Raw genomic sequence first — 57,235 nt, 5'->3', positions numbered from 1 at the left:
GGTCGACGTCGGGGGCACCAACCGCTCGTCCGGGTGCTTCGACGACGTCGCGTCCGGCAACGCGGTCGTGAACTGGCTCAACGGGCGCGCGAACGCGTTCCGGACGCCGTTCGGGCCGGAGCGGGTCCGCGCGGACTGGGCGAGCGGGTCGGTCGGCGCGATCGGGAAGTCGCAGGACGGGGCGACGGCGATCGGGATGGCGGCGTCCGGGATCGACGGCCTGAAGACCATCGTGCCGATCGCCGGGGTCAGCTCGTACTACGAGGTGCACAACGGGAACGGCGCGTACTTCGGCTGGGCGGGCGGACCGGGCTTCTACAACGAACGTGCCGCGAAGCTGTGCCGGCCGTTCGAGGAGGACAACGCGCGGCGTGCGGGCACGGACGGGAACTTCAACGAATACTGGCGCGGGCTCGACTACGTCGCGAAGACCGGGAAGGTCCGCGCGAGCGTTTTCGCGTCGATGGGCTTCCACGATCTCAACGTCAACCCGATCCAGTTCGGACCGTGGTGGGAGGCGCTGAACTCCGCCGGCGTGCCGCGCAAGGCGTGGCTGCACCAGGCGGCGCACGTCGACCCGTTCGACCTCGACCGGTCGCTGTTCGTGCGGACGCTGCACCGCTGGTTCGACCGGTGGCTGCTCGGGGTCCGCAACGGCGTCGAGACCGAACCCGCGATCCGGATCGAGCACAGCCCGGACCGGTGGTCCGACGAACGCCGCTGGCCACCTGTCTCGCGGTCGCGCACGTTGTGGCCTTCGGCGGCGGGCGGGCTGGGGAAGCACCCTTCGCCGGGCGCGGTTTCGGTGACCGAAGATCCGGCGCGCGGGGCGTCCCAGTGGGTGGAGAACCCGGCAGAGCCCAGCCCTGACCGCGTCGTCTTCGCGGATGAGGCCGTGCGTGCCGACACCCGTGTCGCCGGGACCCCCACGGTGACGGTGACCGCCCGTTCCGACAAACCCAGCGCGCGGCTCGGGGCGGTGCTGGTCGACTACGGCCCCTCGACCGTGCGGAACACTCGGTTCCCCGCGCTGGGCACCAAGAACCTGACGAGCCGGTCCTGCTGGGGCGCGGGCACGGCCGGGGACACCGGATGTTTCCTCGACACTGTCGCGGACCTGACCACGACCGACACCCGGATCGTGGCGACCGGCTGGGCGGACCTCGGTCACCACCGGTCGCTGTGGCGGGGTGAGCCGCTGGAGCCGGGGAAGGCGTACACGATGACGTTCCGGTTGAGCAGCCTCGACCACGTCGTCCCGGCCGGGCACCGGCTGGCGCTCGTCCTGGGCGGGACCGACGCGGACATGTTCGACCCGGCATTGCCCGCGCCCGGCGCCCAGGTGACCTTCGACCTGGCCGGGACTTCGCTCTCGGTGCCCGTCACCCCTCGCATTTAGTCCTCTGGATGCGGCACCGGGTAGGGCTGGGGCGCGCGAGACCCCGCATCCAGAGGACGAAATGCGGGGTCTCGCCGGGTGCCCCATAAAGTAGGCGCATGGCAGCCCCACGACGTACGCAGGAGGAACGCAGCGCCGCGATGCGCGTCAGGCTGCTCGACGCCACGATCGACTGCCTCGTCGAGTACGGCTACGCGGGCACCACGACCACCCGCGTCGCGGATCTCGCCGGGGTGACCCGCGGCGCGCAGGTGCACCACTTCCCGACCAAGGCCGACCTCGTCACCTCCGCCATCCGGCATCTCGCCGCGAAACGCACCGAGGTCGCGATGGCGGAGATCGACCGGCTCAAGGCGTCGGCCGACCCGGTCGGCGACGCGCTGCAGCTGATGTGGGAGATGCACCAGGGCCCGGTCTTCTCGGCGACCGTCGAGCTGTGGGTGGCCTCGCGCACCGACCCGGAACTGCGCGCGCAGATGGCGGTGGTCGAGCCGATCGCGACGAGCAGCCTGGTCGAGTTCGGCAAGGCGCTGCTGCCGGACCATTCGGCGCATCCGGAGTTCCTGCACGCGGTGTACACGGCGATGGACGTCGTCCGCGGCATCCTCATCGCCAGCTGGGCGACCCGGGACCAGGCCGAACTCGAGGCGCGCTGGGAACGCGGCCGCCGTCACCTCATCCTGCTGTTCGAGGCGCTCATGCAGCCCAGCCCCTCTCGCTAGGCGTGTTACTCTCCCCAGGAGAGTGAGGAGGTCACGTGCTCGGAAACCCGTACGATCCCGACTGCCCCACCCGTGCGCTGCTCGACCGCATCGGCGACCAGTGGACCGTGCTGATCGTCGGCGTGCTCGGCGACGGCCCGCTCCGGTTCACCGAAATCGGCAAACGCGTGCGCGGCATCTCGCAGAAGGTCCTCACCCAGACACTGCGCAGCCTCGTCCGCGACGGCATCCTCACCCGCACCGCGTATCCGGAGATCCCGCCGCACGTCGAGTACGAGCTGACCGCGCTCGGCCGCAATCTGGCCGAACCACTCGACATGCTCGACAAATGGGCCCGCGTGCACATGGGCGAGGTCCTCGACGCCCGCAAGAACTACGACGGCCAGCTCAGCGCTTGACCAGCCCGGCCTCGTGCGCCAGCAGCCCCGCCTGGGTCCGGTTCGCGCAGTCCAGTTTGACCAGCATCCGCGACACGTAACTCTTCACCGTCGCCTCGGCCAGATGCAGCCGCGCCGCGATGTCCGCATTGGACAGTCCCTCGCCGAGGCAGGCGAGGACGTCGGTTTCCCGCTCGGTCAGCCCCTCGGTCTTCCGCCGCGCGTCGTCGCCGCGACGCCGTCCGTCGGCGGACATCGCCACCAGCCGCCGCGCGGCCACGGGAGACAGCACCGTATGCCCGTCGGCGGCGACGCGGACCAGGCCGATGAGGTCCTCCGGCGGCGTCGACTTCACCAGGAACCCGGCCGCGCCCGCCCGCAGCGCGCGGAGGACGTAGGTGTCCGCGTCGAACGTCGTCAGCGCGACGACGGCGGGCGGCTCCGGGAGTTTCGCGATCCGCTCGATGGCGGTCAGCCCGTCGACACCGGGCATCCGCAGGTCCATCAGCACCACCCGCGGCCGGTGCCGGACGACGGCTTCGACGGCCTCGGCGCCGTCCTGGGCCTGCGCCACTACCTCGATGTCGGCCGCGGAACCGAGGATCGTCCGCAGATGCGCGCACACCATCGGTTCGTCGTCGACGACGACCACCCGGATCACGCATCTCCTTCCGCCGTCGGGACGTAGGCGGGCAGTATCGCATCGACGCGGTACCCGCCGCCCGTGATCGGCCCCGCGCCGAACCGGCCGCCGATCAGCTCGACGCGTTGCCGCAGCCCGGCCAGACCGGCGCCGGATCCGCTGTCCGCCAGCGCGGGATCGGCCGGTGCCCCCGCCCGCGTGTTCTCCACGGCGATGTCCAGGCCGTCCGCGTGATAGCGCAGCCCGACGGTCGCCGTCGAGCCCGGCGCGTGCTTGCGGATGTTCGTCAGCGCCTCCTGCACGACGCGGTACGCCGTCCGCGCGACGGTGGGGGAGATCCGCCCGGGATCACCGTGCACGGTCAGCTCGGTGGGGATGCCCACCGACCTCGATTCCGCGACCAGCGTCGCCGGATCGCCCGCCGTAGCGTCGGTGAGGGTGCGCGGCCCGGCGTTCGCGCCGTTGCGCAGCACCCCGACGAGGTCGCGCAGTTCGTCCAGCGCCAGCGCGCCTTCACGCCGGATGTCCTCGGCGGAGGTCCGCACCGCCTCGTCGGCCGAGACGACGCCGAGCGCCCCGGCGTGCAGCACCATCAGGCTCAGCCGGTGGGTGACGACATCGTGCATCTCCTCGGCCAGTTTCCGCCGCTCCTCGGCGCGGGCGCGTTCGGCGAGCAGATGCTGCTCGCGTTCGGCGCGTTCGGCCCGGTCCCGCAACGAGCGCAGCAACTGGCGCCGCGCCTCGAAGTACAGCGAGATCGTGGTGGGCAGCGCCGTGCCCAGCAGCCCGAACGGCGTGGTGTTCCAGTGCGCGTCCCACGGCCTCGACGCGCAGAGGACCAGGATCGCGGTCAGCCACAGCAGCGTCCGCCGGTCCATCAGGCGTGCCAGCTGGCTGAGCACGACCGGGGTGATCGTCGGGACGGTCATCAACGTCAACTGCCGCTCCGGCACCAGCAGCCCCGGGGAGAACAGGTCGGAGGCGAGCATCAGCAGCGCGCCGGCCAGGACCAGGCCCGCGACCAGCCGGGGGAACCGGAACAGCAGGAGCAATGAGAGATCGAGCAGTACCTGCAGGGTGACCCCCGCGGCGGGCCCCGCCCAGCCGGTCGTCGGCTCGCCGAACACGTACAGGGCGATGTCCAGGCCGGTGAACGCGAGCGCCGCCAGCGCGAGCCACCAGGTGTCGCCCGGTCCGGGCCGGAACGGCCTGCTTTTCTCCACCGGATCACGGTAGCCAGCCCGAAGCGGTGCCGCCCGGCATCGGCGACCAAGGGCTGAGGGAACCGCAACTTTCGTCTATCCGGCGACCCTCCTTCCCCGGTTTCGGGGACTGTGCCTTCTCGGGTGGAGTGGAGATCATGAGTGACGCGACCCTGACAGTCCGAACAGGACAGGAGCGGGAGACGGTCTTCGCCCGCCGTCCGGTGTTCGTCATCGCCGCGCTGGCCGGAGCCGTGCTGCTGGCCACGAGCGGCCGGTACGCGCACGGTTTCGACGAGCTGTACTTCCTGATGGCGGGCCGGGACCACCTGGCGTGGGGCTACTTCGACCAGCCACCGCTGATCCCGGCGCTGGCCGGGGCGATGGACTCGCTGTTCCCCGGGTCGCTGGTGGCGCTGCGCCTGCCGATGGCGCTGGCGGCGGCGGGCGGGGTGCTGGTCACCGCGCTGATCGCCAGGGAACTGGGCGGCGGCCGCGGCGCGCAGGTGCTCGCGGCCGGGTTCTACGCGATGTCCGGGGTGATCATCGTCAGCCACTGGATCGGCACCTACGTCCTCGATCCGTTCCTGTGGACGGTGATCGTCTGGCTCGTCGTGCGCTGGGTGCGCACCCGCCGCGACGGGCTGCTGGTCTGGGCGGGCGTGGTGACCGCGCTCTCCCTGCAGACCAAGTTCCTCATCCCCGCCTTCTGGGTGCTCGCCCTGCTCGGCGCGCTCGTCTTCGGGCCGAGGGACCTCGTGCGGCGCCCGAAACTGTGGCTGGGCGCGGGAATCGCCGTCGCCGCGACCGTCCCGACCCTGCTCTGGCAGGCGGCGAACGGCTGGCCGTACCTGAAGATGAACGACGTCGTGGCCGCGGAGTTCCCCGGCACCTGGGTCTTCCTCCGCGACGGGTTCCTGATGGCGGGCGTCGGCGCGGGCGTGCTCGCGTTCGTTTACGGACTCGTCCGGCTGCTTTCGGCACGAGACCTTCGCGGCTATCGCTTCCTGGGGGTAGCGATAGCCGCGCTCATCGTCGCGTTCTTGGTGCTGCACGGGCGTTCCTACTACCTGATGAGTGTTTTCGCGCTGCCGTTCGCAGCCGCCGCGACGGGATTCACGCGGCACGTTCCCCGGTGGCGGTGGGTGGCGTGGCCGGTGATGGTGCTTTCGGCGGCGGTCACCGTCGCGGGCCTGCCGATCTATCCGGCGAACATGACGCGGACGTCCTTCGGCCCGATCGCGCTGGGCAGTTCCTTCGCCGGCGGCGAGCTGCCGCAACAAGAACTGGTGAAGGCGATCGGCGAGACCTACGCGGCGCTGCCGCCGGAGACCGCGGACAGCGTGCTGTTCGCGGGGTTCGATCCGGAACTGCTCAAGCCGTACTTCGCCGAGGTGACCCCGGTGGTGGAAGGACTGCTGTGGCGCTACGACGGCAGACGGGGTTCATGGGACGAGATCTGGCCGCAGCTGGAGAGGCATTGAAGATGACCGAACTTTCCTTACCCGCCAAGGCGTATCTGCTCGCCTGCGACGTCGCCAAGGGCAGGCTGCGGGACAGGCACCGCGCGGGCCTGCTGATCCGCGGTGCCGCGCTGACCGATCTCGTGGTGCGCGGACGCGTGGCCGACGCCGACGGCCTGGCCGTGGCTTCCGGCACGGGGCCGACCGGGGACCTCGTCCTCGACGAGCTGCTCACCGAAATCGCGGGGGAGAGCCCCCGCAAGTGGAAATGGTGGGTGCGCAGGGACGCGCGGGGCACGCTGGAGTCGGTGGAGTCCCAGCTCGACGCGGCGGGCGTGATCGAGCTGAAGACCGGCCGGGTACTCGGCCTGTTCCCCTCACGCCGTCCGCTCGTGCGGGATCCCGCCCTCGTCGACCGGTTGCGCGCCGCTGTCGACCAGGCGTTGCGCGGGCCCTTGCCGGTGTCCGATGTGGACACGGGCGACGCCGCCCTCACCGCGCTGGTGGCCGCCGTCGAACTCCGTGACGTCGTTTCCGGCCGGGACAGGCGCCGCCACAAGGACCGGATCGAGGCGCTGACCGAACGCGGCGGGAGCGCCGTTCCCGCGCTGCGGAAGCTGTTCCGGGAGCTGCGCGCGGTGCGGGCATCGGCCGCGTCCTCATCCGGCGGGAGCTGAGCCGAACAGCCGGTCGAGGTAATAGTCCACAGTGGACATGGCCTCGTCCGGCGTCCGGTGCTTCAGCACGATGTTGGTGCCCTGGGAATCGGCGAGTGCCCAGAGGATCGCCGCTTCGTGCTCCGGGTCGGCCGACTTGTCGACATCGCCCGCCTCCTGTCCTTGCCGGATCAGGACCGCGAACAGTTCGAACAGCTGCGGAACGCCTTCGGTGTAGGCGGCCGCGAACGAGGGATCGGAGATCGCGCGGATGAGGAACGCGACACCCATCAGCCAGTCGCCGCGGCGGCGCTCGTCCAGCGGCAGGATCTCGGCCATGATGGCGCGGAAGATGGCCTTGGGGGCCGGAGGCAGTTCGCCCGCTTGCAGCCGGGCCTTGAGGCGCTCTTCGTACACCTGGGAGCGGCGTTCGACGGCGAACAGCAGCATCTCGTCCTTGGTCTTGAAGTAGTGCTGTACCAAGCCCATCGACATGCCCGCTTCGGCGGCGACGTGCCGGAGACTGACCCCTTCGAGGCCGCGCGTGGCCGTCAGCCGCGTGAGTGCCTCGGCGATCTCCGCGCGCCGTGCGGCGTGATCCACCTGCTTCGGCAACCTGCACCGTCCGTTCCGCCGTTTGCAATGCGATCGCATTGCCACTAATCTTCAAACTATTGCAATGCGATCGCATTGTAAACGATCGTCGGGGGTGAACTCGGTGGAAGCCGATCGGGGGAAGGTGCGGCTGAGGCCGCCACGGAACGCGCTGGACCGGCGGGTCGTGGGGTGGTGGCGGCTGCAGGGCACGCTGTTCTGGGGCGCGCCGGTGCTGGTCCTGGTGCTGCTCGGGCTGCTCATCGCGCCCGCGCGCACCTGGCTGCTGGCGCCCGCGGTGGTGTTCGCGGTGCTGGGCCTGGTCTGGGTGGTCGCGATGCCGGTGTGGTGGTTCAAGGTCCACCGCTGGGAGGTCACCGAGACGGCGGTGTACACACGTTCGGGGTTCTTCTGGCAGGAATGGCGCGTCGCGCCGATGTCGCGGATCCAGACCGTGGACACCCTGCGCGGCCCGCTGCAGCAGCTGTTCAAGCTCGCGACCGTCACGGTCACGACGGCGTCCGCGCGGGGCGCGGTCAAGATCCGGGGGCTCGACCACGAACTGGCCGCGAGCCTGGCCGAGCAGCTCACCGAGACGACACAGGCGACGCCGGGGGACGCGACATGACCTCGGCCGAATTCGAAGGCTGGAACACGCTCGACAAACGGACACTCGCCGTCACGGCCCTGACCCTCGCGGGAGCGGCCGTCGGCGCCGCGATCCCGGCCGTGGCCGCGTTCGTCGGCGGCGGCGCGAGGTTCGGTGTCGCGCTCGCCTGGGTGGTGGCCGGCGGGGTGGTGCTCGTCGGCGGTGGCGTGCTGCTGGATCTGTTCCACTGGAAGGCGGTGCGGTACCGGGTCACGCCCGACCGGCTGGAGCTGGCGTTCACCCTGGTCTTCCGCTCGCGGAAATCCCTGCAGCGCGAACGGATCCGCAACGTCGACCTGACGGCCAACCCGCTGCAGCGGGTGTTCGGCGTCGCGGTGGTGACCATCGGCACCGGCTCGCACGAATCGGGCGGACAGGGCAGGCTCAAACTCAACCCCGTCTCCCGCGCCGAGGCCGAGCGGTTGCGCGCGGAACTCTTGCGCCGCACCGAGATCGCGGAGACCGACGAGCACGCACCGCTCGCCGCGCTGGACCCGGGCTGGATCCGCTACGCGCCGATGTCGTTCCTGACCCCGGCGCTGGGGCTCGCCGCGGGCGGCGGGCTCATGCAGCTCTCCGACTGGGTGGGGTTCCAGAAGGGCCTGATCGACTGGGTACTCGACCTGTTCCTCGGGATCCCACTGGTGCTGGTGATCCTGATCCTGCTGGTGATCGCGATGGTCGCCGGCGTGGTCGGCGCGCTGGGCCTGTGGGTCGAGATGTGGTGGAACTACCGGCTCGACCGCGAACCCGGCGGCACGCTGCGGGTGCGCCGCGGACTGTTCACCACCCGCTCCATCTCGATCGAGGAACGCCGCCTGCGCGGCATCGACCTCGTCGAACCGCTCGGGAACCGGATCTCCGGCGCGGCGCGCGTCGACGCGATCGCCACCGGTATGCGGCAGAGCGACGACGGCGACAAGACCGACTACCACACGCTCCTGCCCGCCGCCCCGGTCGCGACGGCCAACCGGATCGCCGCGGCCGTGCTGCGCGAGCCCGTCTCGCCGACCGAAGCCGTCCGGCTCACCGGCCATCCGCGTGCCGCGCGGGGACGGCTGCTGCGCTGGTGGATCGGTTCGGTGGTGGCGCTGCTGGCGGTCTTCGCGATCCTCGGCCTCCTGCTGACCGGCGTCCTGCTGGTGATCGGCGCCGCGCTCGGCGTCGTGCTGCTGCCGGTGTCGGTGCTGCTGGCGCTGGACGCCTACCGCAACCTCGGGCACGGGATCACCGGCCGCTACCTCGTCGGACGGCACGGGACCGTGCGGCGCAGCACCTTCGCCCTGGAGCGGGACGGCGTGATCGGCTGGACGGTGAAGCAGTCGATCTTCCAGCGGCGCAAGGGATTGCTGACCGTCGTCGCGACCACGGCCGCCGGCGCGGGGGCGTACTCGGTGTACGACGCGGGGGAGGAGCAGGGCCTGCTGTTCGCCGAGGAGTCTGTGCCGGAACTGCTGACTCCGTTCCTGGAACGGGCCTGACGTTTCGGCCGCCGCCGAAACGTCCGCTGGCTACCGTCGGGGGCATGACCGCATTCGCCGCGTTGCACGTCCCCGGTTCCCCGCTGCTCCTGCCGAACGTCTGGGAGTTCGGCGCGGCCGCCTTCCTGGCCGCGCAAGGCTTCCCGGCCCTCGGCACGACGAGCCTCGGGGTCTCGGCCGCGGAGGGCGAGCCGGACGGCGCCCCGTCCTCCCGGGACGCCACCGTCCGGCTGGCCGCCCGCTTGACCGGGCTGGACACGCTGATCAGCGTCGACGTCGCCGACGGCTTCAGCGACGACCCCGGTGAGGTGGGCGCGCTCGCCGCGGAACTCGCCGAAGCGGGCGTCGCGGGCATCAACCTCGAAGACGCCCTGGGCGACCCCGCACGGCACGCGGCCAAGATCGCGGCGGCGAAAGAACGTGCGCCCGGACTGTTCGTCAACGCGCGGACCGACACGCATTGGCTGGGGGAGTCCGACATCGAGGCCGCGATCGGCCGCTGCGAGTCCTATGTGGACGCCGGGGCCGACGGCGTGTTCGTGCCGGGTCTCGCCGCACCCGCGGACGTCGAGCGGCTGGTCGAGGCCGCCGGGGTACCGGTGAACCTGCTGTTCCTCCCTGGCCGGGTCACCGTCGCGGGGCTTGCCGGACTCGGCGTCGCGCGGATCAGCCTCGGTTCCCTGCCGTACCGGATGGCGCTGGCCGCCACGCTGCGCACGGTGGAGGCCGTCCGCGACGGCGGCGAACTCCCGCTGACCCCGCCGTCCTATGACGACGTCGTGAGGCTGCTCCCCGATTTTCACTAATCTCGAAGGCATGCAGAGCTTCGGAGCCGAATTCGCCTGTCCGCCCGGATATCTGAACACACCCAGCATCGGCATCCCGCCCGCGCCGGTGGCCGACGCGGTGGCGGAAGCGGTCGAGCGGTGGCGGCGCGGCGAGGCCCGGCCGTCGGACTTCGACGAGCCCGTCGCCCGGACCCGGGCCGGATTCGGCGCGCTGATCGGGGTTCCGGCGGACCGGGTCGCGATCGGGGCGTCGGTCTCGCAGCTGATCGCGAACGTGGCGGCCGGACTGCCCGACGGCGCCAGTGTGCTGGTCGCCGAGAACGACTTCACCAGCGTCAGCTTCCCGTTCGCGGCCCAGGCGCATCGCGGCGTGAAGGTCACCGAAGTCCCGCTGGCCGAGCTGACCGAGCGCGTCGAAGGGCATGACCTCGTCGCGGTCAGCGTCGTCCAGTCGGCGGACGGCGCCCAGGTCGACCTCGACGGGCTCCGCGCCGCGGCCGAAGCGGCGGACGCGGCGGTTCTGCTCGACGCCACCCAGGCGGCCGGCTGGCGGCCGCTCGACCTCGGCTGGGCCGACTGGGTGGTCGCCGCCGGCTACAAATGGCTGCTCGCGCCGCGCGGGGCGGCCTGGCTGGCCGCGCATCCGCGGGCGCTGGAGCGGGCGGTGCCGGTCGCCGCGAACTGGTACGCGGGACAGGACCGCTGGCAGGCCGTCTACGGCCTCCCGCTGAGGCTCGCCGACGGTACCCGGTCACTCGACCTGTCCCCGGCCTGGTTCTCGTTCGTCGGCGCCGCCGTCTCCTTGGAGTACCTCGGTTCCCTGGACCTCGAGGCCGTCCGCGCGCACTGCGCGGGTCTCGCCGACTCGCTTCTCGAAGCGTGCGGGTCACCCGCTCAGGGGAGTGCGATCGTCTCGCTCGACCTCGACGCCGAGCGGGTGAAGGAAGCAGGCATCGTGGCCGGTACCCGGGCCGGAAGGCAGCGCTTCGGCTTTCACCTCTACAACACGGCTGACGACGTCGAACGGGTGATAAGCACGTTCAGGTGAACCGCCGGAGCGCGGTGAACTACCGTATGACCCCGTGGTTGGTGCGCAATTTACCCCGGGAGCGACGGAAACGGCCCGGCTTCAGCCGGTGCGACCGGCAGGGCCGGGTGGGTCTCCGCCCGCGTTCAAGCCGCCGAGGGACACCAAGACGCTGGCGCTGAAAGGCGGCGCGCTGGTCGCGATCGCCGTGGTGTCGGCCCTGCTCTGGTGGCTGATCCGGCACGAACCGGAGAAGGCCCCGGTCGCGGACACCCCGGCGCAGAGCGGCCAGTTCCAGTACACGCTGATCGAGGGCCCGCAGGTCACCACCGACTGCGCGAGCAAGTCCTACGGCGACACCAAGGACTTCTTCACCCAGACGCCGTGCACACGGCTGTCGCGGGCGCTGTACACGACCGAGACCGGCGGCCAGAAGGCGCTGGTGTCGGTCGTCCTGGTCACCATGCCCGGCGAGGTCACCGCGACCCAGCTCAAGGCGCTCACCGACAAGGACGGCACCGGCAACGTGTCCGACCTCGTGCGCGACGGCACCTTCAAGGGACAGGGCGCGCCCAAGATCTCGGGGCAGGACGCGGCCTACGACTCCCACGTCACCGGGCCGGAGGTCGCCATCGTGCTGGCCGGTTTCTACAACAAGCACAAGGACAAGCCGGTACTGGAGCGGATCGCGACCGACGCCCTGCGGCTTTCCGGGGACCTGCGCCGCTGAGGCCCGCCGCCTCCCCAACGTGCAGCACTCTTTCCAACCTGGCGTTCCGGCGGGAGGGGGTCGTGAGTGCTAAGTGCCGTTAGAACGACACTTACCACTCACGACCAGGTCCTCAATCCCCCACGCCTCGGGCGGGAGGGGCTGAAGGGGCCCTTCACCTCATCTCACGCGGGGAAAGCGCCCTTCGCCGCGTGAGATGCGGGGAAAGCGCCCTTCAGCCCCGAGCCACAACCAGGATGCAAAAGACGCTATGAAAGGTCCTTTCCTGGCAAAATTTGCGAGGAAAGGACCTTTCCTTGCACGCGTGGTAAGCCCGAAGCCGCCTACGCCGACTGGCCCGGCATGGCGATCGCGACCGGCTTGGCGCCGAACTCCGCCCGCCAGGCGGTACCCCGCCGCGCCGAGCCGATCAGCGCGTTCAACGCCGTCGTCCGCAACGCCGCGTCGTCGGTCCGGTGGATCACGCCGAGCCAGGCCGCCGTCGCGTCCGCCTCGGCCGTCGCCACCAGTTCCATCGCCGAGTTCGCCTCGGTCACCGGTTTCGGCGGCACGTAGGCGGCCTCCGGGCCCGCGGGCGTCTGGCCCGCCCCGGACAGCATCCGTTCGCAGACGTCGCGCCGTTTGACGTGTTCGGCCGAGCCCCGCGCCACCGCGCCGGTGAAGGCGGCGGGCAGATAGGCGCTCACCAGCCCGTACACCCAGATCGCCGCGTGTTCGGCGGCCAGTGCCTGCTGCACGGCCTCCGTCGCCTCCTGGTTCAGCGGGGCCCCGGCGGGCACAGTGACGGCCCCGGCGTCGTCGCCCCGGCCGAGTTTGTCCGAACTCTGCTGGAGCGCCGCGCAGCCCGCCGCGATGGAGGCGACCATCCCGGCCCGGTAGCGGGGCAGCGACGGCACGAGGCCCTCGGCCTGCTTGCGGGCCTGGGCGAGCCGTTCCTTGAGGCCCTCCAGGGACGACGGCGGGGTCTCGCCCGGGCCGGACTCCGCCGGTTTCGGCCGGTTCAGCCGGTCGACCTCGGGTTTGAGCGCGGCGGCGTGCGCGGCCCGCGCGGCGGCGACCGGCTCGGCGTCGGCGCCACCCAGCGCCTTCGCGCCCGCGGCGTCGGTCTCCGCCGCGCGCAGCAGCGGGGCCAGCGGGTCGGGGCTTTCCTCGTACCCGGGGCCGCAGGCGGCCGCCAGCGGTACGGCCAGCGCGGCCAGCGCTCCCACGCGCAGGAAAGCACGACGGCTCGGCAAGGTGGGCTCGGTCGATCTTCCGGTCACGCCGTCCCATCCTGCCAGTACCCCGTGCGGGGCCGCCGCTCGCGCGTCACGCGGGGGTCACCAGATAAGCTGGTCCACTACCGAACCCGGATCCACGCCGCCGGGTCGCCCACAGCCGAACAGGAGCGCTCCACCGTGCCCAACGACCTCGCCAGCAGGCTGGAGCCCATCGTGGCCGAAGCCGTCCAGGCCGCGGGTTTCGACCTCGATTCCTTCGAGGTCCAGCAAGCAGGCCGCCGTCAGCTGGTGAAGGTCGTGGTCGACGGGGACGACGGCGTCGGGCTGGACGAGGTGGCGAGCGTCAGCCGCGCCGTCTCCGCCGCGCTCGACGAGAACGAGCACGTGCTCGCCAGCGCCTACACCCTCGAAGTGACCTCACCGGGCCTGGACAGGCCGCTGACCCAGCGAAGGCACTGGCGGCGCGCGAAGTTCCGCCTGGTCAAGGTCACCCCGGCCGAAGGGGCCGCGTTCATCGGCCGCGTCGGGCACGCGGGGGAGAAGGCGGCGCGGGTGCTCGTCGACGGCGAGATCCGGGACATCGGGTACGCCTCGGTGGCCAAGGCGGTCATCGAGATCGAGTTCAAGCAACCACCTGCCGAGGACCTGAAACTGTTGGAAAACGATGCCGCGGCCCTGACCGGCGGCACCCAGTCCGCCGCCACTACCGAACCGAAGGAGGAGCCGAAGTGAACGTCGACATCGCCGCGCTGCGCGCGATCGAACGGGACAAGGACATCCCCTTCGAGACGGTGATCGAAGCGATCGAGACAGCGCTGCTCACCGCGTACAAGCACACCGAGGGCCACCAGCCGCACGCCCGGATCGACATCGATCACAAGAGCGGCCTGGTCCGCGTGCTCGCGCACACCCTCACCCCGGACGGCCAGACCGACGAGGAGTGGGACGACACCCCCGAAGGCTTCGGGCGGATCGCCGCGACCACCGCGCGGCAGGTCATCCTGCAGCGCCTGCGCGACGCCGAGCACGAGAAGACCTTCGGCGAGTTCTCCGCCAAGGAGGGCGAGATCGTCGCCGGGGTGGTGCAGCGTGACGCGCGCGCCAACGCCCGCGGCATGGTCGTCATCCAGGTGGGCGACATCGAAGGCGTGCTGCCGTCGATCGAGCAGGTCCCCGGTGAGTCCTACGAGCACGGCAGCCGGATCAAGGCCTACGTCGTCACCGTCTCGCGCGGTAACCGCGGCCCGCAGATCACGCTGTCGCGTTCGCATCCGAACCTGGTGCGCAAGCTCTTCGCCCTCGAGGTCCCCGAAATCGCCGACGGCACGGTCGAAATCTCCGCCATCGCGCGCGAACCGGGCCACCGGACGAAGATCGCCGTCCGCTCGACGGTGCCCGGTGTCAACGCCAAGGGCGCCTGCATCGGCCCGGTCGGCGCGCGCGTGCGCAACGTGATGAGCGAACTCGCGGGTGAGAAGATCGACATCATCGACTTCTCCGAAGACCCGGCCAAGTTCGTCGGGAATGCGCTGTCGCCCGCGAAGGTTGTATCCGTTCGGGTCGTCGACGAGCGGGCCAAGACCGCTCGCGTCGTCGTCCCGGACTTCCAGCTTTCGCTCGCGATCGGCAAGGAAGGGCAGAACGCCCGCCTCGCCGCCCGGCTCACCGGATGGCGGATCGACATCCGCAGCGACGCCGCCCCTGAGCAGGGTGACGAAGCCCACGCCGGGCAGCAGCGGCCCGCCGCGGCAACCGGTTCGGCTGAGTGAGGGTCGAAGCGCTAGACTTACGAGTGGTTCAGAGCCCGCGGCCGGGAACCGACCTCCAGCATGACCGGAAAACTCCGGTTCGCACCTGTGTCGGTTGCCGTAGGCGGGCCTTGATCGGCGAGTTGCTGCGAGTGGTCGCGGCGGATGGGCGGCTGATCGTCGACGAACGTCGGCGGTTGCCGGGCCGGGGTGCTTGGTTGCATCCCGCGCCGGACTGTCTGGCCAAGGCCGAGCGGCGCAGGGCATTTCCCCGAGCACTTCGTGTTCCGGGGTCGCTCGACGCCCAGGGTGTCCACGAACGCCTGGAGCTTCTCGCCGAAGGCTAAAGGGCGCCGGGACATCCCCGGTGCCGGATGGAATCAGGAAGCAGGTCGACCCGTCATGAGTCAGCCGTGAAGCTGAATCAATGAACGCGCGACAATAGGACGAGGTCTGCGGGTCTGCCGCCGGCCTCCCCAGATGAGGAGAGCTGTGCCAGGCAAGGCCCGAGTACATGAGCTCGCGAAAGAGCTCGGCATCACCAGCAAGGAAGTTCTCGCCAAGTTGAAGGAACAGGGCGAGTTCGTGAAGTCCGCGTCGTCCACCGTCGAGGCGCCGGTCGCCCGTCGTCTCCGTGACGCGTACCCGTCCAAGGACGGCAAGAAGAAGCCGGTTCCCGGCCCGCGCCCTTCGCCCGCGCCTCCCGCGAAGCCCGCCGCCCCGGCTCCGGCCGCGAAGCAGGCCCAGCCCGCGCCCGCGGCTCAGACCCAGGCTCCCGCCGCGTCCGCTCCGGCCGCGCCGGCCCCGGCCCCGCAGCAGCCCCGCCCCTCCACCCCGGGTGTCCGCCCGGGTCCGCGCCCCGGCCCCAAGCCGCCGGCGCCCAAGGAAGAGGTGGCTCCGGCAGCGAAGGCCGCCCCGGCCGAGCCGAAGCAGTCCGAACCGAAGGAAACCCCGGCAGCACCGGCCACCCCGCCGGCGTCCTCGACGCCGTCGCAGGGTTCGGTCGTCCCGCCGAAGCCGCAGGGCCCCAAGCCCGGTGGCCCGAAGCCCGGCCCGCGCACCCCGCGCGTCGGCAACAACCCGTTCGGTGTGGGTTCCGGTTCGCCGGCCCCGCGTCCGTCGGGTCCCCGTCCCGGCGGGGGAAACCAGCAGGGCGGCGACAACCGGCCGCCGCGTCCCGGTGGCGGGCAGGGCGGCGACCGTCCGGCCCCGCGTCCCGGTGGCGGCGCTCCCGGCGGTAACCGCCCGAGCCCGGGCAACATGCCCCCGCGTCCGAACCCCGGCATGATGCCGGGCCGCCCGGCCCGTCCGGCCGGTGGTCCCGGTGGCGGCCGTGGTGGTCCTGGCGGCGGAGCCCGTGGTGGGCCCGGCGGCGGCGCCCGTGGCGGTCCCGGTGGCGGCGGCGGAGGTTTCCGCGGCGGTCCCGGCGGCGGTGGCGGCGGTGGCGGTTTCCGTCCCGGCGGTGGCGGTGGCGGCGGTTTCCGTCCCGGTGGCGGTGGCCCCGGTGGCGGCGGCGGTGCCCCGGCCGGTGGCGGCGGTTTCCGTGGCGGCGGCGGTCGTGGCGGTCCCGGTGGCCGTGGCGGTACCGCGGGTGCCTTCGGGCGTCCCGGTGGCCCCTCGCGCAAGGGTCGCAAGTCGAAGCGGCAGAAGCGCCAGGAGTACATGGACAACATGCAGGCGCCCAGCGTCGGCGGCGTCCGCCTGCCCAAGGGCCAGGGCGAGACGATCCGGCTGCCGCGTGGTGCCTCGCTGACCGACTTCGCCGAGAAGATCGACGCCAACCCGGCTTCGCTGGTGCAGGTGCTCTTCCACCTCGGTGAGATGGTCACGGCGACGCAGTCGGTGTCCGACGACATCCTGGAACTGCTCGGCGGCGAAATGAACTACAACGTTCAGGTCGTCAGTCCCGAGGAAGAGGACCGGGAGCTGCTGGAGACCTTCGACATCACCTACGGCGAAGACGCGGGTGAGGAAGAGGATCTGCAGATCCGGCCGCCGGTCGTGACCATCATGGGTCACGTCGACCACGGTAAGACCCGCCTGCTCGACACGATCCGCAAGACGAAGGTGCGCGAAGGTGAAGCCGGTGGCATCACCCAGCACATCGGCGCCTACCAGATCGAGACCGAGCTCGAAGGCAACCCGCGTCTGATCACCTTCATCGACACCCCGGGTCACGAGGCGTTCACCGCCATGCGTGCCCGTGGTGCCAACTCGACCGACATCGCGGTGATCGTGGTGGCGGCCGACGACGGTGTGATGCCGCAGACGGTCGAGGCGATCAACCACGCGCAGGCCGCGAAGGCCCCGATCGTGGTCGCGATCAACAAGATCGACAAGGAAGGCTCGAACCCGGACAAGATCCGGCAGCAGCTGACCGAGTACGGCCTGGTCGCCGAGGAGTACGGCGGCGACACGATGTTCGTCGAGATCTCCGCGCGGCAGAACATCAACATCGACGGCCTGCTCGAAGCGATCCTGCTGACCGCCGACGCCGCGCTGGACCTCCGGGCCAACCCGGACATGGAGGCCCAGGGTGTCGCGATCGAGGCCCACCTCGACCGCGGCCGCGGTCCGGTGGCCACGGTGCTGGTCCAGCGAGGCACGCTGCGGGTCGGCGACTCGGTCGTGGCGGGTGACGCCTACGGCCGCGTCCGCCGGATGGTCGACGAGCACAACGTCGACGTCACCGAGGCGCTGCCCTCGCGTCCCGTCCAGGTCATCGGGTTCACCTCGGTGCCGGGCGCGGGCGACACCTTCCTGGTGGTCGACGAGGACCGCGTCGCCCGGCAGATCGCCGAGCGGCGGTCCGCCCGGACGCGCAACGCCCTCAACGCGTCGCGCCGCAAGCGGGTCAGCCTCGAGGACCTCGACTCCGCCTTGAAGGAGACGAACAGCCTCAACCTGATCATCAAGGGTGACAACTCCGGTACCGTCGAGGCGCTGGAAGCCTCGCTGGTGCAGCTCGAGGTCGGCGACGACGTCGAACTCAACGTCGTCCACCGCGGTGTCGGTGGCGTCACCGAGTCCGACATCGACCTGGCGACCGCGTCCGACGCGATCGTCCTGGGCTTCAACGTCCGTGCGCAGGGCAAGGCGACCGAGCGGGCCACCCGCGAAGGTGTCGACGTCCGGTACTACACGGTCATCTACCAGGCGATCGAGGAGATCGAGCAGGCCCTGAAGGGCATGCTCAAGCCGGAGTACGAAGAGGTCGAGCTCGGCAAGGCGGAGATCCGCGACGTCTTCAAGTCGTCGAAGATCGGCACCATCGCCGGTTGTCTCGTCATCTCGGGCGAGATCCGCCGCAACGCGCGGGCCCGTCTGCTCCGCGACGCGACCGTCATCGCCGAGAACCTGCCGATCAGCTCGCTGCGGCGGTTCAAGGACGACGTGGTCGAGGTTCGCGACGGGTACGAGTGTGGTCTGACGCTGGGGTCGTACAGCGACCTCAAGGTCGGCGACGTCATCGAGACGTACGAGCAGCGCGAAAAGCCGCGTGCGTAAGTGACACGGCGGCGCTCCCTCGCATCTGGGCGGGGGAGCGCCGCTTCACCTTCTACACAATCCAGAACCCCACATGTTCGTAGGAGCCCTGGAGCTCGACATCCTGCTGGGCGACGTCCACTCGCTCAAGCAGAAGCGATCCGTGATCAAGCCGGTGCTGGCCGAGGTACGCAGGCGTTTCGACGTCTCTGTCGCCGAAGCGGGTCATCAGGACCTGCACCGGCGTGCCCTGGTCGGAGTGGCCGTGGTCGCCGCGACCGGCGAGCACGTCCGGGACGTACTCGACTCGTGTGAGCGGTTGATGGCAGGCAGACCGGAGTTCGAACTGCTCTCGGCCCATCGCCGGCTACTCGGCCCGGATGACTGACAGCAAAGATTTTCGAGGAGACGAATCCCCATGGCCGACCCCGCTCGGGCTCGTAAGCTCGCCAAGCGGATCTCACAGATCGTCGCCCACGCGATCGAGCACGACATCAAGGACCCGCGGCTCGATCACGTGACGATCACCGACACCAAGATCACGGCGGACCTGCACGACGCCACGGTCTACTACACGGTGCTGGGCGAGAACCTGGAGTCCACCCCCGATCACGCGGGTGCCGCGGCGGCGCTGGAATCCGCCCGCGGTGTGCTGCGCACGAAGGTCGGGCAGGGCACGGGTGTCCGCTATACGCCCACTTTGGCTTTCGTGGCCGACAGCATTCCTGAGGACGCGAAGCGCATCGAGGATCTCCTCGCGAAGGCCCGCGAAGCCGACGCGGAGGTCGCCCGCCGGGCGACCGGCGCGCAGCACGCCGGTGAAGCCGACCCGTACAAGGCGCCACGGGAAGAGGCAGATGACGATGAGTTCGCCGATGAGGAGAGCCGGAGCTGAGAAAGCGGGCCACGCCGTGAACCGGCGTGCCCTGCTGCTCGGAGCCGCCGCTCTCGGGGTTTCGGTGCTGATTCCCGCTTGTGGCACCGAGAAGAAACCTCTGATGGGACCACCGCCGGTGCCCCCGCCGACCAGCCCGACCCCGCTGACCGAAGCGGTCACGGTGCAGAAGATGCGTTCGGCGGCCCGGAACCGGGACGTCAACCTCGTCATCATCGCGCCGGACGGCGTGTCGCGGGTCGGGCTGCCGGTCTGCGTCGCACTGCACGGACGCGGCGCGGACGCCCGGACGTTCCTGGACCTCGGCGTGCAGAACGCGCTGAACCAGGTCGTCGCGGCCGGGTTGCCCGGTTTCGCGGTGGCCGCCGTCGACGGTGACAACTACTGGGTGGACGTCGGCAAGGGCGACGACCCGCAGCGGATGCTCACCGACGAACTCCCCGGCTGGCTCGCCCAGCGTCAGCTGCGGCCGCCGTCGGCGATGTTCGGGATCTCCATGGGCGGTTTCGGCGCGCTGCGCTACGCCCGAGACCACAAGGACCTCAAAGCCGTCGCCGTCGCCAGTGCCGCGTTGTTCGTGAGCTGGCCCGATGCCAAGTCCCGCAAGGTGTTCGCCGACCGCGCCCAGTGGGAGGCGAACGAGCCCCTGCTGCACGCCGGCGAACTCTCGGCGTCGTCGACGGGGGTGTGGTGCGGCACTTCGGACCCCTTCGCGGGCGCCGACCGCAAACTCATCAAGGCGCTCGACCCCGCCGTCGCGAAGATGTCCCCCGGCGAGCACAACGAGGACTACTGGCGCGGCATCCTGCCCGAAGCGATGAAGTTCGTGGGGGAACGCATCGGCTGATGGGGTCATCCTGGAGAGATGAGCATCCAGGAACAGGCCCAGCAGGTGGACGCGCTCGCCGACCAGGTCCCCACCGGCGTCGCGCTGGCGACCAAGGCCGAACTCGAGGCCATCCAGAACCAGGTGGTGGCGCTGCTGGGGCACACCGCCACCGCGGACACCCTCCAGGGCGCCATCCAGAACGCCGTCGGGCTGATCGACGACCTGACGGCGGCGCTGGAGAACGTCAAGATCCAGCTGCGGGAGGTGGCCCAGCACCACCTCGCCGGCTGACCCCCCCGCCCGCATTTCGTCCTCTAAACGCAGCCCCCCCACACCCAGAGGACCAACCGCAGCAGCCCACACCCCCACCACCGCATTTAAAGGACGAAATGTGGGGGTCGGGGCGGGAGGGGGGTGGGGTGGGCGGTCAGGTGGGTTTGGCGGCGACGATCAGGTCTCGCACGATCGCCTGGTCCACCCGGTGCGAGAACTCCGCGAACGGGCCGTCCTCGCGGACCTCCAGCCCCGCCTTGTCCAGGATCGCGGCGAGTTCCTCGCGCGGCGCGACGTTGGTGTTCCACGAGATGCCGAGCGCGCCGCCGGGCCGCAGCACCCGCGTCCACACCGGGACCGCGGCCGCGAGCAGATCCCGCGGGCTGCGCGCGAGCGACGCGTCCTGGGTGCGGTGGCTGCCGTGCTGCACGCCGTACGGGGCGTCGGTGACGATGAGGTCCACCGAGTTCGGCCGCAGCAGTTCGTCCGTGGTGAGCGTGTCGCAGTTGAGGTAGCTCAGCTTGCGGACCTCGCCCGCCTTGTACAGCTCCTTCGTGATCCCGAACCCGATGTCGAGCCGCCTGCCGAGCCGGACCTTGTTGCGGCGCACCTGCCCGGATTCGGCGAGATGCTTGACGCGCTTCTGCTTCAGCCAGGTCTTGATGAACAGCTCGTAGGAGTCGAAGTCCTTGCCGTCGACGTCGAGACCGGTCGCGTCGAAGCCGTACATCATCGCCTGGTTCAGCGTGGTGCCGCGGCCGCACAACGGGTCCAGCAGGTGCAGCGGCTTCTCCAGCATCGCGGCGGGATCCGCCGTCGCCAGCAGCGTGACGTTGACGAGCAGCTTGGTGAACAGCTCGTTCGTCTTGCCCGGGTACTTCTGGATGGTCAGCAGATCCGAGTCGAACTTCGCCAGCGGGCTGATCGTGACCGGCCGCAGGACGCCGTCGCCGAGTTCGAACAGCGCGTACAGCGCGGAAAGGTTCGAAAGGAGCGCGAGATCGCGTTCGCTCAGCGGGGCGGGAGTGGTGAAGGTGATGTAGCCGACGCCGCCGAGCTGCGTCTCGCCGATGTCGGAGACCTCGGTCTCCAAAGCGGACAGACCGAACACCGCCAGCTCCGCGCGCAACAGGGCGGGGGCGGAGTCGGTGTAGACCCGGTTGGCGGACGGGTAGACCAGGATCGCGTACTCGGACATCCGGTAGAGCGTAGCTTGACTCATTGTGACGACGACTTTGGCGCAGGACCTCAAGGACGCCGCCGCCCTGCTGGCGCGCGCGAACGACGTGACACTGCTCGGCCATGTACGTCCGGACGCCGACGCGCTCGGTAGCGCGCTCGCGCTCGGCCGGGCCCTCCAGCTGAGGGGAGGGGTCAAGGTCCGCGTCTCCGTCGGCGAGCCCGAGGAAATGCCCGAGACCCTGCGAAGCCTCGACGTCGGCGGACTGTATGTCCCCGCGAGCGAACTTCCGGAGAGTGAACAGCTCCTGGTCGCGCTCGACACGCCCACGCCGGGCAGGCTCGGGAAACTCGCGCCGCGGGTGGACGCGGTCCGCGCGGCCGGTGGCGACGTCCTGGTGATCGACCACCACGCGTCCAACGTCTTCTACGGCACGAAACACGTCGTCGACGACACCGCCGAAGCCACCGCCGTCCTCGTTTTCGCGCTGCTGGCCGAACTCGGTACCGAAATCGACGAGCCGATCGCGCGCTGCCTCTACGCGGGGCTGGTCACCGACACGAGCGGGTTCCGCCGGGCCCGGCCGTCCACCCACCTGATGGCGGCGAAGCTGCTCGAAGCGGGCGTCGACCCGGACAAGGTGGTCCGTGAGATCGTCGACGATCACCCGTTCGCCTGGTTGCCGATGCTCTCGGACGTCCTCGCGGGTGCCCGGCTCGAACCGGAGGAGGCACGCGGCTTCGGGCTCGCCTACGCGGTCGTGACGCTCGACGCCGCGCGGACCGTGCGCGGCGAAGAGGTCGAAGCGGTCATCGACGTCGTCCGGTCCACCCGGGAGGCCGGGGTCGCCGTGGTGCTCAAGGAAGCCGAACCGACCGGGCCGCGACAGCGGTGGCAAGTCTCGCTCCGGTCCACGGGCGGTGTCGACGTCTCGGCTGCGGCGGGGGAACTCGGCGGCGGCGGACATCGCCAAGCGGCCGGATGCACCGCCGAGGGGACGGCGGGCGAGGTCCTCGACCGGCTGAGGGCGGCACTGTCGAGGGCGCCGCTGTTGTAAGGGACGCGCGTCATCGGATTTTCATGCGCCGTCCCTAGCGTGAACCTCACGATGAACGACCACGCCTCCCTTCACCGCCGGATCCTGGTCACGCTGGGCGTGGTCGTGGTGTTCCGGCTGGGCCAGAGCCTGCCCACTCCCCACGTGACCGTCCGCGCGCCGGAAGGCGATCATCCGCTGCGCTGGATCCTCGACCTCCTCACCGGCGGCGGCCTGTCCACGCTCCCGGTGTTCGCCTTCGGTGTCCTTCCCTGCCTGGCCGCCCCGCCCCTCCTGCGAGGGCTGATCGTCCTGATCCCCAGGCTGGCGGCGCTCCGCGCCGAAGGGGAGGCCGGTGCGCGGGTGCTGACGCGGTACCGGCGGCGGCTCACCCTCCTACTAGGACTGCTGGGTGCCGTCGCCGTACTCGGATTCCGCGGCCAAGGACTCCTCGACGGCCGCGCGGCCGTCGCCGTGGCGTGCCTGACGGCGGGCGCGGCGGTGGTCACGCGGCTGACCGAGGTGATCACCGACCGCGGCTTCGGCGACGGCGTCCGGATCCTGCTGCTCGCTCAGATCCTGACGGTGCTGCCGCCGGAGTTCCTTCGCCTGTACGAAAAGACGGGATGGGCCGCCATCGCGGTCATGGCCGTGGTGACACTTTCGATCACGGTGATCACGATCGTCCTCGCGCAGGGACAGCGTCGCGTCCCGGTGCAGTACGCCAAGCGGATGATCGGCATGCGCGCCTACGGTGGGACGTCCACCTACATCCCGCTTCGGTTCCCTCAGTCGAACAGCCCCGCCGTCCTCGCCGCGGTCCTGCTGTCCGTGCCCGTGCTCTGGCCCGGCGTGTCCTGGCTGGAGTGGCTGCGCGACGAGGGGAATCCCGGGCGGATCGCGGTCTACTTCGTCCTCGTCTGCCTCTTCGCCTTCATCAGGGCGGCCGTGACGCAGGACATGGACAAGGTGGCGGCCGAGCTGGTGCGGGTGGGCGGCTTCGTCCCCGGGATCCGGCCGGGTACCCCGACCGCGGAATACCTCGACTACGTGAACCGCCGGATCATCGCCTTCGGAGCGCTCTGCTCGGGAGTGGTCGCGCTGATCCCGGTCACCGGTCTGGCCCTGCTGGACATCGGCCCGAGGGTACCCCTCGCCGGTGTGACCCTGCAGCTGGTCCTCGTCTTCCTCGTCAGTGTCTCGCTCGACACCACGCGGCAGATCCAAGCCCTGCGCCTGCAACGGCGTTACGAGCCGTTCCTCCGCTGAGCGCACGGCCGGGTTCCCGGCGACTGGGACTGTCGTACCAGACCATTAGTCTGCGGTGGTGCCTGAAGCCACCGAACCCGACGAGCGCGTCCCACCGAAACGCGTGCTCGGCCTCGCCGTCCCCGCGCTCGGCGTCCTCGCCGCCGAACCGCTGTACGTCCTGGTGGACACGGCCGTCGTCGGCCACCTCGGCGCGTTGCCGCTGGCCGGGCTCGCCGTCGGCGGTGTGGTGCTGTCGCAGGTGTCGAGCCAGCTGACGTTCCTCTCCTACGGCACGACGTCGCGTACCGCGCGGCTGCACGGCGCAGGACGCCGTGGCGACGCCGTCCGCGAAGGTGTCCAGGCGACGTGGCTGGCGGTGATCGTCGGGCTGGTCGTGATCGTCGCTGGGCAGCTGCTGGCCGCGCCCATCGCGCGGGTGCTCTCCGGGGACGCGGCGATCACCGACGCCGCCGTCTCCTGGCTGCGGATCGCGTTGTTCGGGACGCCGTTCATCCTGATCACGATGGCGGGCAACGGCTGGATGCGCGGCGTGCAGGATTCCGCGAAACCGCTGCGCTATGTCCTGGCGGGCAACGGGATCTCCGCCGTGCTGTGCCCGGTGCTGGTGTACGGCGCGGACTGGGGACTGGAAGGCTCGGCCATCGCGAACGTCGTCGCGCAGGTGATCTCGGCGTCGCTGTTCATCGTGGCACTGGTGCGGGAGCGGGTCCCGCTGCGGCCGGAGCCGAAGGTGATGCGCGCCCAGCTCGGCCTCGGCCGGGATCTGGTCCTGCGCAGCCTCGCCTTCCAGGCGTGCTTCGTCTCCGCCGCCGCCGTCGCCGCGAGGACGTCCACCGAGGCCGTGGGCGCCCATCAGGTCGTCCTGCAGCTGTGGACGTTCCTCGCGCTCGTGCTGGACTCGCTGGCGATCGCCGCGCAATCGCTGGTGGGAGCGGCGCTGGGCGCCGGTGCGAGCAAACGGGCGCGAGGGGTGTCGAGCCAGATCACCGCCTACGGCCTGGTCTTCGGCTGCTTCCTCGGGGTCGTGTTCGCATCGCTGGCCGGAGTGCTGCCGCAGGTGTTCACTTCGGACGTCGGCGTGCTCGGCGAGATCCCGCACGCGTGGTGGTTCTTCGTCGCGTTGCAACCGATAGCCGGGGTGGTGTTCGCGCTGGACGGCGTCCTGCTCGGCGCGGGCGACGCCGCGTTCCTGCGCAACGCGACCCTGCTCAGCGCGGCGGCCGGGTTCCTCCCGCTGATCTGGCTTTCGCTCGCGTTCGGCTGGGGGCTGGCCGGGATCTGGACCGGGCTGTCGTTGTTCATGCTGCTGCGGCTGGCGACGTTGCTGGTGCGGTGGCGCTCGGGCCGCTGGGCCGTCGAGGGCGCCGTCCGCGTGGCCTGACCCCCCGCGCATTTCGTCCTCTGGATGCGGTACTTGCGCGTGCAACTACCGCATCCAGAGGACGAAATGCGGACGGTGGCGGGCGACGTGGCGCGACGTGTGGCGAAAGTTACCCGGGTAACGGGTATGTTTCGCCGTTGCTTAGGCGATACAACTACTGGGGCGGCAGTGCGGGCGCCTGTTCTCGCCCGAAAACCGTCCCGAGGAGGAACACCGTGACAGGCCGAGCCACCCGCCGGTCCTGGTTCATCTGGTTCGCCGCCGTCACCGTCTACCTGCTCGCCGTCTTCCACCGCACGTCGTTCGGCGTCGCCGGGCTGCAGGCCGCCGACCGCTTCGGCGTCGGCGCGGCCGCGCTCGGCACCTTCACCGTCCTGCAGGTCGGCGTCTACGCCTCCATGCAGATCCCCACCGGCGTCCTCGTCGACCGCTACGGCCCGCGCCGCGTGCTCACCGGCGCGGTGTTGTTCCTGGGGCTCGGCCAGATCCTGCTCGCGATCGCCGATTCCTACCCGCTGGGGCTGCTCGCCCGCGCCGTCGTCGGCTTCGGCGACGCGCTGACCTTCGTGAGCATCCTGCGGTTGATCGCCGCGCACTTCCCCGGCCGCCAGTACGCCCTGATCGCCGCGCTGACCGGGGCCATCGGCTACGTCGGCAACCTCGGCGCGACCCTCCCGCTCGGCCTGCTGCTCGACGGCCCCGGCTGGACCCCGACCTTCCTCGCCGTCGGCCTGGTGACCGCGCTGTACACCGCCGTCGTCGCCCTCCGCGTCGAGGACATCCCGCGCGGCGCCCCGGAGCCCGTGCGCGAAAAGGTGCGGCCGAAGGCGCTGGGCCGCCAGGTCGCCGACGCCTGGCGCACCCCGGGGACCCGGCTCGGATTCTGGGTCCACTTCAGCACGATGTTCGCGCCCAACGTGCTGACCATGCTGTGGGGTGTCCCGTTCCTGGTGCAGGGACAGGGTTATGCGAAGGCCACCGCGAGTTCGCTGCTGATCGTCTTCGTGTTCGGTTCGATGATCGGCGGTCCCGTCGTCGGCGGCCTGATCGGACGGCGCCCGTCGCTGCGGATGCCGCTCGTCGGCGGGTACATCGGCGCCGCCGCGGTGCTGTGGGCGGTCCTGCTCGGCTGGAGCGGGACGATCCCGGTCGCGGTCCTGGTCCCCGCGTTCGCGTTCCTTTCCCTCGGCGGCCCCGTGTCGATGATCGGTTTCGCGCTCGCGCGGGACTACAACCCGCTCGCCCGGGTCGGCACCGCCACCGGTGTCGTGAACGTCGGCGGCTTCGTGGCGACGACGATCTCGGCGCTCGCCGTCGGGGTGCTGCTGGAATGGACGGGCGGCGCGTTCCGCTGGGCGCTGCTGTCGGTCATGGCGGTGCTCGCGTTCGGCACCTTCCGGATGCTCGTGTGGTGGCGCCGCACCCGCGCCGTGCTGTTCGAAGCCGAGGCCCGCGGTGAGGAGATCCCGGTGCAGATCCGGCGCCGCCGCTGGGACGCCGAGGCGCCGCTGCCCGTCTCGTCCTAGGCGGAGGCCCGAAAGATAGGGTTCGCCCCGTGTCGCGCCCCAATCAGGCTCAAGCCAAGAAACGTCCCGCTCCGCCGCCCGGTCTCGTCATCGTCGACAAGCCTTCCGGGATGACCTCCCACGACGTCGTCTCCAGGGCGCGTCGCTTCATGGGCACCCGCAAAGTCGGGCACGCCGGCACCCTGGATCCGATGGCCACCGGCGTCCTGGTGCTCGGCATCGAACGCGCGACCAAACTCCTCGGCCATCTGGCGCTGGACCGCAAGACCTATCTCGCGACCCTCTCGCTGGGACTGTCCACCACGACCGACGACGCCGAGGGCGAGCCGATCGCCGAAGCCGCCCCCGAAACCGTCGAGAAGATCAGCGACGACGCGATCGCCGCCGGGATCGCCGCCCTGACCGGCGACATCCAGCAGGTGCCGAGCGCGGTCAGCGCGGTCAAGATCGACGGGAAGCGCGCGTACGCCCGGGTCCGCGCCGGCGAAGAGGTGGTCATCCCGCCGCGTCCGGTCACCGTGCACCGGTTCGATCTGCTCGCCACCCGCCGCGAGGCCGGCCGGATCGAACTCGACGCCATCGTCGAGTGTTCGTCCGGGACCTACGTGCGGGCGCTGGCCCGCGATCTCGGTGCCGGACTGGGGGTCGGCGGGCATCTGCTCGCGCTGCGGCGCACCACGGTCGGGCCGTTCACCCTCGCCAAGGCGCGCACCCTCGACCAGCTCGAGGCCGAACCGGAGCTGTCGCTGGACCTCGACGCCGCCGTCGCCGCCGCGTTCCCGCGCCGCGACCTGGACGCCCGCGCGGCCCAGGCGGTCCGATATGGACAGAGGGTGCCCGCGGCCGGGATCGAGGGCACGTACGGCATGTTCGGACCGGACGGCCGGGTGCTCGCGCTCGCCGCGGACGAAGGCGAACTGGCCCGCTCGGTGGTCGTGTTGCTGCCCGCCTAGGTCGTGTCCTGTGTGGTCGGCCCGGGAGCGTGCCGCGCAGGGCACGGCCTAGGGTGGTGCACGAAGCAGGCCTGGAGGAGACGGGGCACAAGTGCAGCGTTGGCGTGGTTTGGGTGACCTCCCCGGGAGCTGGGGACGGTGCGTGGTGACGATCGGCGTCTTCGACGGCGTGCACCGCGGACATCAGGAGCTGATCTCGAGGACGGTCCGCGCCGCCGCCGAACGCGGCGTGCCGAGTGTGGTGCTGACCTTCGACCCGCATCCGTCGGAGGTGATCCGGCCCGGGAGTCATCCCGCGCAGCTGTCCACGTTGCGCCGCAAGGCGGAACTGGTCGAGGGCCTGGGCGTGGACGTCTTCTGCGTGCTGCCGTTCACGCTGGAACTCTCGCGGCTGACGGCGCACGAGTTCGTGCACGAGGTCCTGGTGGACAAGCTGCACGCGGCCGCGGTGATCGTGGGGGAGAACTTCACCTTCGGCGCCAAGGCCGCCGGTGACGTCAACCTCCTGCGCACACTGGGGAAGCGGTTCGGCTTCGTCGCGTACGGCGCGGAACTGCAGGGACTGCTCGCGCGGCAGCAGACGGAGAACGAGATCACCTTCTCCTCGACCTACGTCCGCTCGTGCATCGACGCCGGCGACGTCGTCGCGGCGGCCGAGGCGCTCGGCAGGCCGCATCGGCTGGAGGGCATCGTCGTCCGGGGTGACGGCCGGGGCCACGATCTCGGCTATCCGACGGCGAACCTGTCGACGCCGCGGTTCGCCGCGGTGCCCGCCGACGGGGTCTACGGCGCCTGGTTCACCCGTTCGTCGGATCCTGGCCGCAGGTTGCGCGCCGCCGTGTCGGTCGGGACCAATCCGACGTTCTCCGGGCGGGAACGCACGGTCGAGGCCTTCGTCCTCGACATCGACGAGGACTTCTACGGGCAGCACGTCGCGCTCGATTTCGTCGCCAAGCTGCGGGATCAGGTCCGGTTCCCGACGTCGGAGGGTCTGGTGAAGCAGATCGACGACGACGTCCGCCGGACCAGGGAACTGCTGGGCGAGCAGGACTGAACGGGACCCGGCCCGGGCCGGGTGAGAATGTACGAACACGCCCGTCACGGTGCGTCCGGGTGGCAAGATGTCACAGACCGCGCGTGGCGTTCGATGGGGTTAAGGGGAGCGGGCCAGGTGGAGGACCACAAGATCGTCCAGCGGAACATCGCGCTGCAGAGGGAGTGGTACGGAGAGCCGCTCGGCGATCGGGTCCGGAGACTGGTCGTCGCGTTCGACATCTCCCAGGCCTTCCTCGCCGAGGTGCTCGGCATCAGCGCGCCCATGCTCAGCCAGGTGATGAGCGGGCGGCGCGCGAAGATCGGCAACCCGGTCGTACTCGCGAAGATGATCATGCTGGAGCGCAAGGTGCTGGTCCCGGCGGTCGCCGCGGGGGACCGCAAGGCCATGCAGGAGGCGCTCGAAGACGTCCGCGACTCGCGGCCGACGGTGGGCCGCGACAGCATCCCGGTCGGCGCCGTCGCCGACGACCAGGGCGTGCTCGTGGCGCTGCGGGACATCGGCGAAGACGAAGACCTCACCGAAGCCGCGAAGCTGCTCGACGACGATTTCCCCGCCCTGGCGGACCTGCTGCGCCGGGCGGCCAAGAACTCCTGATGAACCTCTTCAGCGCCCTGATCCCGCCGGACGACGTCCTCGACGAGGTCGCGACGGCGCTGGGCGCACCCGAAGAAGGCGATTTCCGCTGGTCGCGGCGGGAACACTGGCATGTAACCCTCGGTTTCTACGGTGAGGCCGACCCCGGGGAACGGGGCGAATGGCTCGCCGGACGGCTGGCGGTGGCGGCCGCGGTCGACGTCCGGCTGGAAAAGGCCGCGACATTCCCCGGGGTGCTGTGGTTGAGTGTCACCGGAACCGGGCTCCACGAGCTGGCCGTCAAGGCGGGCGCGGAGGACGAGGGCAGGCCGTACACGGCCCACCTGACACTGGCCCGCTTCCCCCGCGACCGGCCGAGGGCCGCGAGCGCGTGGGAGGAGCGGCTGGCCGGGTTCACCAGCAGAACCTGGACGGCCACCGAAGCCGTTCTGATCCGCAGTGACCGTGAGCAGGGCGCGTCGAGCTACCGGGTGATCCGGTCGTACGAGCTGAAGCGCGCCCGCGCCTGAAGCCGCTGATCACGAGGCTGGTAACCTCGATGATTGGGTCCGGCTGCAGTCCGTGGCGGCCGCGACCGTCTCACCCGGCGTGAAGCAGCGTCCGGGCCGCACGGCACAGAGTATCTAGGAGCACCACAGTGGCGTTGTCCACCGAAGAAAAGAAGTCGATCCTTGCCGAGTACGGCGTGCACGACTCGGACACCGGATCCCCCGAGGCCCAGGTCGCGCTGCTGACCAAGCGCATCGTCGGCCTCACCGAGCACCTCAAGGCTCACAAGCACGACCACCACTCCCGTCGCGGGCTTCTGCTGCTGGTCGGCCGCCGCCGCCGGCTGCTGAACTACGTGATGAAGGTGGACATCGAGCGATACCGTGCGCTGATCCAGCGTCTCGGCCTCCGCCGATAGCTTGAACCCGAGGGGGAGTGGCCACAGCGGTCGCTCCCCCTCGGCTTAAGAACAGAACGCCTCTCCACGTGAGGGGCATGGCGCGAGCGCGCATGAGGATCCGTCCGCCGGTCCTCGGTAGTGGTTCCCGGGTAACGGCCCGGGGGCTTCGATCGAAGACCGGCCTCACTCCTCGAGCGTCCGCAGGCGAAACAGGTCCCAGGGTGGGAGACTCGCGCCGTTACAGAGGAACAAAAGAGGAGATACACCCTATGACCGACTCCACCGGAGTCACCGTGCACGAAACCGAAGCCGTGATCGACAACGGCCGTTTCGGCACCCGCACCGTTCGCTTCGAGACCGGCCGCCTGGCCCGTCAGGCCGCCGGCGCCGTCGTCGCGTACCTCGACGAAGAGACCATGCTGCTCTCGGCGACCACCGCGTCGAAGCACCCGAAGGACCACTTCGACTTCTTCCCGCTGACCGTGGACGTCGAGGAGCGGATGTACGCCGCCGGGCGCATCCCCGGCGCGTTCTTCCGCCGTGAGGGCCGCCCGTCGACCGACGCGATCCTCACCTGCCGCCTGATCGACCGGCCGCTGCGCCCGTCGTTCGCCGACGGTCTCCGCAACGAGATCCAGGTCGTCATCACCGTCCAGAGCCTCAACCCGGACGACCCGTACGACGTGCTCGCGATCAACGCGGCTTCGGCCTCGACCCAGATCGCCGGCCTGCCGTTCTCCGGTCCGGTCGGCGGCGTCCGCGTCGCGCTGATCGAGGGCCAGTGGGTCGCGTTCCCGACCTGGAAGCAGCTCGAGGACGCCACCTTCAACATGGTCGTCGCCGGCCGCATCGTCGGTGACGACGTCGCGATCATGATGGTCGAGGCCGAGGGCACCGAGCGCACGCTCGACCTGATCGCCGATGGTGGCAAGGCGCCGGACGAGATCGCCGTCGCCGAGGGTCTCGAAGCCTCGAAGCCGTTCATCAAGGTGCTGTGCGAGGCCCAGCAGCAGCTGGCCGAGCTGGCCGCCAAGCCGACCGGCGAGTTCCCGGTCTTCCTCGCCTACGAGCAGGACGCGCTCGACGCCGTCGCCGCCATCGCGACCGACGACCTCGCGAACGCCCTGACCATCGCGGGCAAGCAGGACCGCGACAACGCGACCGACCAGGTCAAGGCCGCGGTGCTGGAGAAGATCGGCCTGGGCGAGGGCGAAGCCTTCCAGGGCCGTGAGAAGGAGATCGGCGCGGCGTTCAAGGCCCTGTCGAAGAAGATCATGCGCAAGCGCGTCCTCACGGACAAGATCCGTATGGACGGCCGCGGCCTGACCGACATCCGGTCGCTCGCCGCCGAGGTCGCCGTGATCCCGCGGGCGCACGGTTCCGCGCTCTTCGAGCGTGGGGAAACCCAGATCCTGGGCGTCACCACGCTGAACATGCTCCGCATGGAGCAGCAGATCGACTCGCTCTCCCCGGAGACCACGAAGCGGTACCTGCACCACTACAACTTCCCGCCGTTCTCCACCGGCGAGACCGGCCGCGTCGGTTCGCCGAAGCGGCGCGAGATCGGCCACGGCATGCTCGCCGAGCGCGCCCTGGTCCCGGTCCTGCCGAAGCGGGACGAGTTCCCGTACGCGATCCGCCAGGTCTCCGAGGCGCTGGGTTCCAACGGCTCCACCTCGATGGGCTCGGTCTGCGCCTCGACGATGGCGCTGCTGAACGCGGGTGTCCCGCTGAAGGCGCCGGTCGCCGGCATCGCCATGGGCCTCATCTCCGACGAGGTCGACGGTGAGACCCGCTACGTCGCGCTGACCGACATCCTCGGTGCCGAGGACGCCATGGGCGACATGGACTTCAAGGTCGCCGGCACCAAGGACATCATCACCGCGCTGCAGCTCGACACGAAGCTCGACGGCATCCCGTCGGAGGTCCTCGCGGCCGCGCTGAAGCAGGCGAAGGACGCTCGCCTCACCATCCTGGAGGTCATCGCCGAGGCGATCGACGCGCCGGACGAGATGAGCCCGTTCGCCCCGCGCGTCACCAGCGTGAAGATCCCGGTGGACAAGATCGGCGAGGTCATCGGCCCGAAGGGCAAGATGATCAACTCGATCACCGAGGAGACCGGCGCCGACATCTCCATCGAGGACGACGGCACGATCTACGTGGGCGCGGCCGACGGCCCGTCGGCGGAGGCGGCGATCGACAAGATCAACGCCATCGCCAACCCGCAGCTGCCCAAGGTCGGCGAGCGCTTCCTCGGCACCGTGGTGAAGACGGCCGCGTTCGGCGCGTTCGTCTCGCTGCTGCCGGGCAAGGACGGTCTGGTGCACATCTCGAAGCTGGGCAACGGCAAGCGGATCGCCAAGGTCGAGGACGTGGTCAACGTGGGCGACAAGCTCCGCGTCGAGATCGCCGACATCGACAACCGCGGCAAGATCAGCCTGATCGTGGTCCAGGAAGAGGACTCGGCGGACGCCAAGGCCGCCGAAGGCGAGAAGGCCGACGCTCCGAAGGCCGACGCCCAGTAGGTCCGGCCAGACCGATGTGAAACGCCATGAAAGGGTCGTTCGGGACGCGAGTCGTCCTGAACGGCCCTTTCATGACAGGTGAGTAAGGGATCCGTTGGCGCGATCAAGCACAGCCGGGCACGAGCAGCCCGTCGGCAGCACCCGTACGCTCGAGTCCACTTCGGACGGTGCGGTGGTCAAGCGCAGCGTGCTGCCCGGTGGCCTCCGGGTGATCACCGAGCACGTGCCCGCGTCCCGGTCGGTGACGGTCGGGCTGTGGGTCGGTGTCGGATCGCGTGACGAGCCGTCCTCGGTCGAAGGCGCCGCGCACTACCTCGAACATCTGCTGTTCAAGGGCACAACGAACCGCGACGCCACCCAGATCGCCGAGGAGATCGACGCGGTCGGCGGCGAGTTCAACGCGTTCACCGCGAAGGAGCACACCTGCTACTACGCGCAGGTGCTCGACGAGGATCTGCCGCTCGCGATGGACCTCGTGACCGACGTGGTGTTCGAGGCGCTGTGCACGGACAAGGACGTCGAGACCGAGCGCAGTGTCGTGCTCGAAGAGATCTCGATGCGCGACGACGATCCCGAGGATCTGCTGCACGAGACGTTCGTCGGCGCGATCCTCGGCGACCACGCGCTGGGCCGTCCCGTGCTCGGCAGCGAGAAGTCCATCGTGGAGATGTCCGCCTCCGCGCTGCGCGGGTTCTACCGGCGCCGCTACACGCTGCCGCGGATGGTGCTCGCCGTCGCCGGGAACATCGAGCACGGCCAGGTGCTCCGCCTGGTGCGGAAGGCTTTGCGGCACCGCCTGACCGGGACGGCCACCCCGGTGTCGCCGCGCTCGGGCCGCGCGCGGATCGCGATGGTGCCGAAGCTCGCCCTGCACACCGACGACACCGAGCAGGCGCACGTCATGCTCGGTCTGCGTTCGCTGTCACGGCACGACGACCGGCGGTTCGCGCAGTCGGTGCTCAACGCCGCGCTCGGCGGCGGGATGAGTTCGCGGCTGTTCCAGGAAGTCCGCGAAAAGCGCGGGCTGGCGTACCAGGTGTACTCGTCCGTCGCGAGCTACGCCGACGCCGGGCACATGGCCGTGTACGCGGGCTGCCAGCCCGAGAAGCTCGGCGAGGTCGCCGGCGTGATCCGCGAGGTGCTCGAACTCGTCGGCAAGGACGGGCTGAGCGAAGCCGAGGTCGCGCGCGCGAAGGGGCAGCTGCGGGGCGGGCTGGTGCTCGGCCTGGAGGACACGTCGTCGCGGATGTCGCGGATCGGCAAGAACGAACTGAACTACGCGCGGTATCTCGGCGTCGACGACACGGTGGCGCGGATCGACGCCGTCACCACCGAAGAGGTCTGTGCGCTCGCTCGCACTCTGCTGCACCGCCCTGGTGGCGTGTCGGCGGCGGCGGTGGTCGGGCCGTACGCTCACGCCGACGACCTTCCGGACGATCTGCACGAGGTGATCGCATCATGACCGCTGGGATTCGCGTCGGCGTGCTGGGCGCACGCGGCCGGATGGGCCAGGAAGTGGTCGGCGCCATCAACGGCGCCGAGGACATGGAACTCGTCGCCGCGCTCGACGCCGGTGACGACTTCGCGGCGCTCAAGCAGGCGCAGGTCGTCGTCGACTTCACCCATCCCGACGCGGTGATGGGCAACCTGGAATTCCTGACGGGCAACGGGATCCACGCCGTCGTCGGGACCACCGGCTTCAGCGAGGAGCGGCTGGGGAAGCTGCGCTCGTGGCTCGCCGCCGACCCGTCGCTCGGCGTGCTCATCGCGCCGAACTTCGCCCTCGGCGCGGTACTGGCGATGCGCTTCGCCCAGCAGGCGGCACGGTTCTACAACTCGGCCGAGGTCATCGAGCTGCACCACAACCGCAAGGCCGACGCGCCGTCCGGCACCGCCGCGCATACCGCGCGGCTGATCGGCGAGGCCCGCGCGGAAGCCGGTCTCGCTCCCGGTGACGACGCGACGACGTCCGAAGTGGACGGTGCCCGCGGCGCGCTCGTCGAAGGCGTCCGCGTGCACTCGGTCCGGCTGCCCGGCCTGGTGGCGCACGAGGAGATCCTGTTCGGCGGCGAAGGGGAGACCCTGACCATCCGGCACGACTCGCTGCACCGCACGTCGTTCATGCCGGGAGTGCTGCTCGGGGTGCGTTCGGTGCTCACGCGGCCCGGCCTGACTGTCGGTCTCGAGAACATCCTCGACCTGTGAGGGCCCGCAACTTCGCGCTGGTGATGACGGCGGCGCTCGCCGTCTACGTCGTCCTGCTGGCCGGCCGGGCGATCGCGTTGCTGCGCACCGGCGAGACGGTGCCGGTGCTCTTCGGCGTCGGTGTGCTCCTGCTGCCGCTGCTCGGGATCTGGATCATCGTGACCACGTGGCGCTCCGGCGTCCAGATCCAGCGCCTTTCGCGGCGGCTGGACGAAGAAGGCGGCCTGCCCGACGTCTCCGACCTGCCCCGGCGGCCGTCGGGCCGGGTGGATCGCGACGCCGCGGACGCGTGGTTCGACGAGCGCCGGGCCGAGGTCGAGGCGGATCAGGAGAACTGGCGCGTCTGGTACCGGCTGGCGTACGCGTACGAGATCGCGGGGGACCGGAAGCGAGCCCGCGCGACCATGCGGCGCGCCGTCGAACTCGAAGCCGCCTCCCGCACTTAGCCGCCTCCTGCACTTAGAGGACGAAATGCGGGAATGGGTGACCCAGGCCGACGCATTCAGAGGCCGAAATGCGGGCGGTCAGTAGTGGAACCAGCCGGCGAAGAGGGCGGGTGAGGCGGCCAGCAGGCTGAACCGCAGCCAGCGGCCCAGGAACCCGGTCGCCAGGAAGCTCGCCAGCGGCATGTTCACCAGTCCCGCGAGCACGCTCGTGGCCATGTACGGCGGCAGTCCGAGGACCGAACTCACCCCGTAGGTGCCCGCCATCCAGTGCGGATGCCGGTGACAGCGTTCGCGGAGGGCGTCGAGTCGGGCGCGCATCTTCTTGGTCCGCGCCCGCCATCGTTCGCGCCGCGGAGTGGGCGGCCGCTCCCGGTGCAGCCGGTCGTGCAGCGGCTTCGGCAGTTTGATGGTGCCCTTCGCGGCGAGGTAGTAGAGCGTCTTCCCGCCCACCTGACCCGCGGCGACGACGGCGCCGAGCAGCAGCCACGGCAAGGTCGGCTCGCTCGCGCAGAGGCCGATGAGGAACATTTCGACGCTGACGATGGGAAGGATCGCGGAGCCGAAGGCGACACCGAACGACAGGAGCAACCAGCCCACCATCGTTGCCTCCCCGTTATCTTCGTTCTCTCCAAGCTATCAGCTGAAAAACAGGACGCACTGGGGATAACCCCCGTTCCCGGCTTCCAGGGCGTACCAGAAGATCACCTGTTCGTCGGCTCGCGGCCACCTGCCGCTGCCATGCTGGGCTTCGTGGCCGACGTGCACGACGCGGTCCGCGGCAAGGGTTTCGCGGATCGCTTCGCCGACTTCTGCGCGGCCGTGGTCCGGCGCCTCCCCTTCGGGCTTTCCCGGCTGGTGGCGCCGAGTTTCCTCGGTTTCGCGCTCATCAACGGGTTCACCTTCGCGGTCGACCTGATCCTGCTGACCCTGCTGCGCGGCCGGCTCGGCCTGCCGGTGTGGCTGGCGATCACGCTCGCGTACGCGACCGCGTTCGGGCTGAGCTTCGTGCTGAACCGCAGCATGAACTTCCGCTCGCACGCGCCCGTGGGCAGGCAGGCGGTGCTGTACGTCATCGCGATCGTCGTCAACTACGTGGCGTTCTTGCTCGGCGTCGGCGCGGGACTGGCCGCGCTGGGCGTCGACTATCGCCTGTCCCGGCTCATCGCCGGGGCGTGCGAAGGCGTCTTCATGTACTCGGTGATGCGCTGGGTGGTGTTCGCGAAGTCAGGAAGTGAGCTCGAGGTCGAGGTCGCCGGTGAGCCGGACCTCGCGCACGTTCGTGCTTCCGGTGTCGAGGATGCGGACGGTCCCGTCGGGGGACCAGCCCGCGCGGCGGAAGAAGCCCAGTGACGCGTGATCGGTCTGGGCGACCCAGCTGATCCCGCGGGTGGCGCCGTCCCCGCGCAGCCAGGCGGACGCGTTCGCCAGCAGCCGTCCCGCGTGCCCTCGCCGTCCCCAGCGCGGCTCGACCAGCAGAGACGTGATGAGCGCCGTTGTCGGGGCGTCGTCGGGCAGCGATCCGTCGGCGGCGGCCACCTCGCTCTCCGGCGCCCGTCCGGCGACGCAGAAGCCGACGGTGAACTCGCCTTCGGTGGCGAGGAAGACGCGCGTCCTCGGGTACTCGATCGTTTCGGCCCAGGTCTTCTCGAGTTCCACGACGTCGAGTTCGGCGACGGCCGCTTCGCCGAGCAGTTCCGTGTAGGCGCTTCGCCAGGTGTCGCGTTGGATACGGGCGATTTCGGCGGCGTCGGACACGACGGCGGGGCGGACTTCGGCGGCGGCCATGCCCGGGAGGTTACTGCTCCCGTCGAAAACTGTCGGTGGCGGATGGCAGCATGCTGATGATGAGCACTACGACCATCAGCGGGCCGGTCGCGCGCCGGATCGCCCTGGCCGCACAAGGATTCGGCGACGCGCGTCCCGGCGGGGCGGTGACCAGACGGCATCTGCAGCGCGTGCTGTCGAAGATCCAGTTGCTGCAGCTGGATTCGGTGAACGTCGCGGTCCGCGCGCACTACATGCCGTTGTTCTCCCGGCTCGGCGCGTACGAGTCCACGCTGGTGGACGACGCGGCCTGGTCCCATTCCGCGCGCAAGCCCCGGATGCTGGTCGAATCCTGGGCGCATGAGGCGAGTCTGCTGCCGGTGGCGGACTGGCCGCTGCTGCGGTCCGGGGCGAAACGCATGGGCTGGTGGACGAACTACGCGCGGGTGCTGGAGCAGACACCCGGGCTGGTGGACGACATCCTCGCCGTGGTCAAGGAACAGGGACCGATCGGCGCGGGCGGCATCGAGCGCGCGCTGGAGAGCGACGGCGCCCGCCGTAAACCCGGCTCGTGGTGGGAGCGCTCGGAGGTCAAGAAGGCCTGCGAGTGGCTGTTCGGCGTGGGCCAGCTGACGACGGGCACGCGCCGGTCGTTCGAGCGGCTGTACGACCTGACCGAACGTGTGGTGCCGCCGGAGATCCTGTCGCGGCAGGTGACCCCCGAAGAGGGCGCCCGCGAACTGATCACCCGCTCGGCCGTCGCCCTCGGTATCGGGACCGAACCGGACCTGCGGGACTACTACCGGCTCGGCCCGGACGTCAGTAAGCGGGCGGTGGCCGAGCTGGTCGAGGCGGGGGTGCTGGAACCGGTGACCGTGGACGGCTGGTCCGCCCCGGCATACCGGCACGTCGCGGCGAAGGCGCCGCGGTCGGTCACCGGCCGGGCGCTGCTGTCGCCGTTCGACCCGCTGATCTGGGAACGCGCCCGCACCGAGCGCATCTTCGACTTCTTCTACCGCATCGAGATCTACGTTCCCGAGCCGAAGCGGATCTACGGCTACTACGTGTTCCCGTTCCTGCTCGACGGCGAACTCGTCGGCCGGGTCGACCTCAAGGCCGATCGTGCCGCCGGGCTGCTTCGCGTCCAGGGCGCCTTCGCCGAGCCCGGCGTGGACGTCGCGCGGGTCGCGAGCGAGCTGGCGGGCGAGCTGCGGCTGATGGCGGAGTGGCAGGGGCTGGACGGGGCCGCGGTGGGGGAGCGAGGCGATCTCGCCCCGGTGCTTTCACGGCTGGTGCGCTGAGCCGAGAGATAGGGGCCTTCACGGACCACCCGTGCCCGCGAGTCAACCGCCACAGCCGACGTTGCGAAAGCCACCCGTGGGGTCCTCCTCCCGAATGCAATGAAAGGTCCTTTCCTTGCAAAATTTGCAAGGAAAGGACCTTTCATTGCGGCGGTTGCCGCGAGGGACCTTTGCTCTCACCCCCGTGGAAAAGTGAGAGCAAAGGTCCCTCGATCCCCCTGCGGTACGCGACCTCAGCTGGCCGCGCTCGTCACCACCGCGTCCCCGGTGCCGGTGCGCGCCCGCACCTTCAGCGAGACCTCCGAAGGGGCGCTCTCCGCGACCTCCAGCTCGCTCGACACCGAACCCGTCGTCGACGAAAGGTCGATCTCCGCCTGAACGCCGCCGCCGATCCCGACCCGGACGTCGCCCGATCCGGTGGTCAGCTCCAGCGACCCGGAGGTGGCGTCCGCCACCGAGAGGTCGCCGCTGCCGGTGCGCGCGAGTACCTCGCCCGCGACCTCGCCGAGCCAGACGTCGCCGGTGCCGGTCGCGACCGTGGCCGAACCGCTGACCGCGGCCGCTTCGACGCAGCCGCTGCCGGTGCGCAGCTGGAGGCCGGAGACCGTCGGCCCGAGTTTGATGTCGCCGGTGCCGGTGCGGACGATCGCCGAACCGTCGGCGTGCTCCAGGCCGACAGTGCCCGCGCCGGTCATGATGTCGGCCCGGCCCGCGGAACCGGTCACCGCGACGTCGGCGGCCCCGGCCCGCACCTCCAGATGCGAACCGGCGGGTGCCCGGACGGTCACGGCGAGCGGGATGTTCTTCAGCTGCCAGGCCTTCGGCGCCTGGACGACCAGCCGGTTGCCGACCTTCTCGATCCGCGTCTGCGTCACGGCGTCACTCGCCGACGCCCCCGGCGAACCGCCGAGCTGGTCGCCGAAGCGTTCGCCGACCCAGCTGAGCAGGCTCGTCATCCCGTCCACCCACGGCTGCTGTTCGCCGCCGTCGCGGCGGACCTCGGCGTGGACGCCGCTTTCCCCGGTCAGTTCGATGGTCACCCGGCCGATGGCCACGCTCACGTCGATCTCGATCGGGCCCTCGGCCTCGAAGTCCTCGACGCGCACGGTCTCTTCACCGGCGGGAGTGTTTTCCTCGGTCATTTCCGTCCCCCTCAGCCCTGGACCCAGCCGTGCAGGTGTGAACCGGCACCGCCGCCCGGCTTCTGCTTGTGGTGCCAGTGCTCGCTCCCGCTCTTGCCCAGCGCCCCCTGGACGGCCTGCGAGACGAACGTGTTCAGCGACACGCCCTGAGAGGCGGCCGCGGCTTCGGCCTGGCCCTTGACCTGCTCGAACAGGCGCAGCGTGATCCGGGTGATGTCGCCCGTGTCCACCTTGGGCGCGCGCGGCGTCTCCCGCGGCGCTTCCTGACGGGGCGCGTTCTGCTCGGTGCCCTCGCCGGAACCGGTGACGACGACGCGCACGTCGCGGCCGTCGAGCCGGACGTCGACGACGTGCCCCGGCAGCGCCGAGGTCACTTCGGCGGCCAGGTCCGCGAGGGCGTTCATGATGGTCAGGCGGGCGGCGGGCTCCAGCGCCGACGACAGCAGCGCGGCAGCGCGCCGCGTCTGCTCGTCGCCGGCCGAAGCCGTGTTCGCGAGGTCCTCGCGAAGGCTTGTGATGTACGGCGTCAGATCCATGACACCACTATGACGTCACTTGTAATGTCAGTCAAGGAGACTCTGACGTCACCGTGATGTCGCCCCGCCGTCAAAGCAGGCTGCGGTTACGCTGCCCGGAGTCGTGGAGCAGGGGTCGAAAGGGAGTGCGAACGTGGCCGAGACCGTGTCACCCAAGGTTCAGCTGATCGCGAAGACGGAGTTCTTCCCGCCGTCGGACGTACCGTGGTCGACCGATGCCGACGGTGGTGAGGCGCTGGCCGAATTCGCGGGCCGGGCCTGCTACCAGTCCTGGAAGAAGCCGAACCCGAAGACGGCCACCAACGCCGGCTACCTCGAGCACATCATCGACGTGGGCCACCTTTCGGTGCTGGAGCACGGCTCCGTCAGCTTCTACATCACCGGGATCTCCCGGTCGCTGACGCACGAGCTGATCCGCCACCGTCACTTCTCCTACTCGCAGCTCTCGCAGCGCTACGTCCCCGAGCGTGACGCCGCGTTCGTCGAGCCCGACGTCATCGCGCAGGACCCGGAGCTGCACGCGAAGTTCCTCGCCGCCTCGCAGGCCGCCGTGGACGCCTACACCGAGCTGCTCGCCGGGCTGGAGGAGAAGTTCGCCGACGTGCCGAGCGCGACCCTGCGCCGCAAGCAGGCCCGCCAGGCCGCCCGCGCCGTGCTGCCGAACGCGACCGAGACCCGCATCGTGGTCACCGGCAACTACCGCGCCTGGCGGCACTTCATCGCGATGCGCGCCACCGAGCACGCCGACGTCGAGATCCGCGCCCTGGCCATCGACTGCCTGCGCGAGCTGCAGAAGGCCTCGGGCAACGTGTTCGCGGACTTCACCATCTCGGCGCTGCCCGACGGCACCGAGATCGCGTCGAGCCCGAAGGTCCTCGAAGGCTGATGCGCCGCCTCGCGATCGACGTCCGGCCCGGCGAATACGCGGTCGCCCGCCTCGCCCCGGACGCGCCGGTTCCGGCGAATCTGCTCGACCCCGGCGAACCCGTGCTGATCTCCATCACGCGGACGCCGGAGGAGCTGTCGGTGATCTGCCCGGCCGGGCTCGCGCCCGCCGGGGCCACCGTCGAGGACGGCTGGAGGCTGCTGTCGGTCCGCGGGCCGCTGGCCTTCACGCTGACCGGCATCATCGCGGCGCTGTCGAGCGAACTGGCCGCCGCCGGCGTGGCGCTGTTCTCGATGTCCACTTTCGACACCGACCACGTGCTCGTCCGGGCTCCCGAGCTGGAACGCGCGGTGAAGGCGCTCCGGGAATCCGGGCACGAGGTCACGGTCTGATCCAGACGCCGGGGTAAGGAACCTTTCGGGGCGCGAACGGGTCCGAGTTAGCATCCTGCGCGAACCGAAGGAGCACCAAACCTTGACCGACGAACAGACCCGTCCGTACGGGCCGCCCCAGCAGACGTATCAGGCCGCCGGCGCGCGGATCGTCGCCGGCCGGTACGCCCTGCTGGGTGAGCTCGGCCGCGGCGGGATGGGGATCGTCTGGCGGGCACAGGACCAGGTGATCGGCCGTCAGGTGGCGATCAAGGAGTTGAAGTTCCCGAACGCTCCCGAGGACGCCTCGGTGCTGACGGAGCGGATGCTGCGCGAGGTCCGTTCCGCCGGGCGCCTCAACGACCCGGCCGTCGTCACCGTGTACGACGTCGTCACCGAGAACGGCGCCACCTACATCGTGATGGAGCTGGTCGAGGCGCCGACGCTGGCCGATCTGGTGCGCGAGCGCGGGCCGTTGCCCGCGCAGCAGGTCGCGCTGGTGGGGGAACGGGTGCTGTCCGCGCTGCGGGCCGCGCACGCCGCCGGGATCGTGCACCGCGACGTCAAACCGGCGAACATCATGGTCGCGCCGGACGGCCGGGTGAAACTGACCGACTTCGGCATCGCGCACGCCGCCGACGACCCGCGCCTGACCACCAGCGGCATGATCGTCGGCTCGCCCGCGTTCATGGCGCCGGAGCGGGTCGAAGGCCGCGACGCGATGCCCGAATCCGACCTCTGGTCGCTGGGCACGACGCTGTTCTTCGCCGCCGAAGGCATCGTCGCGTTCGAACGGTCGACCACCGCCGCCACCCTGCACGCGATCATGACCGAGGCGCCGTACCTGACCCGCGTCCAGGGCCCGCTGGCGGCCGCGATCCTCGGCCTCCTGGTCACCAAGCCCGAGGCGCGGATGTCGTACGACCAGGTGCGCAGCCTGCTCTCGGCCGCGCAGGGCGGGCAGGCCCAGCCGACCCCGCCCTCGGGCGGCACGGCGATGATGCACCCCGGGCAGCCGATGACCCGCCTCGCGCCCGCACCGGCGAAGCGCAACCTCCGTCCCCTCTGGCTGAGCGTGGCCGCGGTCGCCGTGATCGGCGCCCTGGTCGGCGGCATCTTCCTCGGCCGCTGGATGGCCGCGCCCGCCGGGAACGCGCAGGCCCAGCCCACCCTGACCTACGGCATCAACGGCCAGCTCAAGATCGACCTCTCCGGGGACTGCTACAACGTCCCGCTCGCGGACAACGTCACGATGAACAGCGAGACCAGCGGGAACTGCGCCAAGAATCACCTGGTCGAGATCTACGCGAAGGGCGAGCTGCTCGGCGTCGAGTCGGCGAGCGACAAGGAGGCCGCGGTCGCCGCCTACCCCGGAGCCGAAGTGGTGAACCGCATCGCCGAGGCGATCTGTTCGGCGACGTTCAACTCGGGCGTGGTGCCCCAGCAGCAGCGGAGCGGGCTCCAGTGGCGGGCCGTCGTCCCGACCGAGGCGGAGTGGAACCGGCCACTGAGCGAGGAGAACAACGACTACTCGCGCGATTACCTGTGCGTGCTCGCCAAGACCGACGGCGGGCAGCTCACCTCGCAGATCACCACCAAGGTCAAATAGTTTGCGCCGAGTCCGGCCTCGCCCCGGAAAATCTCCCGCATCGGCGGGAACGACCACGTCGGCACGGGGTCGGACGGCCGCAGGAGGTACCTTCACACCATGTCCACTCCACCTACCGCAGCGCCGGGAAGACCGTTCGGGCGCGTGCTCACCGCGATGGCCACCCCCTTCGACGCCGACGGCGCACTGGACCTGAAGCGGGCGCAGGAGCTGGCCGAACACCTCGTGGATCTGGGCAACGACGGTCTCGTCGTGAACGGCACGACCGGGGAGAGCCCCACCACCACCGACGCCGAGAAGACCGAACTGGTCCGCGCCGTCGTCGAGGCCGTCGGTGATCGCGCGACGATCGTCGCCGGGGCGGGCACGAACAACACCGCGCACAGCATCGAACAGGCGAAGCAGGCCGAAGCGGCCGGTGCCCACGGCATCCTCGTCGTCACGCCGTACTACTCGCGGCCCAGCCAGGCCGGGCTCTACGCGCACTTCACCACGGTCGCCGACGCCACCGAGCTGCCGGTGATGCTCTACGACATCCCGCCGCGCTCGATCGTCCCCATCGAGGTCGACACGCTGCTGCGGCTCGCCGAGCACCCGCGCATCCTCGCGGTCAAGGACGCCAAGGGCGACCTGATCGCCGGCTCCGAGGTCATCGCGAACACCCAGCTCGCCTACTACTCCGGCGACGACGGCCTCAACCTGCCGTGGGTCTCCGTCGGCGGCACGGGCGTGGTCAGCGTGATCGGGCACGTCGTGGCGGGCCGGATCCGCGGCATGATGGACGCCTACGAGTCCGGCGACACCTCGACCGCCCGCACCAACCACCGCGGCATGCTGCCGGTACTGCGGGCGATGTCCCGCGTCGGCGGGGTCGCGTTCTCGAAAGCGGCCCTGCGGCTGCGCGGCTTCGACATCGGCGACCCGCGGCTGCCCATCGTGGCCGCGAACGACGAGCAGCTCCAGGCGATTTCCGCGGATCTCGCCCAGGGTGGCGTGCCGCTCGGGGAAACCGCCGCCAGTGACTGGCATGGTGCTCGGGTGGCACAAGCAGATTCAGCGGCGGCCTATACGGCGCCGACCTCACATACCAGCGTTGGGACCATGCCTCGGTGAGTTCACTGTCAACCGGACCCGGACCGACCACGCCGCCGCCCGCGCTGCCCGAAGGCGCCTTGCGCGTGGTCGCGCTCGGCGGGATCGGCGAAGTCGGCCGCAACATGACCGTCTTCGAATTCGGCGGCCGTCTGCTGATCGTCGACTGCGGGGTCCTCTTCCCCGAAGACGACCAGCCCGGCGTCGACCTGATCCTGCCCGACTTCCGCGCGATCGAAGACCGCCTGGAGGACATCGACGGCCTCGTCCTCACCCACGGGCACGAGGACCACATCGGTGCCGTCCCGTTCCTGCTGCGGCTCGTCCCGGACCTCAAGATCTACGGTTCGCGGTTCACGAACGCGCTGCTTGCGGCCAAGGCCAAGGAGCACCGTCAGCGGCCGAACCTGATCGAGGTCCGCGAGGGTGAGCGCCGCACGGTGGGCGCGTTCGATCTCGAGTTCTTCGCGGTCAACCACTCGATCCCGGACGCGCTCGCGGTGGCCATCCGCACGCCTGCCGGTGTCGTGCTGCACACCGGCGACATCAAGCTCGACCAGCTGCCGCTCGACGGCAGGCTGACCGACCTCGCCGGGTTCTCCCGGCTCGGCGACGAGGGCGTGGACCTGTTCTGCGTCGACTCGACCAACGCCGAGGTGCCCGGGTTCGTCATGCCGGAGCGCGACATCGGCCCGGTGCTCGACGACGTCGTCCGCAAGGTCGGCCAGCGCGTCATCGTGGCCTGTTTCGCCAGCCACGTGCACCGCGTCCAGCAGGTGCTCGACGCCGCCGTGCGGCACGGGCGCCGGGTCGCGTTCGTCGGCCGTTCGATGGTCCGGAACATGGGCATCGCCGCCGACCTCGGCCTGCTGAACGTGCCGGACGGCCTCCTGGTCAACCTGGACCAGGCCAGCGACCTGCCCGAGAGCAAGGTGCTGTTCGTGTCGACCGGTTCGCAGGGCGAGCCGCTGTCGGCGCTGTCGCGGATGGCGCGCGGCGAGCACCGGCAGATCTCGATCCGCGCGGGGGACACCGTCGTACTGGCCAGCTCGATGATCCCCGGCAACGAGACCGCGGTCTTCGGTGTCGTCAACGGGCTCACCCGGCTCGGCGCGAACGTCGTCCACCAGGGCAACGCCAAGGTGCACGTCTCCGGCCACGCGTCGGCGGGCGAGCTGCTGTACCTGTACAACGCGGTGCGCCCCAGCAACGTCATGCCGGTGCACGGCGAGTGGAAGCACCTGCGCGCCAACGGTGAACTGGCCGTGCGCACCGGTGTCGCCCCGGAGAACGTGGTCATCGCCGAGGACGGCGTGGTGGTCGACCTCGTCGACGGCAAGGCCTCGCGGACCGGCCGGGTCGAGGTCGGGCACGTGTACGTCGACGGCCTCTCGGTCGGCGACGTCGGCGAGTCGACCCTGTCCGACAGGCTCGTGCTCGGCGAGGGCGGGTTCATCGCGATCACGGTCGCCGTGGACACCAGCACCGGTCGCGCGGTGACCCGTCCGACGGTGTCCGGGCGCGGGTTCTCCGACGACCCGAAGGCGCTCGACGCGGTGCTCCCGATGGTGGAGATGGAACTCGCGAGGACCGAAGCCGAGGGCATCACCGACACGCACCGCATCGCGCAGGCCGTGCGCCGGGTCGTCGGCCGCTGGGTCGCCGACACCTACCGGCGCCGTCCGATGATCGTGCCGACGGTCATCCCCGTCTAGTTTCGACGCGCGTGAAGGCCCCCTTCCCTCGACTCAGCCGAGGGAAGGGGGCCTTCACGCGCATAATCGGTGCATGGTGATGGTGGGGGTGCACGTCATAGGCGCGCTGGCGGGGGTGGCGCTCGGGATCGGCGCGGTCTATCTCGTCCGGATGGTCATCGAGGGCGCTCGCCGTGACCGGCGAATCCAGCCCGAGGAGATGGTCCCGGGATTACAGCGCGACGACTGGAAACGCCTCGAAGCCATGATGGAGAGCGAGGACGCCGCGGAGCGCCTCGAAAGCTTCGCGATCCTGGAGCGCTACGGACGCGAAGACCCCGACGTCCGGGAAGACGTCATCGAGATGACTTGCGCCTATTTGCGTAAGCCCTTCCCGTATCCGTCCGAGGATGACGAAGAACTCGAAGTCCGGCGCGCCGCACAGGGCCTGCTCACACGGCACTTCAGGTGGCCCGCGGGTGAGGCGCGGCCCGTCGAGTTCTGGGAGGTCGAAGAGCTGAACCTGCGGGACGCGGTGCTCGTCGAACCCGACTTCGCCGACACCCACCTGGTGGAGACCAACCTCCAGGACAGCCTGATCGTCCGCGGGGACTTCCACGGTGCCCGGTTCTCGCCCTTCGTCAGCTTCGAGAGGGCCTGCTTCACCGGCGACACCGACTTCCGTGCCGCGTCGTTCCCCACGCATACGAGCTTCGTCGACGCGATGTTCAGCGGACCGACCACGTTCGCCGACGCCGAGTTCGAGCAAGACGCCGACTTCACCGGCGCGCGGGTGGAACAGCCCGGCGCCACGCACTCGTGGCCGTCGCCCTGGCGTGCTTGGGTGACCTCTCCGGTCTCTCAGGCGCGCCTCGTGAGTGGTAATGACGGTTAGAACCGTCATTACCACTCACGAGGCGTTCAGACCTCAGATCGGGATTTACGGCCGGATCGCCGTCGCTGGATGAAGTAGACGGCGAGGATCACCGCCAGGCTGATCAGGCTCAGGTACAGCTGCGCCCGCGTGTCCGCGTCCACGAACAGCATCGACGCCACCACGGCCAGCGTCCCGGCGAGGGTGAGCCTGCTGAGCCACGGGTAGCCCCACATGCGCAGCTTCAGCCGTTCCGGCGCCTCGGCTTCCAGACGGCGCCGCATCCGCAGCTGCGACCCGGCGATGATCGCGTAGACGAACAACGCGACCGCGCCGGCGGAGTTGATGATGAAGTAGAAGATCTTGTCGGGGGACACGAAGTTCATCACCACGGCGACGTAACCGACCGAAGTGGACACCAGGATCGCCTTCCACGGCACCCCGCGCCGGTTCGTGTCGGCGATCCATTTCGGCGCCCAGCCGTTGCGGCGCAACGCGAACAGCATGCGGGAAGCGGTGTACAGCCCGGAATTGAGCACCGACAGCACGGCGGTCAGCACCACCGCGCTGACCACGGTCTCGGCGGCGGGGATGCCGAACCGGCCGAACGCGGCGGCGAACGGGCTCGTCGTGGTCGGGATGTCGCGCCAGCCGGTGATCATCACCAGCAGCGTCACCGAACCGACGTAGAACACGATCACGCGCCACACGATCGACGACGTCGCCTTGCGCACGGCCGCTTCGGGTTCGCGGGATTCGGCGGCGGCGATGGTGACGATCTCCGCGCCGAAATAGGAGAAGATCACGATCACCACGCCGTGCACCACCGAGAACGGGCCGTTGGCGAGGAAGCCGTCCTGCGCGATGTTGCCGACCGAGAACGATCCGCCCGGCCAGAGCCCGAGCACGAACAGGACACCCACCACGAGGAACACCACGATCGTGGCGATCTTGACCGACGCGAGCCAGAACTCCGTCTCCCCGAACGAACGGGCCGAGGCGAGGTTGGTCGCGGTCAGCAACAGCATCAGGATCAGCGAGAAGATCCATTGCGGCACAACGGGAATCCAGGCCTGGAGGATCTTCGCCCCGGCGACGGCCTCGAAGGCGACCACGCCGACCCAGAAGTACCAGTACAGCCAGCCGACGGTGAAGCCCGCCCAGCCGCCGAGCGAAGTCCGCGCGTATTCCATGAAGGAGCCCTGGGACGGCGCGGCCGTCGCCATCTCGCCGAGCATCCGCATCACCAGCACGACGATCAGCCCGCCGATGGCGTAGGACAGCACGGCAGCCGGTCCGACGGTGTGGATGACCGCGCCGCTGCCGATGAACAGGCTGGCGCCGATGATGCCGCCCAGCGCGATCATCCGGACGTGGCGTTGTCGCAGGTCCGGGCGGAGACCGTCGCGTTCGGCAGTCCGGTCCGGAGTGGTTTCGGCGTCCATTCGCGGGTTGCCTCCTGTCGGAGTGGCGGCGGATCGCGGGATTGTCGCACCGCGAGCGCCGGGGGAAAAGCATTTGCGCAACCCCCGGTGAACAGGCCGAAGTGGACTCTGCGAACCTAGGCACCTCCACCGCGCGTTCCGAGGAGCACTTCGATGCCGCACGCCGTCCTCCGGTTCCTGCCTGCCGTCGCCCTGGCCGCCGTGCTCGCGGGCTGTTCGGACGAGGCACCCCAGTCGCAGACGGCGCCTCCCGGTTCGTCACCGCTGGCGCAGCAGGCCGCCGTTCCGTTCAACGACGCCGATGTCGCGTTCGCACGGCAGGCCCTCGCGCATCACCAGCAGGGCATGGATCTGGCTTCCCTGGCCGAAACGCGGACGGAGAACGCGGAACTGAAGGCGCTCGCGAAGCGGATCATCGACACCCACGAACCGGAGATCGCGCGGCTGTCCGCGCTCATCGAGTCCTGGGCCCAGCCCGCGCCGGACGATCCGAACCTCGAACACGTCCAGCGCGACGGCTACCTCAGCCCGGGTGACCTGGCTCAGCTGGCCGGACTGTCCGGAAAGGACTTCGACCGCCAGTTCGTCGCACGGCTGATCCGCCAGCGCGAGGCGGGCGTCCGCATCGCCGACGCCGAAACCCAGCACGGTCGTAATCCCGACGCCCGCGACCTCGCCGCGACGACGTCGCGTTCGCAGCAGCAGGAGATCAGCGAGCTACGGGGCTTCAAGCAGGGTTGAGTCCGTCTGGACGACGTTCGTGTTCAGCTGGACGATGTAGGCACCGGTCAGCAGTACCAGCGCGCCCGCCGCCTGCACCCAGCTGAGCGCCTCGCCCAGCAGCAGCCACGCCGCGGCGGCGGCGATCAGCGGCTCCACCAGTCCCACCACACTCGCCACCGACGCGGGAAGATGGCGCAGCGCCGCCATCCCCGTCGCGTAGGCGAGGACGGTCGCGATCAGGACCAGCGCGATCAGCAGCGACCACACCGGCGGATGCCACGCCCCGAACGTCGCCGGGGCTTCGAGGACACCCCACGGGATCGTCCACGGTGGAGCGACCGCGCAGACCAGGACCGCGCCGATCGTCATCCCCCAGGTGACCATGCCGAGCGGATCGCGGTCCGCGACACCGCGTTCGCCGAGGAGGAAATAGCCCGCCGAACAGACGGCCGCGCCCAGTCCGGCGAGCAACCCGACGGCGTCGAGGCTGAGGCCTTCCCAGACCTGCGCGACCAGCACGAGCCCGGTCATCGCCAGCGCGATGCCCGCCCACATCGCGCCCGGCAGCCGCACCCGCCGCACGAACCGCACCCACAGTGCGATCAGCACCGGAGAGGTGAATTCGAGCAGGATGGCGATCCCGACCGGGATCCGGCCCGCCGCGAGGAAGTACATGAGCTGGACGCCCGCCACGCCGAGCGAGCCGTACGCGAGCAGCAGCGGCCATTCGCGCTTCGTCACCTTGAGCAGTTTCGGGCGGAAGACCGCGACCAGCGCGAGCAGCACGATCGCCGACAGGCCGATGCGGATGGCCGCGACCTGTTCCGGCGAAAGCCCGGCCTGCATCGCCGGTTTGCCCAGCACACCCGACGTCCCGAAGAAGACGGCGGCGAGCAGGATCAGCGTGATGCCCCGGCCGCGGTGCGCGACGTGCCGGGCGGGGGCGGTGGCGAGTTCGGCGGTCACGGCCGGAGGGTAGAGGCCGGGTGGCGGCGGGGCGACCCGTTTTCCCAGCGGGTGGTCCTCGGCTCAGGTCTCGTGAGTGGTAATGACGGTTAGAACCGTCATTACCACTCACGAGGCTCAGAAGGAGGTGCCGCCGTCGGTCCAGTCGGTCCGGTCGAAGTCCTCGTCGTCGACGGGGGCGCGGCGCGGTTTGCGGACCGGCTCCGGTACCGGGGCAGCGGCGACCGGCTGCTCGGGTTCGCCGGCTTCGACGGCCTGGGGTTCGGGGGTGCCGTTCGGCCAGACACACGGTGAGGTCGCGCCGAGGTAGAACTTGCCGAGATCGTTCGCCTGCACCGACATGTCGAACGCGTCCGCGTTGTTGCGGGCGAACACGTACTGATCCTTCGGCCGTGAATCCGTCAGGACCTTGAAGCCGTGAGCCGTCCACCATCCGACCACGGCGTCGAAGTACTCCGCGAACTTCGCCGGTTCGAGACCGGTCACCTCGTAGGTCGCCGAGATCTCGAAGCGGCCTTGGGGACCGTTGTCGGTCGGGTCGGCGCATTCGGAACGGTTCTGGGTGAACGGTTTCCGCCGCGCCGAGCCGGGCAGCACGGCGAACGCGGCTTGGATGTACGCCTCGACCTTCTCCCGGGCCTGTTGTTCGGTGATGGTCGGTTTCATGGCGTCTCCACCTCCGGGGGAGCAGGCCGTCAGGAACAGGAGAAGAGCGGTCAGGAGCGGGAGTTTCACGAAGTGGGTTTCCCCGCGATGATCAGGCCGAGGTTCCGGAGCGACGGGTTGTTGTCCTCCCAGTATTCGCTGTGCGCTTCCTTGCTGTAGCCGGTCCAGTCGTCCGTGCCCGGCGCCGAGGTGAACACCCGCGCGCCGAACTCCGCGTCGGTCGGATCCTGGCCGAGGACCGGGTCGTACCCGGCGATCTCCAGATTGGCCAGGTTGATCATGTCGTGTTCGGCCACCGTCGCGTGTACATGTCCGCCGATCTCGCCCGGGTCCACCCCATCGAGGTGCAACTGGCTCACGTCGTGCGCGCCGACGCCGGGACTCGCCACGAAGGCGAGTTCGTCCGCGGCCAGTCCGCCGTCGCGGGCCGCGTGACCGACGACGGTGGTGCCGTAGCTGTGCCCCAGCACCGTGTTGTGCGACGGCGGCCCCTGATGCGTTTCCCGAAGCCCGTCCTGGAATCCGGCCAGTGCTGCTTTCCCGCCATCGGCGTACTTCTCGTTCGCGGCGTCGGTGATCCCGTCCGGCGCGTCGTAACCCAGCCAGGTGATCACGGCCGTCGACGGGGAACCCGCGGTCGTCGCCGAGGCCCACATCTTGTCGGAACGGTTGAGATCGCCGCCGATCTTCGCCAGCTCCGACCCGGTCCCCGGCACGTACGTCGCCACATTCACCGCCGTATCGGGATTCCCCGCCGAAACGATCGCCTTCCCGTCGCCGCTCGTGTCCAGCCCCAGCAGGAAGGCCCGTGGCTCCGGCTGGGCCAGCCGTCGTTCGATGGCCTCCAGGCCCGTGCGCCTGGGGTCACCGTGCAGCCGCGCGAGTTCGCGGGCGAGGACGGCGCGGTTGGCGGCGTCGCGGTCGGCGGCCGGGACACCATCGAGGTTCCCGACGAGATCCGGATTCCTTTGCAGCAAAGCGACTTTCGCGGTGTCCGAGAGACTGTCCCACCACGCCTTGGTGTCACCGGGCGTGCCGTTCTCCGGCGGGCCGATGATCGACAGACCGCTTTGCGCGACTCCGGCGTCGGCGGCTTGGGCGAGGGTTCCGGCGCCTTGTTCGGTGAACTCTCCTCGGAGGGCCCGCCGCATGATGGCGGCGAAGTCCGCGTCGACGTCGGTGGCGCGGCGCAGGATCTGCTCGATCCGGTCGGCGAGTTCCGCCATGACCCGCGGCTCCGCGGGCCCACCGGAGGAGATGATCTCCCCGCCGGAGCCGATGCTCAGGCCGTTCCGGGAAGCGAGTTCGTCGGTCTCCCGCACGAACGCGACGATCCGGTCCAGCGCGAGCTGCACCTCGTGCGCGCCCCGCCGGACGGCGGACGCCCCGGCCACGAGTCGGTCCAAGGTGGAGGTCAGCGATCCGCACCGCACCGACGCGGCCGTGGCGGCGTCGCCGGTCCACCCGGTGAAGCGGGCCATGGCCTCGACGTCGTCGTTCGCGGCGATGATCCGGACGCAGCCGTCGTTGAGCGCGTCGGCGACCGCGCCGATCGCGGCCGGGTCCCAGCGGCGTACGTCGCCCCAGGTGAGCATCAGCCGCGGAGTTCCCGGGACGCCGCCAGCTCGTTCGAGCGGTAGCGGACGGCGGCTTCCTCGAGTTGCCCGGAGTACCCCGCGGCGTTCTCGGCCCAGCCGGGCACCGCCCGGCCCCAGGCGTCCGCGAGCAACCGGGCCGCTTCACCGGACACACCGCCCGGCAGGCCCGCCGCGACACCGGTGAGCGCGGCCGCGAGATCCACCCGCCCGACGTCGTCCGAAGCCCGCTTCGCCGCGTCTGACGCGGCGCCGATCGCCTCCAGAGCCACCTCGTACCCGCCGGTCATCCCGCTTCCTCCCCGTAGCGTGACGCTGTGTGACGACGCTACGACGCGGGAGACGGACCTACGGTTCCCCTCGGCCGTCCTTGAAAAGTCCGTCGGCGATGTAGCGCGAGACGGTGGCGAGGCGCCGCCCCTGCAGGCGGAGGGCGTCGAGGGCGAGGTCGTCGGGTTCGGCGGACTTGCGCGAGACGAACGATCCGCCGTACGGATTGCCCGATTCGAGCAGCCGCGGGTCGGTGTAGCCGAGCGGCAGGACGAGGGCGCCCCAGTGGTAGAAGATGTTGTTCGTGGCCAGCAGGGTCGCTTCGAGCCCGCCGTGCGCCGTCGACGCGGTGGTGAACGAGGTCGCGACCTTGTTCACCAGCTTTCCCTTGGCCCACAGGCCGCCGGTACTGTCCAAAAAGGACTTAAGCTGGGCGGCGGGGCCGCCGAACCGGGTCGGGCTCCCGGCGGCGAAACCGTCCGCCCACTCCAGGTCGTCCAGCGTCGCGATCTCGTGGTGCGGCCCCGCGTCGACCCATGCCTGCCAGCGGGGATTGCTCGCCACGGCCTCGGCCGGGGCGGTCTCGGGGACGGTGCGGACGCGGACGTCGGCTTCGGCCTCGCCAGCGCCGTCGGCCAGCGCCGACGCCAGTTTCGCGGTGTTGCCGGTCGCGCTGTAGTAGACGACGAGGATGCGGGTGCTCACGTCCGCCGACCCTAGGCCGTGTCCTGCAAGTCTTGTTCGCGGTCTTCGCGCCCAGGCGGTCCCTGACGGCACGNNACCGCCAGGAACCACCTGGATCACGAAGCCCATCGAACAGACTTACAGGACACGGCCTAGGCGAACGTGAGCACCGGTCTCAGTATCCGGAACTCAGTACTTCTTCCACGGGCTGACGGTGTCGGTCGGCCGCGTCGGGTCGTGGAAGCGCGGCTTCTCCAGCTCGTCGCGGCGCAGCGGCACCAAGCCGTCGGTGATCGCCTGCATGATCCTGGCGTGCGCGCGGACCCCGGCGCCCGGCCGCTCCGGCTCGACCTCCGACAGATCCACCGGCTCGCCGAAATGCACCTTGAACCGGGGGCGGCGCATCGGCGCGCTCAGCCCGGACTTGGCCAGCGGCACCAGATCGGCGGGCCCGGTGACGGTCTCCGTCCCCCAGTAGACGGCTTCGTGCGCGCCCCACTGGCTGATCGGGATCACCGGCACCCCGGCCGCGAGAGCGAGCCGCGCGGCGCCGGTCTTGCCGCGTTCCGGCCACAGCCCGGGATCGTGGCTGATCCGGCCCTCGGGGTAGACGATGAGCGGGTCACGCGTGGTGCGCAGCGCCTCGGCCGCCTCGGTGAACTGGCCGATGGCCGTCGAAGCCTGCTTGCGGTCGACCCGCAGATGACCGCTGGCCCGCAGCGCCGGGCCGATGACGGGGGCGTCGAGGATGCCGCCCGCCAGCATGAACCGCGGGTTGATGCCGATCCGTTTACAGGCGGCCATCAGCACGAACGCGTCGAAGACGCCGATGTGGTTGGCCGTCATGAGCAGGGGTTTCCGGCGCAGTTCCGCCGGGACACCGCCGGTCACGGTGAGTTTGCCGACGAAGTTGACCAGCCCCCGGTCGATGTTCAGCATCGTGCGCCAGACGGCCGGGGCGCGGCGAGCCGAATTCTCATCCTGATGCAGCGCGAACATGGGGCAGAGCATGTCATGAGCCGCTTTTCACCCGGATGGCCGCTCAAGCTGTGACCTGAGACGAATGTTCCGGATGTGCCCCGAGTGGCACCCGGGGCTGGAGGGCCTGGGCGGTTACCGTGGAGGCATGGCTAGCGGGTCGACGACCAGGAAACGGAGTACGGCGCGAAGCGGCGGCAGCAAGGGGCCGGCGCGGAAACCGCGTACCCCGGCGAAGCCCAGGTCAACGGCTGCGAGGAAGCCCGCTCCACGGCGTCCGGCGCCCAGGAAGAAGTCTTCCGGAACCTTCGCGAAGGGCGTGCGCGGCACCTGGAACCTGCTCGCCAAGGGCCTCGGCACGCTGGCCAGGACGGTCGGCCGCGGTCGTGAACTCGAACCCGAACACCGCCGCGACGGTCTCGCGCTCGGCCTGATCGCGCTGGCGCTGGTGATCGCGTTCGGCGTCTGGTGGCGGGCCGCGGGCCCGATCGGCGGCTGGGTGGAGGTCGCCACCAGGTCGGTGCTCGGCGCGGGCGCGGTGACGCTGCCCCTGGTCCTGATCGTGGTCGCCGTCGCGCTGATGCGCTCCGAACCGGTGCCGGAGGCCCGGCCGCGGATGGTCATCGGCACCATCCTGGTCATCCTGTCGGTCCTCGGCCTGCTGCACATCTTCACCGCGCTGCCCGAGACCAACGACGGGCGGATGTACGCCGGCGGGGTGATCGGCGCGTTCTCCGGCGGCCTGCTGACCATGGGCGTCACCACCTGGGTCGCCGTGCCGCTGCTGGTGCTGGCGCTGCTGTTCGGCACGCTCGTGTTCACCGGGACCCCGGTCCGCGAGATCCCGCACCGGCTGCGCACCTGGGGTCTCGACCCCGAGGAGATCGAAGAGGCCGAAGCCGAACGCCGGGCCATCCACGAAGAACGCGACGCCGTCACCGAAGCCGACCCGAAGTCCGTCCGCCTGCGGAAGCCGTCGCGGCGCCGCCAGGGTGCCGGTGACCACTCGGGTGAGCAGCTCGACATCGAAGCCGCGCTGGCCGAACCGCCGACGCCGCTGCGGCCGCCGAAGCCCGCCGTCAAACCGGTCGAGGTCCCGGAGAAGAAGCCCAAGAAGGCCGAACAGCCGCTGGCGGTCACCAGGACCGTCGAAGGCGACTACAAGCTCCCGCCGCCGGACCTGCTGAAGCTCGGCGACGCGCCGAAGTCCCGCAGCAAGGCCAACGACGCCATGATCGAGGCGATCACCGGCGTCCTGGAGCAGTTCAACGTCGACGCGCAGGTCACCGGGTTCACCCGGGGCCCGACGGTCACCCGGTACGAGGTCGAACTCGGCCCCGGCGTGAAGGTCGAGAAGATCACCGCGCTGACCAAGAACATCGCCTACGCGGTGGCGACCGACAACGTCCGGCTGCTCGCCCCGATCCCGGGCAAGTCCGCGGTCGGCATCGAGGTGCCCAACTCCGACCGCGAGATGGTGCGCCTCGGCGACGTGCTGCGCGCGCCGTCGACGGTCAAGGACAACCACCCGATGGTCATCGGACTCGGCAAGGACATCGAGGGCCATTTCGTCACCGCGAACCTGACGAAGATGCCGCACCTGCTGGTGGCGGGGTCCACCGGTTCCGGTAAGTCGAGCTTCGTGAACTCGATGCTGGTGTCCCTGCTCGCGCGGGCGACGCCGGACGAGTGCCGGATGATCCTGATCGACCCGAAGATGGTCGAACTGACCCCGTACGAGGGCATCCCGCACCTGATCACGCCCATCATCACCCAGCCGAAGAAGGCCGCCGCGGCGCTGGCCTGGCTGGTGGAGGAGATGGAGCAGCGGTATCAGGACATGCAGGTCAACAAGGTCCGGCACATCGACGACTACAACAAGAAGGTGCGCTCGGGGGAGATCACCGCGCCGCCGGGCAGCGAGCGCGTCTACCAGCCGTACCCGTACATCATGGCGATCGTCGACGAGCTCGCCGACCTGATGATGACCGCGCCGCGTGACGTCGAGGACGCCATCGTCCGGATCACCCAGAAGGCGCGTGCCGCCGGGATCCACCTGGTGCTGGCGACCCAGCGCCCGTCGGTCGACGTCGTGACCGGCCTGATCAAGACCAACGTGCCCTCGCGGCTGGCGTTCGCGACCTCGTCGCTCACCGACTCGCGGGTCATCCTCGACCAGCCGGGCGCGGAGAAGCTCATCGGTATGGGTGACGCCCTGTACCTGCCGATGGGCGCCGGGAAACCGGTCCGTATCCAGGGCGCCTTCGTCGGCGACGAAGAGATCTCCGCGGTGGTGAACTTCGCCAAGGAGCAGGCGCAGCCGGACTACACCGACGGCGTCACCGCGGCGAAGGCGGGCGAGAAGAAGGAGATCGACTCCGACATCGGCGACGACCTCGACGTCCTGCTGCAGGCCGCCGAGCTGATCGTCACCTCGCAGTTCGGCTCGACGTCGATGCTGCAGCGGAAGCTGCGGGTCGGCTTCGCCAAGGCCGGGCGCCTGATGGACCTGCTGGAGAGCCGCGGCGTCGTCGGGCCGTCGGAGGGCTCGAAGGCGCGGGACGTGCTGATCAAGCCGGAGGAGCTGGAGTCGGTGCTGTTCATGATCCGCGGCGGCGGGGACGCGAACGGCGGCGACGTCTCGGACGACTGACCACAGAGTCGTGAGTGGTAATGACGGTTAGAACCCTCATTACCACTCACGACCCCCTGCACCGGCCGCTGTGAAAGGGACCTCTCTGGGGTCTGGGCCTTGGTCGAAAAGATGGACTGAGGAAGCGATGCAACGGACCGGAGGCTCCGCTACGTCCAGTACGCGTGGACCCCAAGAAGCTGCTCGTCGTCCTCTGCGCCCTGGCCGGTCTCGCCTGCGGAGCCGGTAGCTCCGCCGCGCGCGAACAACCACCGGCGGCCGTGTCCCCGCCGGCCGCCCAGCCCGCACCGGCACATGAGCAGCCCCGGCCCGCCAAGGGCACCGTGGAGCTGGGGGACACCATCACCCTCAAGGCCGATGAAACCACCGAGGTCGCGTCGAAGGACGTCAGCATCCGGTTCACCGAGCTGGTATCCGATTCCCGCTGCGCCCAGGGCATGGTCTGTGTCTGGGAAGGGGAGGCCGTGGTCGCGCTGACCCTGGCCGAACCGGGACGCGGCGAGCGGACGAGCGCGGAACTGGCCTCCACCGGACGTGGTGGCAGGCAGTCCGTCGAGTTCGCCGCCTGCCGGGTGGACCTGGTCGCCGTGAGTTCGGGGGGCGACCAGGTCACCCTGCGGGTGTCCAAGGCCTAGAGCGCTCGTGAGTGGTAATGACGGTTCTAACCGTCATTACCACTCACGAGACGCGCCCCACCAGGTACCCGGCAAAGTGAAGGTCGAGTTTCCTCGGCTGAGTCG

At 70.2% G+C, this 57,235-nt stretch carries 56 protein-coding genes and 2 pseudogenes (1 of these 58 only partly in view); 42 read left to right on the top strand and 16 right to left on the bottom strand.

The genetic code is table 11. From position 1 onward, the window contains the following. The 3 genes from L324_RS04835 to L324_RS04825 form a co-directional block, all read left to right on the top strand. Positions 1-1,399, top strand: the 3' portion of a protein-coding gene (locus L324_RS04835) for a CocE/NonD family hydrolase (RefSeq protein WP_037304386.1). 389 nt of this gene lie to the left of the window's left edge; 1,399 of the gene's 1,788 nt are visible here — the last part of the coding sequence; its start codon lies beyond the left edge, outside the window; its stop codon occupies positions 1,397-1,399. Between the two features lie 140 nt (positions 1,400-1,539). Further along, on the top strand, positions 1,540-2,121 hold the full coding sequence (locus L324_RS04830) for a TetR/AcrR family transcriptional regulator (protein ID WP_037304385.1): 582 nt from the start codon (positions 1,540-1,542) through the stop codon (positions 2,119-2,121). Between the two features lie 35 nt (positions 2,122-2,156). Continuing rightward, on the top strand, positions 2,157-2,519 hold the full coding sequence (locus L324_RS04825) for a winged helix-turn-helix transcriptional regulator (RefSeq protein ID WP_037304384.1): 363 nt from the start codon (positions 2,157-2,159) through the stop codon (positions 2,517-2,519). Here L324_RS04825 and L324_RS04820 read toward each other — a convergent pair. Both L324_RS04820 and L324_RS04815 read right to left on the bottom strand, forming a co-directional pair. Next, positions 2,509-3,159, bottom strand: a complete 651-nt coding sequence (locus tag L324_RS04820; RefSeq protein ID WP_037304383.1) for a response regulator transcription factor — start codon at positions 3,157-3,159, stop codon at positions 2,509-2,511. The two genes, L324_RS04825 and L324_RS04820, sit on opposite strands and share 11 nt — an antisense overlap. 2 nt (positions 3,160-3,161) lie before the next feature. Next, a pseudogene (locus L324_RS04815) lies at positions 3,162-4,364 on the bottom strand (sensor histidine kinase); the annotation flags it as partial. Positions 4,365-4,501: 137 nt separating this feature from the next. On the opposite strand from L324_RS04815, the gene L324_RS04810 reads away from it, so the two are divergent. Together L324_RS04810 and L324_RS04805 are read left to right on the top strand one after the other, a co-directional pair. Next, a complete protein-coding gene (locus L324_RS04810; protein WP_037304504.1) occupies positions 4,502-5,827 on the top strand; it encodes an ArnT family glycosyltransferase in 1,326 nt (441 codons plus the stop codon). Between the two features lie 2 nt (positions 5,828-5,829). After that, positions 5,830-6,483, top strand: a complete 654-nt coding sequence (locus L324_RS04805) for a GOLPH3/VPS74 family protein (protein WP_037304381.1) — start codon at positions 5,830-5,832, stop codon at positions 6,481-6,483. Here the strand turns inward: L324_RS04805 and L324_RS04800 are convergent. Beyond that, positions 6,466-7,116: a TetR/AcrR family transcriptional regulator gene (locus tag L324_RS04800; RefSeq protein ID WP_051173620.1), complete on the bottom strand. Its 651-nt coding sequence runs from the start codon at positions 7,114-7,116 to the stop codon at positions 6,466-6,468. The two genes, L324_RS04805 and L324_RS04800, sit on opposite strands and share 18 nt — an antisense overlap. 25 nt (positions 7,117-7,141) lie before the next feature. Between L324_RS04800 and L324_RS04795 the strand changes: the two genes are divergently transcribed. The 5 genes from L324_RS04795 to L324_RS04775 all read left to right on the top strand — a co-directional run bounded on the left by L324_RS04795 (position 7,142) and on the right by L324_RS04775 (position 11,731). Then, positions 7,142-7,684, top strand: coding sequence for a PH domain-containing protein (locus tag L324_RS04795; RefSeq protein WP_051173619.1), 543 nt, complete (start codon positions 7,142-7,144; stop codon positions 7,682-7,684). Beyond that, the gene (locus tag L324_RS04790) at positions 7,681-9,186 is read left to right on the top strand and encodes a PH domain-containing protein (protein WP_037304378.1); all 1,506 of its coding nucleotides are present in this window, start codon (positions 7,681-7,683) and stop codon (positions 9,184-9,186) included. The genes L324_RS04795 and L324_RS04790 overlap by 4 nt, the downstream gene beginning before the upstream one ends. Positions 9,187-9,230: 44 nt before the next feature. After that, entirely contained in the window at positions 9,231-9,992 is a 762-nt protein-coding gene (locus tag L324_RS04785; protein ID WP_037304377.1) for an isocitrate lyase/PEP mutase family protein, read from the top strand. A 10-nt stretch (positions 9,993-10,002) separates the two neighbouring features. Beyond that, the gene (locus tag L324_RS04780) at positions 10,003-11,022 is read left to right on the top strand and encodes an aminotransferase class V-fold PLP-dependent enzyme (RefSeq protein WP_037304375.1); all 1,020 of its coding nucleotides are present in this window, start codon (positions 10,003-10,005) and stop codon (positions 11,020-11,022) included. Between the two features lie 88 nt (positions 11,023-11,110). Then, on the top strand, positions 11,111-11,731 hold the full coding sequence (locus tag L324_RS04775) for a hypothetical protein (RefSeq protein ID WP_037304373.1): 621 nt from the start codon (positions 11,111-11,113) through the stop codon (positions 11,729-11,731). Positions 11,732-12,054: 323 nt separating this feature from the next. Here the strand turns inward: L324_RS04775 and L324_RS04770 are convergent, their stop codons facing one another. Continuing rightward, positions 12,055-12,993 carry a ferritin-like domain-containing protein gene (locus L324_RS04770; RefSeq protein WP_037304372.1) on the bottom strand — a complete coding sequence of 313 codons (939 nt, stop codon included), beginning with the start codon at positions 12,991-12,993 and terminating at the stop codon, positions 12,055-12,057. Positions 12,994-13,128: 135 nt separating this feature from the next. Here L324_RS04770 and rimP point away from each other — a divergent pair, with 135 nt between their 5' ends. The 8 genes from rimP (at position 13,129) to L324_RS04735 (ending at position 20,200) form a co-directional block, all read left to right on the top strand. Continuing rightward, a complete protein-coding gene (gene rimP, locus L324_RS04765; protein WP_037304371.1) occupies positions 13,129-13,683 on the top strand; it encodes a ribosome maturation factor RimP in 555 nt (184 codons plus the stop codon). After that, entirely contained in the window at positions 13,680-14,720 is a 1,041-nt protein-coding gene (nusA, locus tag L324_RS04760; protein WP_037304370.1) for a transcription termination factor NusA, read from the top strand. Before rimP ends, nusA begins: the two co-directional genes overlap by 4 nt. Beyond that, positions 14,717-15,046, top strand: coding sequence for a YlxR family protein (locus L324_RS43950; protein WP_328286129.1), 330 nt, complete (start codon positions 14,717-14,719; stop codon positions 15,044-15,046). Before nusA ends, L324_RS43950 begins: the two co-directional genes overlap by 4 nt. A gap of 145 nt (positions 15,047-15,191) precedes the next feature. Continuing rightward, positions 15,192-18,206 (top strand): translation initiation factor IF-2, encoded by a 3,015-nt coding sequence (gene infB / locus L324_RS04755; RefSeq protein WP_037304369.1) that lies wholly within the window; start codon positions 15,192-15,194, stop codon positions 18,204-18,206. Between the two features lie 73 nt (positions 18,207-18,279). Beyond that, entirely contained in the window at positions 18,280-18,573 is a 294-nt protein-coding gene (locus L324_RS04750) for a DUF503 domain-containing protein (protein WP_037304368.1), read from the top strand. Positions 18,574-18,603: 30 nt separating this feature from the next. Next, positions 18,604-19,080, top strand: a complete 477-nt coding sequence (rbfA, locus tag L324_RS04745) for a 30S ribosome-binding factor RbfA (RefSeq protein ID WP_037304367.1) — start codon at positions 18,604-18,606, stop codon at positions 19,078-19,080. Further along, a complete protein-coding gene (locus tag L324_RS04740) occupies positions 19,061-19,927 on the top strand; it encodes an alpha/beta hydrolase (protein WP_051173616.1) in 867 nt (288 codons plus the stop codon). The genes rbfA and L324_RS04740 overlap by 20 nt, the downstream gene beginning before the upstream one ends. An 18-nt stretch (positions 19,928-19,945) precedes the next feature. Beyond that, on the top strand, positions 19,946-20,200 hold the full coding sequence (locus tag L324_RS04735) for a hypothetical protein (RefSeq protein ID WP_037304365.1): 255 nt from the start codon (positions 19,946-19,948) through the stop codon (positions 20,198-20,200). Between the two features lie 136 nt (positions 20,201-20,336). Here the strand turns inward: L324_RS04735 and L324_RS04730 are convergent, their stop codons facing one another. Continuing rightward, positions 20,337-21,380, bottom strand: coding sequence for a TRM11 family SAM-dependent methyltransferase (locus tag L324_RS04730; RefSeq protein WP_037304363.1), 1,044 nt, complete (start codon positions 21,378-21,380; stop codon positions 20,337-20,339). A 25-nt stretch (positions 21,381-21,405) separates the two neighbouring features. Between L324_RS04730 and L324_RS04725 the strand changes: the two genes are divergently transcribed. The 13 genes from L324_RS04725 (at position 21,406) to L324_RS04665 (ending at position 35,246) form a co-directional block, all read left to right on the top strand. Continuing rightward, positions 21,406-22,419, top strand: coding sequence for a DHH family phosphoesterase (locus tag L324_RS04725; protein ID WP_037304362.1), 1,014 nt, complete (start codon positions 21,406-21,408; stop codon positions 22,417-22,419). Between the two features lie 51 nt (positions 22,420-22,470). After that, on the top strand, positions 22,471-23,667 hold the full coding sequence (locus L324_RS04720) for a preprotein translocase subunit SecY (RefSeq protein ID WP_051173634.1): 1,197 nt from the start codon (positions 22,471-22,473) through the stop codon (positions 23,665-23,667). Between the two features lie 55 nt (positions 23,668-23,722). Then, positions 23,723-25,051 (top strand): MATE family efflux transporter, encoded by a 1,329-nt coding sequence (locus L324_RS04715; protein WP_037304361.1) that lies wholly within the window; start codon positions 23,723-23,725, stop codon positions 25,049-25,051. A 215-nt stretch (positions 25,052-25,266) separates the two neighbouring features. Then, positions 25,267-26,577 (top strand): MFS transporter, encoded by a 1,311-nt coding sequence (locus L324_RS04710; protein ID WP_037304360.1) that lies wholly within the window; start codon positions 25,267-25,269, stop codon positions 26,575-26,577. Positions 26,578-26,606: 29 nt separating this feature from the next. Then, positions 26,607-27,530 (top strand): tRNA pseudouridine(55) synthase TruB, encoded by a 924-nt coding sequence (truB, locus tag L324_RS04705; RefSeq protein WP_081736182.1) that lies wholly within the window; start codon positions 26,607-26,609, stop codon positions 27,528-27,530. A 91-nt stretch (positions 27,531-27,621) separates the two neighbouring features. After that, positions 27,622-28,584 (top strand): bifunctional riboflavin kinase/FAD synthetase, encoded by a 963-nt coding sequence (locus tag L324_RS04700; protein ID WP_081736181.1) that lies wholly within the window; start codon positions 27,622-27,624, stop codon positions 28,582-28,584. Between the two features lie 117 nt (positions 28,585-28,701). Continuing rightward, on the top strand, positions 28,702-29,181 hold the full coding sequence (locus tag L324_RS04695) for a helix-turn-helix domain-containing protein (protein WP_037304358.1): 480 nt from the start codon (positions 28,702-28,704) through the stop codon (positions 29,179-29,181). Beyond that, positions 29,181-29,690, top strand: a complete 510-nt coding sequence (thpR, locus tag L324_RS04690; protein WP_037304357.1) for an RNA 2',3'-cyclic phosphodiesterase — start codon at positions 29,181-29,183, stop codon at positions 29,688-29,690. The genes L324_RS04695 and thpR overlap by 1 nt, the downstream gene beginning before the upstream one ends. 128 nt (positions 29,691-29,818) lie before the next feature. Further along, positions 29,819-30,088 (top strand): 30S ribosomal protein S15, encoded by a 270-nt coding sequence (rpsO, locus tag L324_RS04685; RefSeq protein WP_003084034.1) that lies wholly within the window; start codon positions 29,819-29,821, stop codon positions 30,086-30,088. A 251-nt stretch (positions 30,089-30,339) separates the two neighbouring features. Then, positions 30,340-32,595, top strand: a complete 2,256-nt coding sequence (locus tag L324_RS04680) for a polyribonucleotide nucleotidyltransferase (protein ID WP_037304355.1) — start codon at positions 30,340-30,342, stop codon at positions 32,593-32,595. 94 nt (positions 32,596-32,689) lie between these two features. Beyond that, entirely contained in the window at positions 32,690-34,057 is a 1,368-nt protein-coding gene (locus tag L324_RS04675) for a M16 family metallopeptidase (RefSeq protein ID WP_037304354.1), read from the top strand. Then, entirely contained in the window at positions 34,054-34,800 is a 747-nt protein-coding gene (dapB, locus tag L324_RS04670; protein ID WP_037304353.1) for a 4-hydroxy-tetrahydrodipicolinate reductase, read from the top strand. The genes L324_RS04675 and dapB overlap by 4 nt, the downstream gene beginning before the upstream one ends. After that, a complete protein-coding gene (locus tag L324_RS04665; RefSeq protein ID WP_037304352.1) occupies positions 34,797-35,246 on the top strand; it encodes a tetratricopeptide repeat protein in 450 nt (149 codons plus the stop codon). Before dapB ends, L324_RS04665 begins: the two co-directional genes overlap by 4 nt. Before the next feature lie 78 nt (positions 35,247-35,324). Here L324_RS04665 and L324_RS04660 read toward each other — a convergent pair whose 3' ends face one another. Next, the gene (locus tag L324_RS04660; RefSeq protein WP_037304351.1) at positions 35,325-35,846 is read right to left on the bottom strand and encodes a YqaA family protein; all 522 of its coding nucleotides are present in this window, start codon (positions 35,844-35,846) and stop codon (positions 35,325-35,327) included. Positions 35,847-35,984: 138 nt separating this feature from the next. On the opposite strand from L324_RS04660, the pseudogene L324_RS04655 reads away from it, so the two are divergent. Next, a pseudogene (locus tag L324_RS04655) lies at positions 35,985-36,452 on the top strand (GtrA family protein); the annotation flags it as partial. An 18-nt stretch (positions 36,453-36,470) separates the two neighbouring features. On the opposite strand, the gene L324_RS41300 reads toward L324_RS04655, so the two are convergent. Continuing rightward, complete coding sequence (locus L324_RS41300) at positions 36,471-37,031, bottom strand: GNAT family N-acetyltransferase (RefSeq protein ID WP_081736180.1); 561 nt, start codon at positions 37,029-37,031, stop codon at positions 36,471-36,473. A 59-nt stretch (positions 37,032-37,090) separates the two neighbouring features. Here L324_RS41300 and L324_RS04650 point away from each other — a divergent pair, with 59 nt between their 5' ends. Next, complete coding sequence (locus tag L324_RS04650; protein WP_037304500.1) at positions 37,091-38,311, top strand: winged helix-turn-helix domain-containing protein; 1,221 nt, start codon at positions 37,091-37,093, stop codon at positions 38,309-38,311. A 233-nt stretch (positions 38,312-38,544) separates the two neighbouring features. On the opposite strand, the gene L324_RS04645 is transcribed toward L324_RS04650, so the two are convergent. After that, positions 38,545-39,453, bottom strand: coding sequence for a DUF4097 family beta strand repeat-containing protein (locus L324_RS04645; RefSeq protein ID WP_037304350.1), 909 nt, complete (start codon positions 39,451-39,453; stop codon positions 38,545-38,547). Positions 39,454-39,464: 11 nt separating this feature from the next. Then, the gene (locus tag L324_RS04640; RefSeq protein WP_037304348.1) at positions 39,465-39,989 is read right to left on the bottom strand and encodes a toxin-antitoxin system HicB family antitoxin; all 525 of its coding nucleotides are present in this window, start codon (positions 39,987-39,989) and stop codon (positions 39,465-39,467) included. 133 nt (positions 39,990-40,122) lie between these two features. Here L324_RS04640 and thyX point away from each other — a divergent pair, with 133 nt between their 5' ends. From thyX to L324_RS04610, 6 genes are all read left to right on the top strand, one after another. Next, entirely contained in the window at positions 40,123-40,875 is a 753-nt protein-coding gene (gene thyX / locus L324_RS04635; RefSeq protein ID WP_037304347.1) for an FAD-dependent thymidylate synthase, read from the top strand. Then, positions 40,875-41,267: an ACT domain-containing protein gene (locus L324_RS04630; protein WP_037304346.1), complete on the top strand. Its 393-nt coding sequence runs from the start codon at positions 40,875-40,877 to the stop codon at positions 41,265-41,267. Before thyX ends, L324_RS04630 begins: the two co-directional genes overlap by 1 nt. Positions 41,268-41,349: 82 nt before the next feature. Beyond that, positions 41,350-42,855, top strand: a complete 1,506-nt coding sequence (locus tag L324_RS04625; protein WP_037304345.1) for a serine/threonine-protein kinase — start codon at positions 41,350-41,352, stop codon at positions 42,853-42,855. A 99-nt stretch (positions 42,856-42,954) separates the two neighbouring features. Next, a complete protein-coding gene (dapA, locus tag L324_RS04620) occupies positions 42,955-43,968 on the top strand; it encodes a 4-hydroxy-tetrahydrodipicolinate synthase (RefSeq protein ID WP_037304344.1) in 1,014 nt (337 codons plus the stop codon). Between the two features lie 5 nt (positions 43,969-43,973). After that, a complete protein-coding gene (locus L324_RS04615) occupies positions 43,974-45,662 on the top strand; it encodes a ribonuclease J (RefSeq protein WP_438938438.1) in 1,689 nt (562 codons plus the stop codon). A 73-nt stretch (positions 45,663-45,735) separates the two neighbouring features. Then, the gene (locus tag L324_RS04610; protein ID WP_037304340.1) at positions 45,736-46,536 is read left to right on the top strand and encodes a pentapeptide repeat-containing protein; all 801 of its coding nucleotides are present in this window, start codon (positions 45,736-45,738) and stop codon (positions 46,534-46,536) included. Between the two features lie 26 nt (positions 46,537-46,562). Here the strand turns inward: L324_RS04610 and L324_RS04605 are convergent, their stop codons facing one another. Next, positions 46,563-47,960: an amino acid permease gene (locus L324_RS04605; protein ID WP_051173613.1), complete on the bottom strand. Its 1,398-nt coding sequence runs from the start codon at positions 47,958-47,960 to the stop codon at positions 46,563-46,565. Between the two features lie 153 nt (positions 47,961-48,113). Here L324_RS04605 and L324_RS04600 point away from each other — a divergent pair, with 153 nt between their 5' ends. Further along, positions 48,114-48,701: a DUF305 domain-containing protein gene (locus L324_RS04600; protein ID WP_037304338.1), complete on the top strand. Its 588-nt coding sequence runs from the start codon at positions 48,114-48,116 to the stop codon at positions 48,699-48,701. On the opposite strand, the gene L324_RS04595 is transcribed toward L324_RS04600, so the two are convergent. The 6 genes from L324_RS04595 to L324_RS04570 form a co-directional block, all read right to left on the bottom strand. Then, positions 48,678-49,649, bottom strand: a complete 972-nt coding sequence (locus L324_RS04595; protein WP_037304336.1) for an EamA family transporter — start codon at positions 49,647-49,649, stop codon at positions 48,678-48,680. The genes L324_RS04600 and L324_RS04595 overlap by 24 nt on opposite strands. Positions 49,650-49,766: 117 nt before the next feature. After that, positions 49,767-50,315: a hypothetical protein gene (locus L324_RS04590; protein WP_037304495.1), complete on the bottom strand. Its 549-nt coding sequence runs from the start codon at positions 50,313-50,315 to the stop codon at positions 49,767-49,769. Positions 50,316-50,380: 65 nt separating this feature from the next. Beyond that, positions 50,381-51,910: an alpha/beta hydrolase gene (locus tag L324_RS04585; protein WP_037304334.1), complete on the bottom strand. Its 1,530-nt coding sequence runs from the start codon at positions 51,908-51,910 to the stop codon at positions 50,381-50,383. Beyond that, complete coding sequence (locus tag L324_RS04580) at positions 51,910-52,200, bottom strand: hypothetical protein (protein ID WP_037304332.1); 291 nt, start codon at positions 52,198-52,200, stop codon at positions 51,910-51,912. Before L324_RS04580 ends, L324_RS04585 begins: the two co-directional genes overlap by 1 nt. 58 nt (positions 52,201-52,258) lie before the next feature. After that, entirely contained in the window at positions 52,259-52,885 is a 627-nt protein-coding gene (gene wrbA, locus L324_RS04575) for an NAD(P)H:quinone oxidoreductase (RefSeq protein WP_037304329.1), read from the bottom strand. Positions 52,886-53,053: 168 nt separating this feature from the next. Continuing rightward, positions 53,054-53,863, bottom strand: a complete 810-nt coding sequence (locus L324_RS04570; RefSeq protein WP_037304327.1) for a lysophospholipid acyltransferase family protein — start codon at positions 53,861-53,863, stop codon at positions 53,054-53,056. A gap of 298 nt (positions 53,864-54,161) precedes the next feature. Here L324_RS04570 and L324_RS04565 point away from each other — a divergent pair, with 298 nt between their 5' ends. Continuing rightward, positions 54,162-56,495: an FtsK/SpoIIIE family DNA translocase gene (locus L324_RS04565; protein WP_037304326.1), complete on the top strand. Its 2,334-nt coding sequence runs from the start codon at positions 54,162-54,164 to the stop codon at positions 56,493-56,495. 164 nt (positions 56,496-56,659) lie between these two features. Continuing rightward, entirely contained in the window at positions 56,660-57,130 is a 471-nt protein-coding gene (locus tag L324_RS04560) for a hypothetical protein (protein WP_037304325.1), read from the top strand. The last annotated feature ends 105 nt before the right edge of the window (positions 57,131-57,235 follow it).

The organism is Amycolatopsis orientalis DSM 40040 = KCTC 9412 (genome assembly GCF_000478275.1).
GTDB lineage: Bacteria > Actinomycetota > Actinomycetes > Mycobacteriales > Pseudonocardiaceae > Amycolatopsis > Amycolatopsis orientalis.
This window is presented reverse-complemented; position numbering and strand designations above follow the sequence as displayed.

Bases quoted from the DNA above. Each gene is read 5' to 3' on its own strand.
- thpR (WP_037304357.1), top strand. From the start codon at position 29,181: ATGAACCTCTTCAGCGCCCTGATCCCGCCGGACGACGTCCTCGACGAG.
- L324_RS04830 (WP_037304385.1), top strand. From the start codon at position 1,540: ATGCGCGTCAGGCTGCTCGACGCCACGATCGACTGCCTCGTCGAGTAC.
- L324_RS04680 (WP_037304355.1), top strand. From the start codon at position 30,340: ATGACCGACTCCACCGGAGTCACCGTGCACGAAACCGAAGCCGTGATC.
- L324_RS04580 (WP_037304332.1), bottom strand. From the start codon at position 52,200: ATGACCGGCGGGTACGAGGTGGCTCTGGAGGCGATCGGCGCCGCGTCA.
- L324_RS04645 (WP_037304350.1), bottom strand. From the start codon at position 39,453: ATGACCGAGGAAAACACTCCCGCCGGTGAAGAGACCGTGCGCGTCGAG.
- L324_RS04795 (WP_051173619.1), top strand. From the start codon at position 7,142: ATGCGATCGCATTGTAAACGATCGTCGGGGGTGAACTCGGTGGAAGCC.
- L324_RS04570 (WP_037304327.1), bottom strand. From the start codon at position 53,863: ATGTTCGCGCTGCATCAGGATGAGAATTCGGCTCGCCGCGCCCCGGCC.
- L324_RS04585 (WP_037304334.1), bottom strand. From the start codon at position 51,910: ATGCTCACCTGGGGCGACGTACGCCGCTGGGACCCGGCCGCGATCGGC.
- L324_RS04640 (WP_037304348.1), bottom strand. From the start codon at position 39,989: ATGGATCTGACGCCGTACATCACAAGCCTTCGCGAGGACCTCGCGAAC.
- L324_RS04660 (WP_037304351.1), bottom strand. From the start codon at position 35,846: ATGGTGGGCTGGTTGCTCCTGTCGTTCGGTGTCGCCTTCGGCTCCGCG.
- L324_RS04630 (WP_037304346.1), top strand. From the start codon at position 40,875: ATGCGCCGCCTCGCGATCGACGTCCGGCCCGGCGAATACGCGGTCGCC.
- L324_RS04785 (WP_037304377.1), top strand. From the start codon at position 9,231: ATGACCGCATTCGCCGCGTTGCACGTCCCCGGTTCCCCGCTGCTCCTG.
- L324_RS04800 (WP_051173620.1), bottom strand. From the start codon at position 7,116: ATGCGATCGCATTGCAAACGGCGGAACGGACGGTGCAGGTTGCCGAAG.
- L324_RS04740 (WP_051173616.1), top strand. From the start codon at position 19,061: ATGAGGAGAGCCGGAGCTGAGAAAGCGGGCCACGCCGTGAACCGGCGT.
- L324_RS04810 (WP_037304504.1), top strand. From the start codon at position 4,502: ATGAGTGACGCGACCCTGACAGTCCGAACAGGACAGGAGCGGGAGACG.
- L324_RS04790 (WP_037304378.1), top strand. From the start codon at position 7,681: ATGACCTCGGCCGAATTCGAAGGCTGGAACACGCTCGACAAACGGACA.
- L324_RS04610 (WP_037304340.1), top strand. From the start codon at position 45,736: ATGGTGATGGTGGGGGTGCACGTCATAGGCGCGCTGGCGGGGGTGGCG.
- L324_RS04750 (WP_037304368.1), top strand. From the start codon at position 18,280: ATGTTCGTAGGAGCCCTGGAGCTCGACATCCTGCTGGGCGACGTCCAC.
- L324_RS04730 (WP_037304363.1), bottom strand. From the start codon at position 21,380: ATGTCCGAGTACGCGATCCTGGTCTACCCGTCCGCCAACCGGGTCTAC.
- L324_RS04605 (WP_051173613.1), bottom strand. From the start codon at position 47,960: ATGGACGCCGAAACCACTCCGGACCGGACTGCCGAACGCGACGGTCTC.
- L324_RS04590 (WP_037304495.1), bottom strand. From the start codon at position 50,315: ATGAAACCGACCATCACCGAACAACAGGCCCGGGAGAAGGTCGAGGCG.
- L324_RS04805 (WP_037304381.1), top strand. From the start codon at position 5,830: ATGACCGAACTTTCCTTACCCGCCAAGGCGTATCTGCTCGCCTGCGAC.
- dapB (WP_037304353.1), top strand. From the start codon at position 34,054: ATGACCGCTGGGATTCGCGTCGGCGTGCTGGGCGCACGCGGCCGGATG.
- dapA (WP_037304344.1), top strand. From the start codon at position 42,955: ATGTCCACTCCACCTACCGCAGCGCCGGGAAGACCGTTCGGGCGCGTG.
- L324_RS04720 (WP_051173634.1), top strand. From the start codon at position 22,471: ATGAACGACCACGCCTCCCTTCACCGCCGGATCCTGGTCACGCTGGGC.
- L324_RS41300 (WP_081736180.1), bottom strand. From the start codon at position 37,031: ATGGCCGCCGCCGAAGTCCGCCCCGCCGTCGTGTCCGACGCCGCCGAA.
- L324_RS04600 (WP_037304338.1), top strand. From the start codon at position 48,114: ATGCCGCACGCCGTCCTCCGGTTCCTGCCTGCCGTCGCCCTGGCCGCC.
- rbfA (WP_037304367.1), top strand. From the start codon at position 18,604: ATGGCCGACCCCGCTCGGGCTCGTAAGCTCGCCAAGCGGATCTCACAG.
- L324_RS04735 (WP_037304365.1), top strand. From the start codon at position 19,946: ATGAGCATCCAGGAACAGGCCCAGCAGGTGGACGCGCTCGCCGACCAG.
- L324_RS04780 (WP_037304375.1), top strand. From the start codon at position 10,003: ATGCAGAGCTTCGGAGCCGAATTCGCCTGTCCGCCCGGATATCTGAAC.
- L324_RS04650 (WP_037304500.1), top strand. From the start codon at position 37,091: ATGAGCACTACGACCATCAGCGGGCCGGTCGCGCGCCGGATCGCCCTG.